The sequence below is a fragment of the Trinickia violacea genome, from assembly GCF_005280735.1.
Lineage (GTDB): Bacteria > Pseudomonadota > Gammaproteobacteria > Burkholderiales > Burkholderiaceae > Trinickia_A > Trinickia_A violacea.
Genome location: NZ_CP040077.1, coordinates 3,885,490 through 3,943,160 on the forward strand (window position 1 = coordinate 3,885,490; position 57,671 = coordinate 3,943,160).

The 57,671-nt window shown below is 61.7% G+C and carries 38 protein-coding genes and 2 pseudogenes (2 of these 40 only partly in view); 16 read left to right on the forward strand and 24 right to left on the reverse strand.

What is annotated here, in order from left to right:
* The 6 genes from FAZ95_RS17795 to FAZ95_RS17825 all read right to left on the reverse strand — a co-directional run.
* Positions 1 to 1,667, reverse strand: partial view of a ShlB/FhaC/HecB family hemolysin secretion/activation protein gene (locus tag FAZ95_RS17795; RefSeq protein WP_137333652.1) — the 5' portion only. 88 nt of this gene lie to the left of the window's left edge; only the first 1,667 of its 1,755 coding nucleotides appear in the window; the start codon lies at positions 1,665 to 1,667; the stop codon falls past the left edge of the window.
* Positions 1,668 to 2,431: 764 nt separating this feature from the next.
* Positions 2,432 to 2,713, reverse strand: coding sequence for a hypothetical protein (locus FAZ95_RS17805; RefSeq protein ID WP_137333653.1), 282 nt, complete (start codon positions 2,711 to 2,713; stop codon positions 2,432 to 2,434).
* Positions 2,714 to 2,812: 99 nt separating this feature from the next.
* Positions 2,813 to 3,058, reverse strand: a complete 246-nt coding sequence (locus FAZ95_RS17810) for a hypothetical protein (RefSeq protein WP_137333654.1) — start codon at positions 3,056 to 3,058, stop codon at positions 2,813 to 2,815.
* A gap of 127 nt (positions 3,059 to 3,185) precedes the next feature.
* Positions 3,186 to 3,782 carry a hypothetical protein gene (locus tag FAZ95_RS17815; RefSeq protein ID WP_137333655.1) on the reverse strand — a complete coding sequence of 199 codons (597 nt, stop codon included), beginning with the start codon at positions 3,780 to 3,782 and terminating at the stop codon, positions 3,186 to 3,188.
* A gap of 226 nt (positions 3,783 to 4,008) precedes the next feature.
* Positions 4,009 to 12,327 (reverse strand): hemagglutinin repeat-containing protein, encoded by an 8,319-nt coding sequence (locus tag FAZ95_RS17820; RefSeq protein ID WP_137333656.1) that lies wholly within the window; start codon positions 12,325 to 12,327, stop codon positions 4,009 to 4,011.
* Positions 12,328 to 12,460: 133 nt separating this feature from the next.
* Positions 12,461 to 13,549, reverse strand: coding sequence for a glycosyltransferase family 4 protein (locus FAZ95_RS17825; RefSeq protein WP_137333657.1), 1,089 nt, complete (start codon positions 13,547 to 13,549; stop codon positions 12,461 to 12,463).
* A 384-nt stretch (positions 13,550 to 13,933) separates the two neighbouring features.
* Here FAZ95_RS17825 and FAZ95_RS17830 point away from each other — a divergent pair, with 384 nt between their 5' ends.
* Positions 13,934 to 14,722: a sulfite exporter TauE/SafE family protein gene (locus tag FAZ95_RS17830; RefSeq protein ID WP_137333658.1), complete on the forward strand. Its 789-nt coding sequence runs from the start codon at positions 13,934 to 13,936 to the stop codon at positions 14,720 to 14,722.
* Between the two features lie 226 nt (positions 14,723 to 14,948).
* Here the strand turns inward: FAZ95_RS17830 and FAZ95_RS17835 are convergent, their stop codons facing one another.
* The 6 genes from FAZ95_RS17835 to FAZ95_RS17860 form a co-directional block, all read right to left on the reverse strand.
* The gene (locus FAZ95_RS17835) at positions 14,949 to 16,706 is read right to left on the reverse strand and encodes a S10 family peptidase (RefSeq protein WP_137333659.1); all 1,758 of its coding nucleotides are present in this window, start codon (positions 16,704 to 16,706) and stop codon (positions 14,949 to 14,951) included.
* A 571-nt stretch (positions 16,707 to 17,277) separates the two neighbouring features.
* Positions 17,278 to 17,523 (reverse strand): hypothetical protein, encoded by a 246-nt coding sequence (locus FAZ95_RS17840; RefSeq protein WP_137333660.1) that lies wholly within the window; start codon positions 17,521 to 17,523, stop codon positions 17,278 to 17,280.
* Positions 17,524 to 17,587: 64 nt separating this feature from the next.
* Positions 17,588 to 18,304 carry a 4'-phosphopantetheinyl transferase superfamily protein gene (locus FAZ95_RS17845; RefSeq protein WP_137333661.1) on the reverse strand — a complete coding sequence of 239 codons (717 nt, stop codon included), beginning with the start codon at positions 18,302 to 18,304 and terminating at the stop codon, positions 17,588 to 17,590.
* Positions 18,304 to 19,698, reverse strand: a complete 1,395-nt coding sequence (locus tag FAZ95_RS17850; protein ID WP_137333662.1) for a 2-oxo acid dehydrogenase subunit E2 — start codon at positions 19,696 to 19,698, stop codon at positions 18,304 to 18,306. Before FAZ95_RS17850 ends, FAZ95_RS17845 begins: the two co-directional genes overlap by 1 nt.
* Positions 19,695 to 21,656: a dehydrogenase E1 component subunit alpha/beta gene (locus FAZ95_RS17855; RefSeq protein WP_137333663.1), complete on the reverse strand. Its 1,962-nt coding sequence runs from the start codon at positions 21,654 to 21,656 to the stop codon at positions 19,695 to 19,697. Before FAZ95_RS17855 ends, FAZ95_RS17850 begins: the two co-directional genes overlap by 4 nt.
* Before the next feature lie 303 nt (positions 21,657 to 21,959).
* Complete coding sequence (locus FAZ95_RS17860; RefSeq protein WP_137333664.1) at positions 21,960 to 22,643, reverse strand: methyltransferase domain-containing protein; 684 nt, start codon at positions 22,641 to 22,643, stop codon at positions 21,960 to 21,962.
* 223 nt (positions 22,644 to 22,866) lie between these two features.
* Between FAZ95_RS17860 and FAZ95_RS17865 the strand changes: the two genes are divergently transcribed.
* Complete coding sequence (locus FAZ95_RS17865) at positions 22,867 to 24,057, forward strand: glycosyltransferase family 4 protein (RefSeq protein WP_137333665.1); 1,191 nt, start codon at positions 22,867 to 22,869, stop codon at positions 24,055 to 24,057.
* Positions 24,058 to 24,081: 24 nt separating this feature from the next.
* Here FAZ95_RS17865 and FAZ95_RS17870 read toward each other — a convergent pair whose 3' ends face one another.
* Both FAZ95_RS17870 and FAZ95_RS17875 read right to left on the reverse strand, forming a co-directional pair.
* Positions 24,082 to 25,155 carry a glycosyltransferase family 4 protein gene (locus tag FAZ95_RS17870; protein WP_137333666.1) on the reverse strand — a complete coding sequence of 358 codons (1,074 nt, stop codon included), beginning with the start codon at positions 25,153 to 25,155 and terminating at the stop codon, positions 24,082 to 24,084.
* The gene (locus FAZ95_RS17875) at positions 25,155 to 26,402 is read right to left on the reverse strand and encodes an oligosaccharide flippase family protein (RefSeq protein ID WP_137333667.1); all 1,248 of its coding nucleotides are present in this window, start codon (positions 26,400 to 26,402) and stop codon (positions 25,155 to 25,157) included. The genes FAZ95_RS17870 and FAZ95_RS17875 overlap by 1 nt, the downstream gene beginning before the upstream one ends.
* 416 nt (positions 26,403 to 26,818) lie before the next feature.
* Between FAZ95_RS17875 and FAZ95_RS17880 the strand changes: the two genes are divergently transcribed.
* A complete protein-coding gene (locus FAZ95_RS17880; protein WP_137333668.1) occupies positions 26,819 to 28,045 on the forward strand; it encodes a glycosyltransferase in 1,227 nt (408 codons plus the stop codon).
* A 15-nt stretch (positions 28,046 to 28,060) separates the two neighbouring features.
* On the opposite strand, the gene FAZ95_RS17885 is transcribed toward FAZ95_RS17880, so the two are convergent.
* Positions 28,061 to 29,275, reverse strand: coding sequence for an acyltransferase family protein (locus FAZ95_RS17885; protein WP_137333669.1), 1,215 nt, complete (start codon positions 29,273 to 29,275; stop codon positions 28,061 to 28,063).
* Between the two features lie 341 nt (positions 29,276 to 29,616).
* Between FAZ95_RS17885 and FAZ95_RS17890 the strand changes: the two genes are divergently transcribed.
* The 3 genes from FAZ95_RS17890 to FAZ95_RS17900 all read left to right on the forward strand — a co-directional run bounded on the left by FAZ95_RS17890 (position 29,617) and on the right by FAZ95_RS17900 (position 33,230).
* Positions 29,617 to 31,050, forward strand: a complete 1,434-nt coding sequence (locus FAZ95_RS17890) for an O-antigen ligase family protein (RefSeq protein ID WP_175425637.1) — start codon at positions 29,617 to 29,619, stop codon at positions 31,048 to 31,050.
* A 55-nt stretch (positions 31,051 to 31,105) separates the two neighbouring features.
* On the forward strand, positions 31,106 to 32,317 hold the full coding sequence (locus FAZ95_RS17895; protein WP_137333670.1) for a glycosyltransferase: 1,212 nt from the start codon (positions 31,106 to 31,108) through the stop codon (positions 32,315 to 32,317).
* A gap of 523 nt (positions 32,318 to 32,840) precedes the next feature.
* A complete protein-coding gene (locus FAZ95_RS17900; protein ID WP_137333671.1) occupies positions 32,841 to 33,230 on the forward strand; it encodes a DUF1330 domain-containing protein in 390 nt (129 codons plus the stop codon).
* 697 nt (positions 33,231 to 33,927) lie between these two features.
* Here the strand turns inward: FAZ95_RS17900 and FAZ95_RS17905 are convergent.
* Complete coding sequence (locus FAZ95_RS17905) at positions 33,928 to 39,435, reverse strand: trifunctional serine/threonine-protein kinase/ATP-binding protein/sensor histidine kinase (protein ID WP_137333672.1); 5,508 nt, start codon at positions 39,433 to 39,435, stop codon at positions 33,928 to 33,930.
* Between the two features lie 277 nt (positions 39,436 to 39,712).
* On the opposite strand from FAZ95_RS17905, the pseudogene FAZ95_RS17910 reads away from it, so the two are divergent.
* The 3 genes and pseudogenes from FAZ95_RS17910 to FAZ95_RS17920 form a co-directional block, all read left to right on the forward strand.
* Positions 39,713 to 39,961: pseudogene (locus tag FAZ95_RS17910) on the forward strand (transposase); the annotation flags it as partial.
* Between the two features lie 155 nt (positions 39,962 to 40,116).
* On the forward strand, positions 40,117 to 40,395 hold the full coding sequence (locus tag FAZ95_RS17915) for a hypothetical protein (RefSeq protein WP_137333673.1): 279 nt from the start codon (positions 40,117 to 40,119) through the stop codon (positions 40,393 to 40,395).
* 600 nt (positions 40,396 to 40,995) lie between these two features.
* The gene (locus FAZ95_RS17920) at positions 40,996 to 42,219 is read left to right on the forward strand and encodes a S53 family peptidase (protein ID WP_137333674.1); all 1,224 of its coding nucleotides are present in this window, start codon (positions 40,996 to 40,998) and stop codon (positions 42,217 to 42,219) included.
* Positions 42,220 to 42,564: 345 nt separating this feature from the next.
* On the opposite strand, the pseudogene FAZ95_RS40705 reads toward FAZ95_RS17920, so the two are convergent.
* Positions 42,565 to 42,714 (reverse strand): annotated as a pseudogene (locus FAZ95_RS40705) (DUF3455 domain-containing protein); the annotation flags it as partial.
* Here FAZ95_RS40705 and FAZ95_RS17930 point away from each other — a divergent pair.
* Positions 42,667 to 42,942, forward strand: a complete 276-nt coding sequence (locus FAZ95_RS17930) for a hypothetical protein (RefSeq protein WP_137333675.1) — start codon at positions 42,667 to 42,669, stop codon at positions 42,940 to 42,942. The pseudogene FAZ95_RS40705 and the gene FAZ95_RS17930 overlap by 48 nt on opposite strands.
* A gap of 250 nt (positions 42,943 to 43,192) precedes the next feature.
* Positions 43,193 to 44,176 carry a D-alanyl-D-alanine carboxypeptidase family protein gene (locus FAZ95_RS17935; protein ID WP_137333676.1) on the forward strand — a complete coding sequence of 328 codons (984 nt, stop codon included), beginning with the start codon at positions 43,193 to 43,195 and terminating at the stop codon, positions 44,174 to 44,176.
* Between the two features lie 71 nt (positions 44,177 to 44,247).
* Here the strand turns inward: FAZ95_RS17935 and FAZ95_RS17940 are convergent, their stop codons facing one another.
* The 3 genes from FAZ95_RS17940 to FAZ95_RS17950 form a co-directional block, all read right to left on the reverse strand.
* Positions 44,248 to 44,571: a four-helix bundle copper-binding protein gene (locus FAZ95_RS17940; RefSeq protein ID WP_137333677.1), complete on the reverse strand. Its 324-nt coding sequence runs from the start codon at positions 44,569 to 44,571 to the stop codon at positions 44,248 to 44,250.
* Between the two features lie 211 nt (positions 44,572 to 44,782).
* Positions 44,783 to 46,120, reverse strand: a complete 1,338-nt coding sequence (locus tag FAZ95_RS17945) for a hypothetical protein (protein ID WP_137333678.1) — start codon at positions 46,118 to 46,120, stop codon at positions 44,783 to 44,785.
* 791 nt (positions 46,121 to 46,911) lie between these two features.
* Positions 46,912 to 48,087, reverse strand: coding sequence for a TIGR03118 family protein (locus FAZ95_RS17950; RefSeq protein ID WP_137334617.1), 1,176 nt, complete (start codon positions 48,085 to 48,087; stop codon positions 46,912 to 46,914).
* Between the two features lie 538 nt (positions 48,088 to 48,625).
* Between FAZ95_RS17950 and FAZ95_RS17955 the strand changes: the two genes are divergently transcribed.
* The 4 genes from FAZ95_RS17955 (at position 48,626) to FAZ95_RS40095 (ending at position 52,015) form a co-directional block, all read left to right on the forward strand.
* Positions 48,626 to 48,952: a sulfur reduction protein DsrE gene (locus tag FAZ95_RS17955; protein ID WP_137333679.1), complete on the forward strand. Its 327-nt coding sequence runs from the start codon at positions 48,626 to 48,628 to the stop codon at positions 48,950 to 48,952.
* A 15-nt stretch (positions 48,953 to 48,967) separates the two neighbouring features.
* Positions 48,968 to 49,381: a DsrE/DsrF/TusD sulfur relay family protein gene (locus FAZ95_RS17960; RefSeq protein WP_137333680.1), complete on the forward strand. Its 414-nt coding sequence runs from the start codon at positions 48,968 to 48,970 to the stop codon at positions 49,379 to 49,381.
* 10 nt (positions 49,382 to 49,391) lie between these two features.
* The gene (locus FAZ95_RS17965; protein WP_137333681.1) at positions 49,392 to 49,772 is read left to right on the forward strand and encodes a hypothetical protein; all 381 of its coding nucleotides are present in this window, start codon (positions 49,392 to 49,394) and stop codon (positions 49,770 to 49,772) included.
* A 437-nt stretch (positions 49,773 to 50,209) separates the two neighbouring features.
* Positions 50,210 to 52,015, forward strand: coding sequence for a tetratricopeptide repeat protein (locus tag FAZ95_RS40095; RefSeq protein ID WP_254699742.1), 1,806 nt, complete (start codon positions 50,210 to 50,212; stop codon positions 52,013 to 52,015).
* Between the two features lie 715 nt (positions 52,016 to 52,730).
* Here the strand turns inward: FAZ95_RS40095 and FAZ95_RS17980 are convergent.
* The gene (locus FAZ95_RS17980) at positions 52,731 to 54,476 is read right to left on the reverse strand and encodes an FAD-dependent oxidoreductase (protein ID WP_137333682.1); all 1,746 of its coding nucleotides are present in this window, start codon (positions 54,474 to 54,476) and stop codon (positions 52,731 to 52,733) included.
* 332 nt (positions 54,477 to 54,808) lie between these two features.
* Entirely contained in the window at positions 54,809 to 55,435 is a 627-nt protein-coding gene (locus tag FAZ95_RS17985) for an LbetaH domain-containing protein (RefSeq protein WP_254699743.1), read from the reverse strand.
* 220 nt (positions 55,436 to 55,655) lie between these two features.
* Between FAZ95_RS17985 and FAZ95_RS17990 the strand changes: the two genes are divergently transcribed.
* Positions 55,656 to 56,186: a hypothetical protein gene (locus FAZ95_RS17990; RefSeq protein ID WP_137333683.1), complete on the forward strand. Its 531-nt coding sequence runs from the start codon at positions 55,656 to 55,658 to the stop codon at positions 56,184 to 56,186.
* 37 nt (positions 56,187 to 56,223) lie between these two features.
* Here the strand turns inward: FAZ95_RS17990 and FAZ95_RS17995 are convergent, their stop codons facing one another.
* Positions 56,224 to 57,483 carry a glycosyltransferase WbuB gene (locus FAZ95_RS17995; protein ID WP_137333684.1) on the reverse strand — a complete coding sequence of 420 codons (1,260 nt, stop codon included), beginning with the start codon at positions 57,481 to 57,483 and terminating at the stop codon, positions 56,224 to 56,226.
* 52 nt (positions 57,484 to 57,535) lie between these two features.
* Positions 57,536 to 57,671 carry the 3' portion of a glycosyltransferase family 4 protein gene (locus FAZ95_RS18000; protein WP_137333685.1) on the reverse strand. Its footprint extends 1,007 nt past the window's final position, so the window shows 136 of its 1,143 coding nt (coding positions 1,008-1,143); the start codon falls outside the window, past its right edge — the gene reads right to left on this strand; the stop codon is at positions 57,536 to 57,538.

Consider the following 57,671-nt stretch of genomic DNA (forward strand, 5'->3'; position numbering starts at 1 on the left):
TCGTAAGCGTAGGCGCCGAAACGCGTCGCCACGCTGCCCTTCACGCCGACCACCGCCCCCGCCAATTGCGTGCCGACGAGAGCAACCAACTGCGGCCCCCAGACGCGGCCATAGTCCAGCCCCGCATAGATCGCGTGCCCCGTCCGCGCGATCGGCATCTGCAATTCGTTGCGCCAATAAAGACCGCGTGCCGCGGCGAGCATCGTCTCGCCGTCGAAGCCGCGCACCGTGTAGCGGCTGCCGATCGTGAGGTCGTCGATGTAGTAGAGCGTGTTGCCCGTGTATTGGCCGTGGAGCGTCGACACGTATCTGAATGGCTGCTGCCCGATCGCGAACGGCGCGGAGAGATTCGCGTCGAGCACCGCCATCTTGTAGCGGTAGGTCGGGCCGCCGCCCGGCGCGAGCACGTCTTCCTGCGCGCCGAATGCGCCGATGCCTTGACGGTAGGCGAGCGAACCGTCGAACTGGGAGCCGCCGAAGTAGTGACGGTCGGTCAGGCCGATTTCGACGAACGTATTGTTGCGGCGCTGCTGCGGGATTTCCGTGTCTTCGATGAAGCTCTTGCCGAAGCGGCGCGAGAGTCGGAACTGCACGCCGAATACGTCGTTCTGACTGCGCGCGAGCACGCGGTGCAGCTTCGCGTCGACTGTCTGCGAATTGCCGCTGGCGACGAAGATTTGATTCACGCCAGCGATCTGCTGGTAGTAGGTGTTCGTGTTGGCGGAGAGCGTCGCGGTCCAGGAGCCCCACGGGATCGAGTAGAAGCCGTTCCAACCGTGCGAGCCAAGCCGCTTATCGCCGAGTTCGAGATCCTGGTTCACCCCAATGTTGAAGATGTCGTTCACGCCCAGCGGGTTGTCGATGCCGACCGACAAGTTGCCTTGCAGCTTGCCGGTTGCGCGCGTGCCCGAGTTGTCGAGCGACGCGACGACGGTCCAGGGCTTAACGCGTTTGACGTCGAGCACGACGTCGCTTTCGCCGGGGACATCGGCAGGGACGATCTGCATCGAAACGTCCTGGCTCGTCACGCGTTTCATTTGCTCCAAGCCTTGTTCCAGGTCCCGCAAATTCAGCAGCTCGCCGTCGCGCGTGGGAAACGCCGTTTTCCAAGTGCCGCGAAGCGTCTCGTTGGTGAAATGCATGCGACGGATCACACCGGGAATCAAGGCGAACTTCAACGTGCCGCTCGACAAATCCTGTTCGGGCAGCAGCACGCGCGTCGTGATGTAGCCACGACTCAGAATCTGCTGGGACAGGCTCCTGACGAGCACATCGATGCCTTGCTTGCCGACGCAGGCGCCTGCGTAATGCTCGAGCCATTCGCGAGCGAAGGCGAACCGGTCTTGCGGCAAAGCGGATGCGCCTTGCGACTTGACCACAGCGGGCAACGTGTCCGGAACGTCGAGCGAGAAACGGTCGATTCGAAAGCACTGCGCTTCGGCAGGCAATGCCGGATATGTTTCGGCGCTCGGCACTTCCGAGCGTACCGAAGGCGCTTCTACCGTTGCGTCACGCTGCTGCGCGTCGAGCTTCTGCTGAAGCTGCTGTTGTTGCTCCGCGTTGGCGCGGGCGGCAGCTTCGGCCGGAGTCGGCGCGTGCTGCTGTGCGTTGAGCGCGAACGATGCCAGGGCGAGCGGCAGCGCCGCGAGCCTCGATGTGATTTTCATACTTGCAGGACTTGGGAGGTTTCGGTTGCGCAACCGGGGAGCAAGGTGGATATCAGGGCCGCGGCTGTGAGTGCTGTGGCGGTTGTCAGTTTTTTGCGTGATTTCATAGGATTCCTACCTTTTTGAGATAAATGTTCCCCGATGATTCGAACGTGTGTCGGCTGATCAGGAATTAACGATACAAAGCTTCGTTCTTAACGCATCTCAATGAATGGGGCTTCCGCGAGCACTCCACAAAAGCGCGACAACTACAGCAGCGACTAGGACGATTCCGAGGAAGACGAACCAGCCCTCGCGCTTCGTCGGCCCAGCTCCAATCAGTTACTTGGCGCAAGCAAATTCCATCCCGAACTTGCCCATTTGGCGACGCACCGATGATGCGCATTTGATCCTCGATCTGGGCCTGCGTGTATTTACCGTCGCTCTTTTCAGCCAACTGCTTCGCCAATGTCCTCTCTCCCGGATGAAGCTGCCGGTTGTAGCGATCTGCACTTCCTGCCAAAAACCTCACGCGTCGCCCTCCTTCTTTTCGTAGGTCTTGCGAATCTTTTTCCAGTTGGCGCCGAAGAGTTTGACGCCAGCCCTACGCACCAAACTACACGCCCCGCCTAGTGCGCCTACGAGCGTACCAAGTGATATGCATATCCACTGCATGGGATTACTCACATCGCTGTTAAATAAATAAGCCCCCCATATCAGCCCAATGCCAAGCACTATGCATATGTCGCAAACCGGTTTAGACAGATTCCCATTCTCCAAAATTTTCATTTCTTGGTTTCCGCCTTAATTTTTTCTGCAACTTCATTGATCACAGAGCCTTGCATCGGGAACCTATACGCTAGTACGTTAGCCGGTATACCAATCATGAAGTTGTCCTTGTACATCCCAATGGGATCTGGTTTGAGCACCTGCGCTACAGCTTCAGCCGCAAAACTAACCATCACCGCCCCGCCTGCTGTCGTCAACGCACTAGGCTGATGTGGCCCGGGAACGAATAGTGCTGCACCCATCGTTGCACTGATACGGCCTGCATTGGTCGACACCACGCTCGTCACCCTTGTCCGCGACATGTTTCGCCAGCGTTCGTCCCTCCGAATGCAACTGCCGGTTGTCCAGCACTGCTGAGTTCGTCGCTTCTACATCGATTAATCCTCTTCGTCGCCCTTCACCTTGTAGCTCTCGCGCGCCTTCTTATAGCTATTGTCGAACGGCTTGATGCTCAGTTGATGCGCCTTGCTTGCATCTCCGCCAATAGCCGCAATGGCCAGACCTATAGACATCAAGAGAATCGATCTCACCCAAATGAAACTGACCGCACCAATCGAAATTCCCAGAACTACGAAGATAGTTCGAACTGGAAGCGATAGATTTCCATCTTCAACTAGTTTCACGAGTACCTCACTATTTCTGCGAAGGAGCTTTAATCTGATTTGCCCAGTCTGAATTCTTTATCACTTCCCCTATCTCGGTGAAAACTGGGCCAGCTATCGGATATCTATCGGCCGCATAGAACGATCCCTAATCGACAAAGCTATCAAATCCAAATTTCCACGGTTGGGGATTTAGCATTTGCTGCACACCGCTCGCACCAAGACTAACAACAGCCGAGCTAAACGATAATGTCACAGCCCTAGGTGTGTGCGGTCCCAGGATCGCAGCCGCTGCACCTGCGGCGACACTGACACGCCCCGCATTGGTCGAAATCATCCCCGCCGCATCAGCCATCGTATTCCTCACAGAATTCCAATCAATCTGATTCGGTGCATGCTCATACGTAAAGACGCTCGGCACATTACCCGGCGCCGCGGAATTTGCATTCGCCCGGATATACGCCTGCAATGTCGGGTCGGGACTGGCTAACGATTGAATCATCAAAGGCCTTCCGTTCTCAGTCAGCCCCGTCGAAATCCACATGGCGCCCGGGTCGGTCGGCGCCTGCCCATTCAGAACAGCCGGGATGCCAGGGGAATAGCCACCATCGACGTACACGCCAATGAGGCGCATCTGGTCTTCAATCTGTTGCTGCGTATACAGCCCGCCGCTCTTGTTGGCCAACTGCTTGGCCAGCGTCTTCTCTTCAGGATGCAACTGCCGGCTGTAAAGGTTCGACTTCATGATCGTCTTCGCCTAATACAGGAAATTGCAATCACTACCAATGCTGATAGCGACCCTCTTACTAGAACGCTTTTCCCGTTTACGGCCGTGAGCAAAAGTTTTGCGTTGATCTGACTGGGGCAGCCAGCTATAAAAAGACAATTTATTCCAAGCCCAATTACCCACATCAAGTAAAATCCACCAACGCAAATTAGCCATACCGCAATGCCAGCAACCATCCAGCGCATCATTTTTTTCCTCCGCTAATACCAGGAAGATTTCCAGCCGCGGAATTCGTTACTTCTTGGCCCATACCTCCAGCAGTTGTCCCGACAACTACACCTGCGCCATTTGGCCTAAACATATTCCAGCCACTACCGGACCACGCGCCACTGCCAGCCCAGCCGCCAGAGTTATTAATTGTCGGTCTGATTGCGGAGTTGAATGTGGATTCGCCGAGCTTGCCTATTCCGTAGCCAAGCGAGCTAAACAACCCAGCGGTAATACCTGCACCAATCGCACTGTCATTCTTGCCTTGCAAGATATTGTTCAGCAAAACCGTCGTTGCTCCACCAGCGGCATTCACGCCAACGTTCCATAGCAGCCCGCCATAGGTGCCTCCCGCGCCGGTCGCAAACGCGCTGGCCACATCAAGCGGATTGACCGTGCCGTTCTGCGCATACTGCGCACCGACGTTGATGCCGGCACTGATCACACCTGTACCCATCGGTGACGCCCACGCTCCCGAACCGAGCGCCCCGCCCGAACTAAAGATCGGCACGCCCGGAATCGCCGCCGCCGGCCCCGCGAGCGCCAAACCAGCTGCCGCGCCCGCTGCCGCCCACGTTCCCTTCGTATAGGCATCACGATAGGCCGCTTCCCGATTCACTGAATTCGCGATATCGCCAGCCGCCGGCTTATTCAGCCCCACGCCGTTGGAGTAATACCCGGCATAAATATTCGGGTTCGCTTTTTGATCGGGCGTGGCATAGAACATGTAGCCGGGGCCGCTATTACCATCGGCCGGCAACATCCCATGTGCCTGATTCAAAAATTCGCTCGCGCGCTGATTCCAAGTCCCCGGCGAACCATTCTGCACCTGCAAATTCGCCTGCGTCGTCAGTTCGTTATGCGCCTGTTCGAGCGTCAGACCATATCTCTTCGCGTACGCCGCTTCTTTTTCGTTAATCCACTTCTTCTCTTCAGGATGCAACTGCCTGTTGTAAAGATCCGCATTGGCCGCTGTCACAGCCCCCGCACTACCGCCAATCAAGAAGCCGCCCGCACCCGCAATCGCATTCGACGCGATGTTGCCCAACGTCGGCGAACCCGTTGCATCGCCTACGTTGTCCGCCAAGCCGTTTAGCTTACCTGCAGACGCAGCGGCCAATCCCGCACCCGCCGCGCCTTGCGCAGCCGTGCCAATACCGCCACCACCCAGGCCCCCGATCAGCGCCCCACCTCCCACGTGCAGCGCAATGCGGTTTGCCCCACCTTCACTCCACGTATCCGCCTGCGCTTGCCACTGCGCAGCCAACTCAGGGTTGCCCGTATCGGCGGCCATTTTCGCGTTGGCTTGCGCCTCCTTCTGCTTCTGGTCCGCATACGCACCAATCCCCTGCGCCACCACCTGACCCGCCGCCTGCACCGCGCTCATCATGTCCGCCTGATCCGCAAGTAGTTCCTTCACATCCGGCAGCTTCGACATCGTTCCGTTCAAGTTCGACGTCTCGCGGTTCAGGCTGGCAAGGTCTTGCGTCTGATTGGCTTGATCCGTGATGTTGATCGTCCCCGCACCGATGCCGCTTTGCGTTACCGCGCTCTCACTGCCGCTGTCGTGCTGGCTCAGCATCGGCGTCACACCGCCAGCGCCGCTCACCGCCCCCGCGCTAAAGCCGCTGCTCGACGCGCTGTAATCCGAATGGTTTTGCAGATCCGAGAACGTGAGCGTCCCCGTGCTCAGGCTGTTCTTTTCCGCATCGGCCGCACTCGTGATGTAAGCGCCGGTCAGATCCGTATTGCCCTTCACGTTGATGTTGAATCCGCCGTCGCCCGCTTGGATACCCGCCTGCTCATTGACTCCCACGTACGAGCCGCTCGCGTCCCCATGCGACGCGCTAAAGCTCGCGCTGCCCCCGCCCTGGCTGATGCTAAAGCCCCCGCCCATGCTGCTCTGATGCGCCGCGCTCGTGGTCACATCCTGCACGCTCGCGACATTCAAGTTGCCGCCGATCTCGGCCAGCACCGTGTTGCCGCTCACGTTCGCGCCGATTAGGTTCGTATCGCCCCCGGAGACCAGCGTCACGCTGTTCGCGCCGATCACGTGAGTGTTGTTCTGGATCTGCGCATCGCTGTTGCCGTCGCCGTGCGCTTTCGACATCGCCGCTGACACACCGAACCCATTCGTGCCGAACGACACCCCCACGCTCGCGCTGCTCGCTTCGTTCGTGCTGCGCGTCGAATCCGTATCGGTCGTATTGATGAGGTTGATCTGGTTCTTCGCCGCCAGAATCACATCGCTTGCGCTCACGTTCGAGCCCGCGATCGTGATGTTGCCGCTGCCGGGCGCACCGCGCCCGGAGGAAGTCCCTGTGGGATTGCCCGTCGCCACGAACGCGGTCGTGCCACCGGCCATCACCGACGAGCCCGTGTGCGTCATCTGGTCTTCGGAGAACGTATCTTTGCTGTGCGACGAGCCCACGCTCACCTGGACCGCGAGACTCGGGTTCGGGCCAGCCAATGCGCCGCCCGTCACGCCCGCCACCGTCATCGCGGCATTGCCCGCCGCGGCAACGCCGTGCAAGGCTGCCGCGCGACCGTCCCGGCTGTTGCTCGCCGCGCGTGATTGATTCACCACGTTGGAGGCCGACTCCGCCACGCTGCCCGCCAAGCCAACCGTCACGCCGCTCTTGGAGACTTCGTGCGTGCGGTCGTAATGATTCGAGTTTTGTGCAGCGTCGATGATGACATTCGCGCCCGTGCCGCTGATGTTCTGCGCAGCAATCAGATTGCTGCCCGTCACGTGCAAATCGTTGCCGGCCGCGATGGTCAGATTACCCGCGAGCGAGCCGATGTTGCTGCTGGTGTTGATGACGGACGTGCTGTGCTGCTGATCCTTGGTCGATTGCGAGCCCACCGAGACCGCGAACCCGCCACCGGACATCAGCCCCGTCTCTTTCTTCTGGTAGTACTCTGACGACCGCATGGTGTCCTGCGAGGTCGTAATCGTCACATCGCGTGCAGCAGCGAGGGCGACATCGTTCGTGCCCACGATCGTGCTGCCCGCAACGTTGATATCCCGCCCACTCACCACGTTCACGCCATCGGCCGACACCATGCTGCCGATGCTGTACGTCGCCGTCTGGTCGATCCCGCTCGCCACCTTCGAGCCGCTCGCTACACCGCTGTGGCTATGCGTTTCATCGGTCTTGAGCGCATGCGTCTCGCTCGCGGCGCCGATGGTCACATCCCCCGCCGCCAGCAAGTTCGCATTACCCTTATCGAGGCTGATCGCACTGCCTTGAAGCGTGATGTCCTTGCCCGACACGATGTTCACCGTATCGCCGCCCGTCAGCGTCGTGCCCGTGAGCGTCTGATCCAACGAGTAATACGTCTCCGCATAACTGCGCCCGCTGCCGCTCCCCGCACTCGAGCTGTCCACCATCGAGGTTGCGCTCGCCGAGAGCAGCGACACATTGCCTTGCGCCGCGATCGTCCCGCCGCCGCCCAGATCGATCTGCGCGCCGCGCGCGGTCAAATCACCACCCACCGCAATCGCCGAAGCCCCTCCGACCGTCACACTGCTGCCCACGGCGCTGCGGATATCCGTATTCGAGATGCCGCTAATCCCTTGATCGCGCGCCACGACTTTGTGTTCGCCCACCTCCTGCGTCCCAAGCGTCCAATCCCCGCCGATCTGCATCCCGAGGTTGCCGCCAACCGACAGCGCCCCCGCGTTCTGCCGGAAGTCTCCGCCCGTGATGATTGCGGCGTCGCCCGCCACATCGAGCTGCGCGATCGGCCCGAGCGTCGTGTTCACACGCGTCGCGCCATCGGCATTGACCTGCTTCGTCGTCTTCGTCGCCGTATCGAGAATCAGGTCGCCGCCCGAGTTCAAGAAGAGGCTCCCCGCCTTCACGTTCGCCGAGGTCAGATCGACATCGCCCGTCGTCGTCAGCGCCATCAGCCCGCCGCTTTGCAGCGTGCCGTAGCGGTTGTCGATGCTCGCGCCGTCGATCGACAGGCTGTTCGTCGCCTTGACCGTGCCGCTGTTGACGAACGATTGCGTGTTCTTCAGATCGATGTCGCGCGCCGCGATCAGCGGGCCGTTGCGCATATCCTGCTGATCGGCCTTCGCCAGATAGACGACCGGCACGAGCACCGTTTGGCCGTCGACGATGCGCGTCTCCATCAGGACCACGCTGCTCGTCAACTGCGCGACCTGCTCGGCGGACAGGCTCGCCCCGAGCGGCAGGTTCAGCGCTTGCGCGAGCGCCGCACCCGAAGCGAGCAGCGCGCCATACATCGACTCGATGTTCGTGTACGGTCCGAGCACGGCCTTGCCCGTCAGCGACGTGATCTGGTTGCGCACGAGCTGTTGCTCGTAGAAGCCGTCGCCCAAGCGCTTTGCGATCTGATCGGGGTTCAGTCCCAGTTGCCGCAGGTAATAGTCGCTCGACATGAAACTGCGCTGATTGGTAAACGCCGGGTTCGTTTCGATCAGGTACGTTGCGCCCGGCACCGTCGTCGGCTTGAACAGGCCGCCCTGCGGAATCGTCAGGTTGCTCAGTACGCTGACTGCGGTCGCGCTCGCGATCAGCGGGTCTACGCCGCCGCCCACCTTGCTCACGTCCACGCCCGGCGGCAGCCCCAGCGATGGCATCGACGCGTTGCTGCCCGGGTTGTTGATGCTCACGCCCGTGCCGCTCAACGTGCCGTTCGCGACGAGGGTCGAGGCGTAGTCGGGCAAGCCGTTTTTCTTCACGTCGGCCGGCGCGTTGCAGCCCGGATCGTTACAGAACGAATAGCTCCAGAACTTCGTGCCGTCGTAGTTGCGATACCAATATTTGCCGGTGTAGGTCACCCGGATTTGCGGCGCCTCCTGACCCGTGGCATGCCAGCCATTCGAATCGTAAGCCGCCGCCGTCGCCATGTCGCCCGCCGCGGCCACCTGGCTCCAGTAGTTCTGGAGCATGCCCACCGACGAGACATCCAGATTGCCCATGGAGACGATCTGCGCGGCCGGGCTGATCTTCGTGATCAGGTTCGCCATCGCCGTGCCCGTATATGTCGTGTACTGGTACGTGCTTTGGTATTCCCCGCCGTGCGGCGGCTCCACATACACGCCGCCGATGCTCAGCGGATCTTTCACACCCACTTGGCCCGTGCGGCCCGACAAGCTGATGCCCAACCTTTCGAGCAGCGCCGCATCGACATTCGACGTCCACTCCGTCTTCATCTCGCGCCGCGTGTTCGTCACGAGATCGGCGTGCAGCGCCATGTCGCCGCCGGACTGGATCAGCCCCGACTGATTCAAGATGCGCGAGGCGTTCGTGTAGTTGCCGTTCGCGTCCTTGCCGCCGGCCAGCACCACGCGGCCCATGCCGTAGATGGCGGTTAGCGCGGAGGTGTCGGTCGCCGTCGTGTCGTCGCGGTTTTGAATATCGTTGGCGAGCAGTTCGAGCGTGCCGTCGCTGTCCGAGGCGCCGATCAGTGCCGTTGGGCCGACGTTCGCGAGCGTCGAGGCCGCCGCGAGCGACACGCTGCCGCCCACCAGCACGCCCGTGTTGGTCAGTGTGTTCGAGTTCGTGCGCAGCCAGCCGCCCGCGGCCATCGCGCCGCTGTTGACGATGCCGCGTGCATCGACGCTCAGGTCGTTCACGCTCATCAGGCCGCCCGCGTTGCGGAACGTGCCGGGCAGCGTGAACGCGAGGTTGTGGCCTGCGTTGAATTCGTAGTCCGGCGTGTTGGTGAAGTCGCCTTGCAGCGCCAGCGTCAGGTCGTTGGCCGCGCTGTAGGTGCCGCCACCAAACAACGTGCTCGACGTGATGGCGAGGTTGCGCGTTGCGCCGATTGAGCCGTCTGCGTTGGAAAGGGCGCCGGTCGTCGTGATGGCGATATCGCCGTTGCCAGCATTTCGAATCGCGGCACCACTGGTGGCGATCGTGCCGATCTTCCCGCCGCTGTTGTTCAAGTCGTCGGCACGTATGCTCAGGCTTGCGCCGCTCAGTTGTCCGCCTTTCGTATTCACGAGCGAAGCCGCCGTGAGCGCCACGTTGCCGTTGCTGCCGAGCACGCCTTGCGCGTTGGTCAGCGTGCCGGCAACCGTCGCCGACAGTCCGCGCTGTGCGGCGATCGTCCCGCTCGTATTGTCGAGTGCGGCCGCCGTGAGCATCACCTCGCCGCGGCTTTCGATGCGGCCGCTCGTATTGGTCAGCGTCCCGGCGCTCGGCGCGAGCGTGAATGTCCCCGTGCCCGCGTGGATGATCTTGCCGCCCGCGTTGTTCAACACGGCAGGCGCGAGTGTGAGGCTCTCGCCGTTCGTCTCGATCGCGCCGCCACCGCTATTGTCGAGCGTGCCGCTCACGTCGAGCACGGTCGCCTGTCCGCCGTATTGCCGCACCGTGCCGTGCGCATTCTTCAGGTCGCTTGCCTTGATGGCGAGCCGATCGGCGGCGATCAAGCCGTCGCGGTTATCGAGCGATGCCGTGCGGACTTGCAGCATGCGTTGCGCGGTGAGGACACCGTGATTGGCAAGCGAGCCCGCTTGCACCGTCACGTTGCCGTTGCCGCCGATTACGCCGCCTTGAGCCCCACGCGCGGTCGTGCCGGTTGCGTTCGTCACTTGCCCGGTGGCCGTGACCGACAGATCGCCATCCTCACCAGTACCCAACGACACGATCCGGCCAGCCGTATTGTCTAGCGACGCGCCCGACGCGGTCAGCGCGCCGCCGCTTTGCAGCGTGCCCTGGTGGTTGAAGATGTCGCCCGCGTTCAGTGCCAGTGCGCCGTCGGTGACGAAGGTGCCGCCCTGGTTCGCAAGCGCGTGCGACGCGCGCACCGTCAGCGGCCCTGCCGCGGAGATCAGCCCGCTCTGGTTCGACACGCTGCCCGCTTCGATTGCGATACCGGCTGCGCTCGACATCGTGCCGCGGTCGTTGCGCACCGCGCCCGCAGCGTGCGCGTCGATGGCGCCTCGGGCGCTCGTCGCCGCGCCGCTCAGGTCGAGCTCGCCGGCTTGCGCGCGCAGCGAAACGCCGCCATTCGCGGCCGTTTGCGCACCGGACAGATCGATCCCGGCGCCCGTGAACGACAGCGTGCCGCCCGCTACGTTTTTGCCCGTCGCGCTCAGCTGGCCGATTGACGTGACGTTCAGGTCACCGCTCGGCCCCACCGAGCTGTCCGCGTTCACCCCTGCGCCGAGCGTGCCGCTCGATGCGACGCTGGCAGCCGTGACGTCGAGATTGCGCTGCGCTGCCAGCGTGCCGCCGTTTTGCAGCGCACCGCCTGTCGCGACGCTGACGTTCTGCGCTCCGTACGTCGTGCCGCTGTTCTGGATACCGTCTTGCGCGGCGAGGTTCAGATTCCCGCTCGCATTCGTCTTGCCGGCGAGCACGAGCTGTCCGTTCGATTGCAGCGTCAGATCGCCCGCGTGCGCAGCCAGCACGCCGGCGTTGCTCACGCCCACGCCGCGCTCGGTGCCCACGAGCGTGATGCGATCGGCGTACATCCCGCCGAGCTGGCTCACGTCGATCGATACGCCCGCTGCTGCGCCGTCGCCTTGAATCGCTGTGGTCGAGAGCGTGTCGTGGTTGACTTGGTTCGCGCCCGTCACGACGTTCAGGTTCTTTGCGTAGATCGCCGCATTGGCCTGCACGGCTCGCGAGATCAAGTCGACCTGATCGACGTTCGCCGCGTTCAAGCCCGCGCCTTGCACGGTAATGAGGCCGCGGTTCACGTTGTATCCGGCAAGCGAGCCATCGGCGCCGTAGTACGGCTGCCCCGTGGTGAGCGTAGCGCGGCTCGTGTTGATGAAGCCGCCGCCGTCCACCACGATGCCGGCCGGATTGGCGAGCACGACTTGGGCGCGGTTTCCCGCGATCTCTACATACCCCCGGAGTTGGCTCGCTGCTGTGCTGTTGACCTGATTGACGATGATGCGGGCCGATTGCCCCGCGGCGAAATTCGGATTGCCGTTGATGTAGCCCGCCTGCTGGGTCTGGACCATCGTCGGCGAGTTGTTCAGGATCGCGCCGTTTCTTTGGACGTCGAACTGGTTGTACGTGTTGACCGAGACACCGGCGCCGGACGGTGCGGCGATATTGACTTGAGGCAACCCGTTCGGCGTTTGGATCACCTGGGTGGGCGTGCCGGGCGTCGGCGCGATTTGCGCGAATGCGGCAGCCGGAAGCGCGCCGAGCAACGACACGGCTGCAAGCGCACGCGAGCACCGCCGCGCGCACGTTTGACCACTCGCCGATTTCCTCGCCGCGGTTGCCGTCTCCGCAACCGCGACCACCATCCTTCGGAGCCCGGAATACACCAGGCGGTAGGTGTTCTTGTTCATCGTCCTCGCGCCAGACACTTTTAGCGCACAGACGATAACCGAAATTATTACATTTGCCTGTCAACGTGTTCGCATCGAACAACAAAAACGCAAAATCAGATTTATCCGATTGAAATCAAAAAGCACAAAACGGCTACCGCAACCCCACCCTCAACCCCAACACCTGCCGCGCAATCGCCAAATACCTGTCGGCCGTATCCTGCAGCGTAAGCCCCGCAAGCGGGCGCACCGCGCGCGGCTGCTGCAGCGCCTCGGCCAGCGCGCGCCCATAGACCTCGGCATCGGTCGTATCGACGAGCCTCACGCTCGGAAAGCTGCCCGCAAAGCTGAACGCCGGGATCGCATTGGCGACGACCGGAATCTCCGACGCCAGCGCCTCCAGAAAACCGATGCTGTGCGCCTCGAAGCTCGACGGCATCGCAAACGCACTCGACGCGCACAGGATCTCGGCGACGTTCGAACGCGGCCCGGCCACCTCGACGCGCGAGCCGATCCCCAGTTCGTTGACGAGCGAAACGACTTCCGCGTGATAGGCGACGTCCTCGATCACGCCGCATAGCAGCAGTCGCGCGTCGGGCTCGAACTCGAGCACGCGCTTGAACGCGCGCACGGTGTCGAGGTGATTCTTCTCGCGGATATAGCGGCCAATCTGCACGATGCGCTTGCTGTCGTTTGCGGGACTGCGCGCCGGCATGCGGCCCATGACCGTCGCAAACGGCGACGTGTCGACCCCATTGGGCACGACGACCAGCGACGGATGCTCGCCGATCTCCTTCAGGTAGTCGTCGACGTTTTTCTGCGACACGCCGATCACCACCTTCGCGCGCGACGACAGCACCCGCTCGGCGCGCTGCAGTACGTTGTCCTTGAAGTCGTTCACGCCCGAGTGCATGACCCAGACGATCGGCACGGAAAGCGGCAGCGCGCGCACATAGAGCGCGGGAATGGTGGAGTGCGCGAAGATGATGTCCGGCTTGAACTGGCGAATCGCGCGATAGAGAAACAGGAGCCGGCCAATGCGCGCGTGCGTCCGGGTGGGAAATAAACAGGTCACGCCTTGCGCCGCGAGCTCACGGCTGAGAGGCTCGAAGTCGCTGTGTTGCGGAAGCAGCGACGCCAGACAGACACTATGACCGCTTCGCTGATGGCCAATCGCGATCCCCTTGGCCAGCATTTCCGCGCCGGACAGCCGCGGCGCAAGAACGAGTTGCAGAATTCGCATTATGAGTCCCCGGGCCTTCCCACTCCTCTACGTCAAGCATGTGCAATGCCAATGCGAACCCGTCCGCTCGCACGGCGCGCTAGTTAGGCAAACAAGCCAGCCTGCCTCCAGCGTCAGCAGGCCCTCTAAGGTAACGCCACCAGCATAAAAGACGCCCGCCATCTGATAGTACAAATCAGCCGGAGCGTGATGGCGTTTCGCGCCAGTCGGCGCCGGTTAGCAGAATCGACACTATGTGGGTCGCCACCTTGTAAGAACGTGCACGGAAACGATGTTATTCCTGGGGACGCCCAACGCTGCGCTGCGGCACGGCCGCGCTTTTGCGACAATGTCGCTCTTTATTCCCGTTTCGGCCTACTCAACGCGGACTTCGCCAGCCGCTTTTTGCGCATGCCTCATATCGATCTGATGTATTCGGCCTCCGGCCTCGGCGTCGGCTTTCTGGTCGGCCTGACCGGCGTCGGCGGCGGTTCGCTGATGACGCCGCTGCTCGTGCTGGTGTTCGGCGTGCATCCGGCCACCGCGGTCGGCACCGACCTGCTGTATGCGGCTGCAACCAAGGCCACCGGCACGCTCGTGCACGGCCTCAAGGGCTCGGTGGACTGGCAGGTGACAGGACGCCTCGCCGCGGGCAGCGTGCCCGCGGCGGCCGTCACGCTGTGGCTGCTGCACCGCTACGGCATGAGCTCGCACGCCGCGACGACGCTGATTCAGACCGTGCTGGGTGTGGCGCTCCTCATCACCTCGATCGCGCTCGTGTTCCGGCCGAAGCTGGCGGCGTTCGCGGCGCGCCATGCGAGCGGGCCCGCGCCGCTGCGCACCGCGCTCCTCACGGCGCTCACGGGCGCCGTGCTCGGCGTGCTCGTGTCGCTGACGTCGGTCGGCGCGGGGGCGATCGGCGTCACCGTGCTGCTGCTGCTCTACCCCACCCTGTCGACGTCGCGCATCGTCGGCTCCGATATCGCGCACGCCGTGCCGCTCACGCTGATCGCGGGCATGGGGCATTGGCTGCTGGGGTCGGTCGACTGGTCGATGCTGCTGTCGCTGCTGGTCGGCTCGCTGCCGGGGATCGCGATCGGCAGCCAGCTGTCGGCGCGCGCGCCCGATGCGCTGCTGCGCAATCTGCTCGCGGCAACGTTGACGTTGATTGGGGTGAAGCTGGTGATCGGCTGACATGCCGGCGGGTGTGGCGAGGAGTGGAAGCCGCTTCATTGTTGGAGTTCCCGTCGCGGTTGTCTTGTTGTTCGAAAAACGGGTTGAACGATACGGGATGCGGCGCCCCCTGGAAAACGAAGCAATTCCTCGATGCTTATGAAGCCGCACAAGCGTTGACAGGCGCATCGCCGGGTGGCGATGCGCCTGCTATAGCGGCTAGGAAGAAGGGGAAGCTAGCGCCGCATCAACGCCTCGGCGGCCGCTGCAGCATCAACACGCGCTTCATCGCGACCCGGTCGGCCATCACGCCGTCATAGAACGTCCCGAGGTCCGCCTTGAGCGCATCGCGCGACGGATCGTCGAGATAGATCATATGGCCCGACGGGTAGCGCTTCGTCGTGATGTTCGACTGCAGCGACGGGTCCACCGGCATGCTCGCGAGCGTCAGCGCGGTCTGGAAGAACGGCGTCACCGCATCGAAGTAGCCGTTCGCCGACAGCACCTTCAAGTCCGGGTTCAGCGTCATCGTCGCGGCCAGGTCGCCCGCCGTATAGAGCGTGTTCCCGCCGCCCTTCGCGGCGCCGGTCGGATCGATGTGGCTGAAGTCCCAGTTGTTGAAGACCTGGTCGTTCAAGTCGACGAACGCAGAGGTCGACGTGTACTTCAAGTCGTTGTTCAGGTAGTTGTTCCATTCGACCGTGTAGACACCCGCCACGTTGGTGATCGACGGATCGTTGCTGCCCGAGTCCGGCAGGATGAACGGACCGATGCCGGTGTTGATCGACGTCGCGCGGCCGTCATACTGGCCGATCGCGGTGCCGGGCACGAGGAGCGAGAAGAACGACTGGTTCGCGTTCGGGTCGAGCGCCGCCGGATTGCCCTGGCTCTGGATCAGCAGGATCGGATCGATGCCAAGGTATTGCTGCATCTGCTGCGCGACCGGCAGCGTCATGTTCAGGCGCACGTTGACCATCCCGCCGTCCTGCGGATTCGGCGCTTGCGCGAGCGGCATCAGCGTGCTCGTCGCGTAGTTCATCGCGGTCTGCATGTACGCGTCGAGGCTCGCGGGCGTCGGCGTGACGCTCGTGCGCTTGTGGTAGTACGCATCGGCCGCGAGCGTCGGGAACAGGCCCACCGCGCTTTGCGCGTTCGAGTAGTCGAGGATCGACGACTGCAGCGTGATCCCGTTCAGCTCGATGCCGTCTTCATGCAACACCCACGACACCACTGCGCTGCGCGCCGTGCCGTACGATTCGCCGAACAGGAACTTCGGCGCATTCCAGCGATTGTTCATCGTCAGATAGCGCTGGATGAAGCGGTCGATCTCGCGCGCGTCGGGGTCCACGCCCCAGAAGTCCTTGTTCTTCGACGGAGCGATCGCCGCCGAATAGCCGGTGCCCACCGGGTTGATGAAGACGAGGTCCGAGCGGTCGAGCAGGCTGTCCGGATTGTCGAGCAGCTGATACGGCGCGGGCGGCGTGAAGTTCGGGAACGACGACTGAATCCGCTTCGGACCGAACGAACCGAGCAGCAGATACACCGCGGACGAGCCCGGCCCGCCGTTATAGAAGAACGTGACGGGGCGCGGCTTGGTGGGATCGGGGTTGTCTTGCGTGTAGGCGACGTAGAACACCTTCGCGTTCGGCTGCGACGTGCTTGCATCGATCGTCACGAGGTGGCCCGCTGTGGCCGTGTAGGCGATGGTCTTGCCGTTGACCGTGACCTGATGATGCGTGACGGCGGCGCTTTCCGTCGCGTCGCTCACCGAATCGTTCGGACCGGAGCCGTAGATATCGTTATCGACGAGCGGCTTGTCGGGCGGCGGCGCAGCGGTAGAGGGGCTGGCTGTCGACGCCGTGTTGGCCGTCGCGCCGCCCGCCCCCGAGGACGAACCGCCGCCGCAACCCACGAGCAGCACCGCGGAAACCGCCGCGGCTGCAAGCGGTGCCCGTAGTCTTCCGTAAAACAGCGAATCGCTTCTCGAGAACCTCGATTTCTTCATGATTATTATCGCCTTTTTATGAACAGAATGATGAATACCACCGCCTGAAACGGGTAGTTCCGAGCGATTTCCACACCAGGGCCGCGCCATCGTGTTTTGATTAGCGTTACCCGAGCATTCCGGTCTCCTCGCAATGAATTGCGATTGGGTTTTGTATCGAATTAATTTTTCTGGAAATAGAAAATGCACGGAACAGTCTGATTCCGAAAATTTCTCCGAATTGTCGACGGCTGAAAAACAGAACGGCTTGTCGAGCAGACTACGTAAGGGCGAGCGCGGGCCTGCGCCGAAACGCAATTGCCGCGCATACAGCACTGCCCGCCACTGCGGCTATTCAATAGCCGGCGGCCAGCAGCAATACTGATTACGCATTTTCACAAAAGAAATTGACGGGTTTGCAGCAGGCAATCATCAAATTCCCTCAAACCGCAGAAGGTAATTTGAAAGATTGCCATTGAATTATGCGGAATCGCTAAACCCGATTTATTGTCTCCGATTAACAATATCGGCAGATATTAGGATTAGCGAATTCACCCGTAAAGTAACAAATTGTTACTCGAAAGGGGCGGGCTTATTTGAAAAGTCGACAGACAAGGTCGGCTTCGAATTGATGAATCCATTGGCCAGGACGATCCGCCCGGTAGGACTGTGTCCAGCATCCGCGCCGGATCGTCACGAGCCGTTCGCTGTGGCCGTCGATGATGTCTTCCGTGCTGGAGACGTCGAAGTGCATCGGTGCAAAGCCGCGTCTCGCACAAGCGAGTTCGAATGCGGCGCGCTCGTCGAGCGGCAGGTCCGTGTAGGTTTGCAGGTCCATGTTCTTCTCCCCCGAAGATCGCAGGAGGCAAGCCTCCCGAAGATCTGCGGTAATTCAAGCTTTTCTAGTCCCCAGCGCGCTTGGCGCGGGATCGTCTATCGTCGCTCCACGTGGTAATGCAGGTGGCGGCGGCAAACTGCGACGTGTGCGTGATGCTGATTGTGAATTGGAAGTGACGAACGAAAGCGCAGCTTTCATCCAGCCTCATGGTGGGACGTCCCGTTGGCTCGTGCTCCACGATGATTTCACTCATGCGAAGGTTCAACAGATCGCTATGCGATTTCTTGGCTGCCTCCTTCGCGCAGAAGATGCCGCAAAGGGTCGCGCGAGCATTCGATCTCAGCATCGCGGTTGCGATCTCGCTCGGCAGGAAATGGCTCGCATAGAAGTCGTGGCTTCGGTAGTCTCCCGCCACCGGAAGGGATTCGATTTCCTGCATGTCCATGCCGAGACCCATATTGCCAGGCACTGTCTCTCGCAGCAGCAATGATTCACTCTGGTTCCGAATGCTTGGAATCGGGTCAGCCTGAATAGGTCTAGCCGCTAAGCCTCCCTCCTTCGGCTGATCTTTTGCGACGAGCGTAATCAACTCCTCCACGGTTGTTTGCTGGCTTAGGATGGGCAACGAAACTTTTCCCGTGGACTCGAGACGGCTTCTTAGCGCCGAGATGCCAAACGACGACGAGATCCCCAGCGTTCCTAGCGAGGCATGCTGCTGAATCGTGTCAGGTTTCTTTCGTGACATGAATGAAAGAACCGATAACACCTCATCTCGGTCCATCAAAATCCTCCTTGGCAGTTATGACACACGCCACCCAGGGATCCATCGTCTCGATAGTAGGCGAGCATGTACCCATTTCTCCCGGAGTCGCTCATGTAAGCAGCAAGTTCAATGCCGCACCCGTCGCAGCAGATCGCGCGAGGAGAAGTCGATGGGCTTCCAACCTCAAGTGGTGCGGCAAAACGGTTCGGTGCTTTGGGGCGCGCCGGCGCATAGCTCAAGAGACGCTCGCGGAGTTCCTTGAGGAAAGTGGCCACTTCACGGCCATTCGACACGCGATGATCGAATGTCATATTCAGAGACATGGGGTGCCCTGACTGTGAGCTGTCGCCCCCGATGCCGACGATGGCCGACTGGCTGCCATTGATCAGCGGATGAAAATACAAAATGTCAAAACTCGACAGATCCGTAACGGTAAGCGTGGAGCCCACCAACTCATCCGAGCTCAGCCGGTTCTCCATGTAGCGCAGTCCGATTTCGATGGTTTGCTCAAAGAAATCGATCGGCATGAGCTTGTCCGAGTCTCGAATCGTCACGACCTTGAGGCCCCGCCCCAGATCGATGGCCAATCCCAAGTCGATTCGATCGTAATAGATCACGCGATCCGCGTCGAAATACGCGGTGAACTGCGGCCACTGCTGCAACAGTCTCGATACTTCGAAGAGAATGAGCGGTTGAATATTTCCGTCAAACCTGCCCTCGTCTCGCAGTCTCGTGCGAATGTCGTGCGAATCAAACATCACCGACAACATGCTATTGATGTTGCCGCATTCGCCCTTGGTCAAAACCTCTATTTCAGCCCGCTTGGCTAAAGAAACCGATTCGACACGCGCAGCTATCGGAATGGCTATCGCGGTTGCCGTCTCCGACTCCTTCTTTTCTACGTGATGCCTGGCAGCCGACGTCCTCGCCGCAACGCCGGCGGCTTTTTGTTTAGGATCGAGCATCCCTACTGTGATCAATCCGCCGTCGGGAAAATCGTCAGGCGACATTCCCCTGTCCCGAATGAGTTGCAGGGCTGCCTTCGAGAAACGCGTCCCCTTGAATGAGCCTCGCACAGCAGGAATCGTGGTGGAACGACTGTCAGTAGCCTGCGGTGGTTCGATCGAGACCGTATCAGGCGACGGCATGGTTGAGGCGGGGGCCGCAAACTCCTCCTTGGAATCGGCGCATAGGTATAGCGGATCACCGACCTTGATCACCGCTCCTTTCTTCGCGCACGGGTTAACGAATCCAGCCGTCTCAGCAGCAATAGTGACGACGGTTTTGGATGTCTCCACGTCGACGACATCTTGCCCTACCTCGACATAGTCGTTTTCGACAGCGTGCCACTCAACGACTTCCACTACGTCGTCGTTTGTATTGATTCGAGGCGTCGGAACCGTCGTTATCATGATGCCCTCATCCGCAGCACGGCTTGAACTACGCTATTGGCGTCTGGAAGATATTCCTGCTCGAGTGGGCCGCTCGATGGGATGCAATACGGCGGCGGGGCCAATCTGCCGACGGAAACATCAGCCAATTGCCCATTTTCCGCAAGCTGCGATATCACTTCCGCGCCGAAACCAGAGAATTGTTGGCCTTCCTCAACAATCAGCAAGCAGGGTGCCTCTGCCACACGCTCGGCGATCGAGGAGACCGAAAACGGATAGACCTGCATCACCGAAATCACTTGCGCGATCAAGTCGTGCTCTTCAAACAACAACTCGCACGCCTTGACGAGAAGTTCGCTTGTGCCGCCATAGCCAAGCAGCGTGACGTCTATTTCGTTTGCATCGGGGCGCAGCCAGGCTGTGGGAAACGATTCGTCGGAGTGATATAGCCGATACCCTTCAGGCGGAGATGCCATGAGGTAACTGCCATAAAGCAGCTTGTTTTCAATCACCAGAGTTGGGCCGCATTGCTGTGCGCCTAGCGGACGATACAACTGCTCCGGGGCGGTCAAGTGATTCATGGCCAGCACGCGAAGCCCGGGAACGCCAAAGAAGTGCCGATCCAAGCTTTGACTATGTGTCGGGCCATAGCCACGCCCGGCCCCCATTGGAGTCCGGACGATCACATTGCAACTCACCTGCTGGTTGTACATTTGCTGGAATTTCGCGGCATGATTGACGATCTGATCAAAAGCAAGACCGATAAAATCGCCGAACATGATCTCGACGATCGGCCGAAATTCCGTCAACCCCAAGCCAACGCCGATCCCGACAATCGCCGCTTCCGATATCGGCGTGTTCCTGACTCGTTCCGGAAACTTCTCGGACAAGCCTTTGGTGACCTTGAATGCGCCGCCATAGGGAGACAAAACGTCTTCACCGAAAATCAATACCTTGTCGCTTTCGGACATCATGCCGTCAAGCACTTTGTTCAGCTCGGAAACGACGCGTGACCGCTCCGGCATACTTGCCTCGGTCCAGGAAGGAAGAGGAGGAGCACCCGCTTCAAAGGACATCGATGCGCGAGGATCGCGCTCAGCCTTCGCAATGGCGTCTCGCACGGTTTGACGAAGGCCGTCGACCCAAGCCGCTTCCGCCTCCGACATGTTCGCCAGGAATTGATTTAACGGATCGCGTTGTTCAAAAGGCTCCACGATGGAACGCGGCCTGGTGTCGTCCCCCTTGGAGTGCGCCTTCAGCCTGAACGTCTCGACATGGAGGAGCCTGGGGCGCGAGTCGGCGCGAATATTCTTGATGACGTTTCCGGCGACAGTGTGAAGCTCCTTCGGCTCCCACGTGTTGGCCTTGATCGTTTCAATGCCAAACGATGCGGCCCTTCCTTCAATTGTTCCGGCTAGCGTCTCTTCCTGCGAAGTGGACTGTGAATACTTGTTGTCTTCGAGAACAATGAGCAACGGCAGCTCCCACTTGGAAGCGATATTGAACGTTTCGTAAACCACCCCTTCGCCCAAGGTGCCGTCACCGATAAACACCACCGAAATGTTTTGGTGCTGCCTTAATTTATGCCCCAGTGCCAATCCTGCAGCCACCGGGACAATTCCACCCTGGATTCCATTGGAATAGAACCCGTCTTTGTACAGGTGCTGACTCCCCCCGAGACCGCCGGACACGCCTGTCTCCCGCCCCATCAGTTCGCCAATCAAACCCTCTATGTCGCCATGACGGGACAGAAAATGTCCGTGACAACGGTGATTCGAAAAAATGGTGTCGTCAGCGAGTAAGAATTCCGATATGACGCTTCCCACGAGTTCTTGCCCAATGCAAGTGTGGACGGTGCCGTGAAGCTTTCCTTCGCTGAACAAGGACAATAAAGACTCCTCGACGAAACGAGATATCAGAGCCTTTTCGAGGATTTTCGTTGTGGAGATTAGCAAGCTGCCTTCTGATTCCCTGAGCATCCCGTGTTCCTCCAACGTGTTACTGCCGTTCCGTTTCCCAGCGCGAGCGCACCTAGCTCGCGGCCGCCGGTTTCCGCCTACTCCGCTGTAGCAATTGATGGTCCTTCGCGAGCCGCTCGGATCGTGGTTCTTTAGGGCTGATCTCTGGGCTTGTTCTTTGGCAACGGCATGGCCATCGTCGAGCGCGGCGGAGGCGTCGTGGTGGAAAACAAAAGACGGCCCGCCTTCAGAAATTTTGTATCCGTCCAACAGCCAAGAATGTGCGATATCGCGCTTTCCATCGCCGCTCGCCTACACCGGTCCTCATGCACGCTTTCGACAGATCATGAAATATTGCGAACTGAGCCACCATGGCATCGATGCGATGGGACTGCACCGCACCTTCGAAACGATGAAGTGCTTGTCGAGCGTCTTGTGCAGCTCGCGAAAGTCGAACCCTTTGTGGCTGCCGCGCAAGTTCTCTGCCCGAGTCACGCGCACGCCGACTGCCGACAGCAGAATCTCTTCGATCTTGTATTCGGTCGAGGTTTTGCGATGGCGCCACATCCAGTTCGCCACCTTGGGTATCACTGCAAGGCCGTACATGATCGGCACCGAAATGATGAATGCGGCATCCGGCTTCATGATGCGCGCTGCGTCGTCGAGCAACTGCGCCAGCTCCTGCGGGTAAAGGTGTTCGCAGACTTCGAAAGCCGTGAGAAGGTCGACTGACGCCGCGCCGATCTGATTCAGCGAGCCGGCGTAGGCAATCTCGGGATACGCTGGTATGACGAATGGATCGTATCCAATCAGGCAGAGATCCTGGCGCGACTGCCCGAGCGTATGCAGGAACAGCCCCGGCCCCGCTCCGAAGTCGACGACGGTCGCGTGCTCCGGACAGGCATGCATGCTGAGCTGCAGCGCGACCGCCATTCTGGTCCGGTGCGCGTATCGCGCCAGCAGGTTGGAAGAATTGACGGTTTGTTCTTCGTAGGAGATATCTCGCATCTTCTGCCCCCGAATCCACCAAGCGAATTTTTACCGCGTGACCAGACCTTGGACTGCGGTGCCAGCCAAGCTTGGCAGTTGCGCTGCCGTTTTGCTATCGCGTCAGTCAGTGTATGCCCGCCAAATTCCGGCTCTTTATCGCCACCCTATGGGCCCCAAAGGAAAAACGCCTTATAACGGTAGGACTCTGCCGCCATGGTTCAACGTTTATTCCATCCGCCGTATGCGCGTTCTCTTCGTTATCGGCAACCTCGGCGACTACCATGTGCCGCGCTATCAGGCGTTGGACCGGGTTGCTTCGCAACGCGGAATCGACCTGTCGCTCGTCGAGATCTTTGGTACATCGAAGGCGTACGCCTATCCGCAACCCTATCGCGGGCAGTTCTTCAGCACGAAACCCCAGCACTGCGTCACGCTGCTCGAAGACGCCGCCGAAGGCGACGCGCATTGGCTGCGCGTCGGCGCGAAGCTCGCCCCGATCGTGCGGCGCACGGTGCCCGATTGCGTCGTGACGCTCGGCTACAACACCAGCTACTCCCTGTACTTGTGCCTGCTGAAACTGCTCACGCGGCGCTACAAGCTCGTCTACATGTCCGACTCGAAGGCCGACGACGGCAAGCGCTACATGCTGAAGGAGCGCGCCAAGCGTTTCCTCGTCTCGCAGTTCGACGGCGCGCTCGTAGCCGGCGAAAAACATCGCGCTTATGCCGAGTCGCTCGGCGTGCCGCTCGAGCGCTCGCGCATCGGTTTCGACGTCATCGATGTCGGCTATATCCGCGACGCCGCGCAACAGGCCCGCCAAGAGGCGCCGCGCGTGCGCGGCAGGTACGGACTGCCGTCGCGCTATGTGTTGTGCGTCGCGCGGTTCGTGCCGCGCAAGAACGTCGACATCGTCGTCGACGCGTATGCGGCGTCGGGCCTCGCGGCGAGCGGCGTGGCGCTCGTGCTGGTCGGCCAGGGACCGCGCGGGGACGCGCTCGCCGCCCAGATCGCGCGTCTTGGACTCGCCTCGCACGTGACCATCCTCCCCGCCGTGCCCAATCGCGACATGCCGGGCATCTATGCGCTCGCCGATTTCGTCATGCTCGCGAGCGCCTTCGATCAATGGGGTCTGTGCATCAACGAGGCGCTCGCCGCAGGCTGCCCCGTGATCGTCACGCGCACCTGCGGCGTCGCAAACGAAATGGTGCGCGACAACGTCAACGGCTTCATCATCGAGCCCGGCAGCGCCGCGCGGCTGGCCGAGCGCATGCAGCAGCTCGGCGGCTCGCCCGCGTTGCGCGAACGCTTGGCCGCCCATGCGTTCGCGGGGGTGCGCGAGTGGACACCCGACCTGTTCGCGGAAAATCTGTTCGATCTCGCCGAGTCGCTCACCGCGCCGGAGCCGGCCGTGAGCCATCAGGCAAGCCGCTGACCGCTCGCCTCGCCCGTTCCGTTCTCAAGACGCCGAGCCGGCATGCGTGACCTGGCGCGCCACCGCCAGATAGCGCTCGGCCGAATCCTGCAGCGTGAGGCCCGTCAGCGTGCGTTCGGCGCGGCGCTGGCCGAGCGCCGTCACGAGCGCGCCCGCGTAAGCCGTCGTGTTGTTGGTGTCGAGCAACTGCACGTTCGGAAAGTCCTTTGCGAACGCGAACGGCGCAATCGCGCTGCCGACCACCGGAATCCCTGAGGCCAGCGCTTCGAGAAACGCGATGCTGTGCCCTTCCGAGCGCGACGGCATCGCGAAGACGCTCGCGTCGAAGAGCACCTTCGACACATCGGCCCGCGGCCCATCGACGATGACGCGATCCGTGAGCCCGAGCTTGTTGACGAGGTCGATCACGGCCGCGTGATACGCCGGATCTTCGATCACGCCGAACAGCAGAAGCTTCGCGCCGCTCACTTCGCGCACGACCTCGCCGAACGCATGCACCGTCTGCAACTGATTCTTGACCGACGTATAGCGCCCGATCTGGACGATCCGGGGCGCGCGTATCACGTCGTTATCGTTGGCCTGGCTGGCGAAGCGCGCCATGTCGACGCCGTTTGGAATCACCGTCATCAGCGGGTGCGGGCCGACCGCGGCGATATAGTCCTCGACGTTCGCCTGCGATACGCCGATCACCGCTCGCGCCCGAGGCGACAGAATGCGCTCGACGCTGCGAAACAAGTGGCGCTCGAAATCGTTGGTGGCCGAATGCATCACATAGACGATCGGCGCGCCGATCGGCAACGCTCGCGCATAGAACGCGGGGATCGTCGCGTGCGCAAAAATCACATCGGGCTTTTCGTGGCGAATCACGTGGTACAGATGCCAGAGCCTGCCGACCAAGCCGTGCGCTTTGCGCGGAAAGCGGCACGGCACGCCATTCTCCTGCAGGTCGCGGCGCAGCGATTGGAAGTCCTCGTGCTCGGGCGTGAGCGACGTGACGCACACCGGGTTGCCCTGCCGCCGATGATGGATGGCAAGGTCCTTCGCAAGCACCTCGGCGCCCGACAAGCGCGGCGCCAGGACAAGGTGAAGAATCCGCATCACGACACCCTGATGGTCCGATAAAGCATCCACAGCGCAGCCGTGCCGAGGCCGGCCGTCATTCCCCACGCGATCCCCGTCACGCCCCAGTAGTGCGTAGCGGGCGGCACGACGGCGAACAGCACGATCATCTGCATCACCGACGCCTGCGTCGCCGCACGCGCATCGCCGACCGCGCGCAGGTACGAGACGAGCACGGCGATCAGCGCGCCGATCGCCATGTTGATGACGAAGATCTTGAAGAGCGGCACGGCCGACATCCACGCAGCCCCCAGCACGAGCGAGAACAGCGGTGCGGCGACCATGCGCAGCACGACCACGATCACCGCGAGGCCTGCGGTCGCTGCGATCAGGTAGAGCTTGAACACGCGCGCGGCCGTGTGGGGATCGTGGCGATGCTGGGCCGAGAACGTCGGGAACAGGTACTGCGACATCGCAATTGCGGCATCGGCAAGCAGCATTTGCGCGAGCCGCGACGACATCTGATACGCACCCAGTTGCGCCGGACCGAGCAGCTTGCCGACGACGATCTTGTCGAACTGATTGAGCACGAGGTTGACGACGCTGCTGGCCCAGATCCAGCGGCTAAAGCCGATGTAGTGGCCGATTCCCGCCCACGACAGCTTGAGCGGCGGACGCGGCTGCATGGTGGCCCACGTCAGCGTGCTCTTGAGCGCCTCGCCGAACACCATGCCGATCAGCACCGAATACGCGCCGGCTCCCGCCAGCGCGAGCACGAGCCCGATCGTGCAGTCGGCGAACGCCGCGGAGATCTCCACGCCGGCGATGTGCTGAAAGCGGCGCTCGCGCTGCACGACGAAGTAAGTCGGCGACGCAATCCCGCGGATCAACGGCAGCGCGGCGGCGAGCTGCAGCAGCAGAAGCGAGCCGCCCAGATGGAACTGGCTTTGCATCAGCGGCGCCAATGCGACGAGCAGCAGACCGACGAACGCGCCGCGCGCGGCAAGCGTCGTCCAGACGGCGCCGAGCTCGGCGCGCGAAGGCGTCTCGCGGCCCTGGATGACGGCTTGTGCGAGCCCGGTATCGGACAGCGATTCGGCAATGGCCACCGCGAGCAGCGCGACGCTCACGCTGCCGATCGCCGCCGGCCCGAGAATCCGGCCGATCGCGAGAAACTTGACGGCCACGAGGCCGCGCACGATCACCTGCTGCAGCAGCACCCAGGTGGCGGCGCTCGTGCCGAAGCTCGCCTGCATGGAAAACGCCGGAAGCCTTACAGATCTCACTCGGTCCCCCGTCGTGTGTTCGCATCGAGTGCGTTGCATGGAATCAGATTAGGTGCGCTGCATGGGGCGTGCCTAAGCGCTGAAGCGCAAAGGCCAGCCGACAGCTTTGCATGGGGCCTGCCTAAGCGCTGAAGCGCTAAGGCAGGCCGACAGCGTTATTAAGCGTACGAACCCATTTACCGGACGCTGGTCCTGCGCCACCGGACGCGATAAATTCGTCCGTATGGCTTACCGCCCGGCAATGATTGCAAAAGTAACCCGTCCGCCGCATCTTTGAGCGCCATCTAGTAGGCAATATCCGCATAGCCGTTTGCGAGCGCACTGTCTTTTTTCGCCAGGAAAACGGCGAATCTGGCCGTTCGATCAGCAAGTACGATGCTAAGGTTGACCCACGCACTCACACTGGCCGACACGCGATGGCACATGCCAAGAAACCCGCGACGTCACGCGAATTCGTGCTGATCGTCGAACCGAACTTCACCGGACACCGGTGGCGCTACGCCGAATGGGCGGCGGATGCGTACACCGAAGCCGGTCATCCCTGCCTCATCGTCACCGAATCGAGCAACGAGGACCATCGCCTCGCACGCAAGATTCTTGCCGCGAACCGCCCCGACCTCGAAATTGCGTTCGTCGATCCGCCCGATCGCAGCCGCGGCCTCGGGCGCGCGCTCGACCGCGTCAGCTACGTACGCTATCACCGATATTTCGAGCACGCGTACCGGATCTTGAGCCGCGTTCATCCGCTCGCGCTCGTCGTCGTGCCTTACGTCGATTACTTTTTTTACGCGCTGCCGTTCCTCGGATCGCCGTTCGGCAAGACGCCGTGGGTCGGCATCACGATGCGGGCGTCGTTCCATCACCGCAAGGTCGGCGTCAAGGCGCCCGACCGGCCGCTCGTCAATGCGGTCAAGGCGCGGCTCTTCAGGCGCGCGGTGAAATCGGCGGGCATGCGCACGCTGCTGTCGATCGATCCGACCCTGCTCGAATGGTGCGCGCGTTCGAAGCCCAAGCGTGGCGCCGCGATCGAATATCTGGCCGATCCGTTCCCCGACGCGACCGCCGAAGACCCGCAGGTGGCCCGCGCGCGGCTCGGGCTCGTGCCGGGGCGCTATCTGCTCGTGTACGGCGCCATCACGGAGCGCAAGGGCATCCGCGAACTGGTCGAGGCGCTGATGCAGATGGACGATCCGCCGACCTTGATCGTCGCCGGCGAGCAGGATCTGGAGGTCCGCGAGTTTCTTCACGAGAATGCGCCGCGCATGTCGCCGACGCCGCTGATGCTCGACTCGTTCATCAGCAACGAAACGGAGTTCGATCTGTTCTCCGCCTGTGACGCGGTGTGGCTCGGCTACAAAGGCCACTACGGCATGAGCGGCGTGCTCGTGCAGGCGTATCGTTTCGGCAAGCCGGTGATCGCGACGGCCGATGGCCTGATCGGCTGGTTCTGCCAGACCGGCGAATTGGGCCCGGTGGTGCAGAACCTCGCACCCGACACGATCGCGTCTGCGATCGAGGACGTGTTGTTCTCACGGCATCATGGGCGTATCCCGGGCCATTCCGCGCGCGAGCATCTGCTCGAACGCAATACGCTGTCGCAGTTCAAGCTGACGCTTCAGCAGGCAGTCGGCTGGGCGCCGTGACACCCTCGGCAATTTTCACGAAGGCTGCTCGCCGACGCCGCTCACGGCGGCCACCTCCTCCGCCTTCCCGCTCTTCTGAGGCGCGCTTTCCGCTTCGGGCGGCACCTTCGCCGCCGCGACGCTCAGCACTTGCTGCCGCGCCGGGAACAACCGGTTGCGCAGGAGCAGGAACGGGAACTCGACGACGCGCGTCGTCACATAGCCGACGGTAATCGCAATCGCGGCTTGCCCCGAAAGCACGATCGCCCACGCGATGAGGGGCGGCACGCCGAGCGCGGCGGTCTTGTGGATCAGGATGTCGCCAGGCGCAAGCGCGATCGAATGCCAGAGGTAGATCCCGTACGAATACACGCCGATCCATGCCACCGCGCGGAACACGCGCGACTGGCGGACTTTGGACGAGTACTCGAGGACGAACACGATCAGCGCGACATAGCCGATCGCTTGAATCGTGTAGCCGATGCTTTCGTCGATCGCGAAGTGCTTGGTCGCCAGGACGAGCCATGCGGCGAGCATCACCAGCAGCGCGATCAGCACGCCTTTCTTCTGTGCGAAGCGCCTGTAGGTCTCGGGCTTCATCCAGTAGAACACGGCGAGGATCACGCCCGCGAGCAGGCTGTCGATGCGGTATTGCGTATAGGCGAACGCCGCGTCGAGATCGCCTTGCGCCACCACCACGCAGCGCGCGATCAGCACCGCCACGCAGATCGCGCCGAGCACGCCGAGAATCGTGTTGGCGCGCACGCGCCAGTGTGCGAACAGCAGCAGCAACGCCGGCAGGAACAGATAGAAGTGCTCTTCGACCGCCAGGCTCCACGTCTGCGTGATCGACGTGCCGAAGTAGTTCTGCATGTGCGTCAGGTTTTGCCACAGGAAGGTGCCGGTCGGGTGACGCCCCGCGAGCACATGAAACAGGATCAGCACGTAGTACGCCGGCCAGATCTTGAAGATCCGCCGCACGATGAAGCGGCGCGCATCGACGCGGCCCGTCTGGGCGTATTGGCGCAGCAGCAGCCCGCCGACCAGAAAACCGCTCAGCGTGAAGAACAGATTCACACCCTCGCGGCCGAAGCTCTTGAGCGGATATTCGATGAGCGGGATAAACCAGTAACCGGTATGGACCGAATGGAAGTGAAAGCCCATCACGGCAATGATGGCAATGCCGCGTACGAAGTCCAGCTCGATCGTGCGATCGCGCACGATCGCTTTGGCGCCCCCGAATAATTGCATCCGACCTCCCCCTTTTGGGATTGCACGTTCTGCTCGATCCCTTTGTTCAAACATTGCTTGCATTCGCATCTTCGTTCGGCCTGCCAGCCTTCGTCCGCCAACATCACGGCAGGTGCCGACATTCAGCAATGCGCGTGCCCGCATGTGTGGGAAATCCATCAGTCGCAGGACGCCGATTGGTAGTCGTTTCACGCCGCGGCAACCGGGAACGCGAGTTGCTGGCGGTATAGTCGGTTGAAACTTCGCGTTTCAAAAAACACAGGGAGAGACCGGCTTCTATGGGAGACACCACGTACCGGCACGCGTTTGCCGGAAAGCCCCCCGTTGAACGAGAACCTGCCATGCGCAATAGTTACGCGAACCTCTGGATATGGCTGTTTCTATGTCCGCTCGCGATGGACTACAAGGCGGTCGACGACAATTCGAGCCACCTCGCGCAAGTCCTCTTGACGTTGCCGACGCTCGCCGCGGGCCTGGCGCTCTGGATGATCGCGCCGCGCTTCGCAGGCAGATCGAAGCTGCGCGCGTTCGTCACCTTCTCGCTGATCTTGTGCGTGCCCGCGAGCGTGATCACGCAACTGATCCAGGGCAACGATGTCGGCAACTATCTGCGCGTGATTCTGCCGTTCGGGCTTTTCATGCTCGGCTATCTCGCCTGCTGCCGCCCTTGGCAGGACTCGCGCATCGAGCAGATCGAAAAGGCGATGTTCTGGGGGAACGTCATCTGCCTCGTCTTCACGTTCGTCTACGGGATGGCTACGGGCGGCGCGCTCGAAGAGGTGCGCTTCCGGATCGTGTCGCCGACGTTCCTCGCGCTGCAAGCCGTGCTGCTGCATGAGTTCGTGATCGCCAAGCGCTTCACGCCGTTTACGCTCGCGCTTTTCATGGGGACCGTCCTGGTCGAGTTGCTGAGCGTCACGCGCAGTCTCTTGCTCGGCACCGCGCTCTTGTTCGCGCTCGCCACCTGGATGAGCGCGCCTTCCCCGCGCTATCTCGTGCGCGCGGCGGTGCGCGCGCTCGCCACCGGCATCGTGATCGCCGGGATGACGCTCGCGGGCATGCAGATGTTTCCCGGCGTCGGCCAGCACTGGACGCAGCGGATTCTCTTCGCGTCGGAAGACACGAAGACCGGCAAGGACCCGACCACGATCACCCGCCTCGCCGAAATGCGGGACCAGTACGACCAGACGATGCAATCGCCGACGACCATCCTCACCGGCGTCGGCTACGGGCACATCTATCACTACTCGCCGCAGTATCTGCCGGACCTTGCCGGCCAGTTCAGCAAGAAAGACTTCTACGCCGTCCATGACTGGGCGGCCGGCCACAACTTCTGGGTCTATCAGTTCTTCGCGGGCGGCATCCTGTTCGGCATTGCGATGCCGATCGCCGTGCTGGTCGCGCTTTACAAATGCACCGCGGCCTACCGGCGCTGGCGCGCCACCGCGCCGGCCGCCCCCTACCTGCCCGTGCTCGGGCGCGCGATCCTCGTGACCGCGGCGCTGCCGGCGACGTCGATCGGCGGCAATCCGCTCGGCCCGCGTTTTTCCGGCCTCGTGTTCGGGGTCTCGCTCGGACTGATGGTCGCGATGTATGTCCAATTGAAGCGCCTCGCGCTCACGCATCCGCACCGCGTATCGGGCTCGGAGCGGCAGCGCCAAGCCCAGCGCCGGCGCGAACCGCATTTCGCGCCGACGCGCGACACCACCGCCGGCACGCAAGGGCGGCTCGAACGCATCGAGCGTATCGGCGAGCGCACCGAGCCGACGATATGAACGCCGCGTGCGGCACGCGTCACTCAGACGGACAACCGATACACAAGGGATGCCGATGAAAATCCTGCACTTGCTTCCGACGCTCGATCCGAAAGCCGGCGGCCCGACGGAAGGGGTGCGGCAAAGCGGCCTCGAGCTCATCGCGATGGGACATCAGGTCGAAGTGGCGTCGCTCGACGCGCCCGATGCGCCCTACGTCGCTGACTTCCCGTTGCCCGTTACCGCGCTGGGCCCCGGAAACAGCACCTACGGCTACACGCCGCGTCTCGTGCCGTGGCTGCGGGAAAACGCACCACGCTTCGACGCCGCGGTCGTCAACGGCCTCTGGCAATACCAGAGCTACGGCGCGTGGAAGGCGCTGCACGACCTCGACGTGCCCTACTACGTGTTTCCGCACGGCATGCTCGACCCGTGGTTCAAGCGCACCTATCCGCTCAAGCATCTGAAGAAATGGCTGTATTGGCCATGGGCCGAATATCGCGTGCTGCGCGATGCGCGCGCCGTGCTCTTCACGGCCGAAGAAGAACGCATTCAGGCGCGGCAATCGTTCTGGCTCTATCGCGCCAGCGAGCGTGTCGTGTCGTTCGGCACGGCATCGCCGCCCGCCGACGCCGAGCGCCTGCGCGAACGTTTCTGGGCCGCCTTTCCGGCGCTCAAGCATCGCCGCGTGCTGCTGTTCCTCGGGCGCATTCACCCGAAGAAAGGCTGCGATCTCCTGATCCGCGCGTTCGCAAAGACCGCCTCGCTCGACGCCGGCGCGCATCTCGTCATCGCCGGCCCCGATAGCGTCGGCTGGAGCGCCGAGCTCAAGACGCTCGCCGGCGAACTCGGCATCGCCTCGCGCATTACGTGGCCGGGCATGCTGCAGGGCGAGTTGAAATGGGGAGCGTTCCACGCGAGCGACGCGTTCCTCTTGCCGTCGCATCAGGAGAACTTCGGCATCGCGGTCGCCGAAGCGCTCGGATGCCGGGTGCCCGTGCTGATCTCCGACAAGGTCAACATCTGGCGCGAGGTCGCCGAGGGCGGCGCCGGGCTCGTCGCGGCGGATACGGTCCAAGGCACTGAGGAGACGCTGCGCTGCTGGTTATCGCTCGATGCTGCTGCGCGCGAGACGATGCGCGTGCAAGCCGCGGCGACGTTCAAGGCGCGGTTTACCGTTGCGGCGATGGCGCGTGATTTGATCGAGGTGCTGCAAGGTGATGTGCTCAGCGCACAGGCTGGAGATCATGCGCCGTCGCTCGGCGCTGTGTCGGCTTCCAAGTCGTGAGGAGCAGCGCTGGTTTGTGGTTTTTGTCGCGACAACTTTGAATTCGCGGCGGTCCGTATAGTCCGTCCCTCCCCGGGACCGGGGTTACTTTTGTCCTTGCCAAAAGTAACCAAAAGCGCGTCCTGGGCGGACGGCCTCGCCCGGAGGCACTCAACCCTGTTAGTGCCGGTGTTCCGAGCGCAAGCGTGGGAAACCGTTATTGCTCGCCGTGCGTCCCGTCAGTACGCGGCACGGAAGTTCGTCCGTTCGAATCAAATCGGGGCTGGAGGTCAGCAAAGGTCTGAAAAGGCTCGTCTTGCGACGCATGCCCCACAAAACCTAAATCCGCTCTCTTGGGCCTGGCCTTCCGTTCAGTTAGGGTTTGAGGCTCATGCCTTCCCCATCGCTCGATACCGCACATAAATAAAGAACAACAGAGATCAACTTGACTACGGTGTTGAAGACTGGGAAGCAGCGCAGAAGGCAGCTTAACGGGGTCGTTTTTTCAGATATGGCGGGTTGACTACCAAACAGGGAGGGCTTCATGAAAACGAATAACAAAGTCGCTATCGCGCTCGTCGCCGGTGCTGCTATTGGAGGAGCGGCGATCCAAGGACTTCATGCTCAGGCTAAGCCAATCGCCTACGTTGTTGCAGAAGTCGACGTAACAAACTCAGAGGGTTACACGAAGGAGTTTCTTCCACTCGCGACGAAAGCACTTAGCGACGGCGGGTCCGGTTTCAAGGTCGTTGCTGGAGGGAAAAACGTCACGATTGAAGGCACACCGCCCAAGGCGCGCTATGTGATCGCCAGCTACGAAAACATGGACAAAGCCATCGCTGCCTATAATTCTCCGGCCTTCAAAGAGGCGAGAAAGATTGGCGACAAATATGCTTCCTCGTTCCGCATCATCGCCGTAGAAGCCCCGCAATAGTTCGCGTCAGTCGCAATGTAGAGGCCGTCAACTTAGGCGGCCTCTTTCATTTCATTCAATCTGTACCACTACCGGTCAGGCAGATAGTTTAGTCAGACATACCCATCCAACCTAACACCCAGTCCGAACGCGGCGTGAGTGCTTGATGCTCTCTCAGCACAGAAAGGTTGCGTGAGTTAACAACTGGACTCAGGCGCCGCATATTGGAGTGTTCCGAGTTGTCAACCCGGCGAAGAACCAGTTGATGCTCGTGTACTGGCGCTCGGCAAGGGGGTGTTACGAGTGTCCGATGCTGAGACGAGCGTGTAACCACTTCAGGTCGAGAGAGTGTGTGAAAACCCACGTCACACGTGCCGATCGAAAAACTCGACCCTTCAGATCGTGCTGTATTGGCTTGGCGGCGACTCGGGAAGGGTGAAGCGACACCCTAAGACCGAGTGGTTTCGCGTTTTCACACACCCTCGGTCGGATACGGCCGGCCGCGTCGGGCGGCAGTCGGCCAGAAGCAGACGCTAGCCTGCACTCGCACATGTACATTCGAACGTCGGCTCTGTTCCTGGCAACGGACGTGAGCGCGGCAATCGATACTGATGTCGTTCGCTGCGGCGATAAATCGCGCCAGGACTCACTTCAATTCTGTGTCGCGCGTTCACGCTGGATAGCGTAACGCCCAGAGGTCCTCGCTCCTGCGCGGCAATCACGACGAAACGACTGGATGGGCTGGCACAGCGAATTGAACGACAGCGCCGCGGGGCACGTTCGCACTTGCCCACAACCGGCCGCCGCGCGCTTCGATGATCGAACGGCAAATCGACAGCCCCATCCCCAAACCGGTAGGCTTCGTGGTGTAGAAGGGCGCGAAAACGTCCTCCGCGCCGTGCGGAGCAAAACCCGGCCCTGAATCGTGCACAGTCACGAGCACACAGTCAGAGTCGGCTTTGTCCGTACTGACGAACAACTGTCGCGAGCTATCGCTGACGCCGCTCATTGCCTCGAGCGCGTTGATGATCAGGTTAAGGAGCACCTGTTGCAGTTCGACACGGTCTCCTTCGATGAATGGCAAGCCGTCCGCGAGTTGCGGCTGTACCGAGGCGCCGCTCTTCGTGGCTTCGCCACGCGTGAGCTCGATCACCTCGCGGATCGCCTCGTTGATGTCCACCGGCTCCTTCCGCGGCGGCGCCTTCCTGACCAGATCGCGGATCCGGCCGAGCACGTCCCCCGCCCGAGCTGCGTCCTTGACAATAAGCCCGAGCACCTGCCCTACCTCGTCGACGTTGGGAGGCTGGGCGCGCAGCCACCGCAGCGCGGCATGGGCGTTGGCCACCGTTGCGGCGATTGGCTGGTTGACTTCGTGGGCGATCGAGGCCGTAAGCTGGCCCATGGTTGCGACACGGTTCGCGTGTGCGAGTTCGGCCTGCACCTCGCGATAGCGCCGCTCGCTTTCGCGCGCTTCGGCCTCCGCGCGCTTACGCTCGCTCAGATCGAGCACGAAAGCGACACCTTCCTTCCGGCTTGCTTCGAAAGCGGTCGCACCGAGCATGACGGGCACGCGGCTGCCGTCCTTCCTGATGTACTCCTTCTCGAAAGGCTGCGCGCGCCCCGTCGCCCCGATCTCTGCCAGGGCCCGTTCGTCGCGCTCGAGCCATTCTGGCGGCGTCAGATCCCTCCAGCCCACGCGACCCGAGAGAAGATCCTCCCGCTCGTATCCCACCATGCGAAGAAATTCGTCATTGGCCTCTAGAATGTCGCCCCCAGCATTCCAGACGACGATCCCGATGATGTTGGCGTCGACCAGGCGCCGGATCTTCCCTTCGCGCTCCGCAAGATCGCGGTACAAGCGGGCATTCTCCAGCGAAATCGCGGCCTGCGAGGCCAACAGCTTCAGCACGGCGATCCGGGCCGGACTGAACACGCGGGCAGTCAGACTGTTTTCGAGGTAGAGCGCGCCGGTGAGCTTCGCCTGATTCATCAACGGGAAGCAGAGAATTGAACGGGCGCGATGCTGACGGATATAGGGATCTGCGGCGAACGGGGACTCAGCCGCGGCATCGTCAAGAAAGACGCTCTCCCGGGTGCGCAGGACATGATAGAGGATCGACTCTGGCAGCATCGCCGTGCTAACGGGAACATCGCGCAACTGCAACCTGGGCGCGTCGCCGGTGGTCAGCGCTTCCGCCGCGATCCGTTCTTCGCCGTCAGCCGACAGAATCAACACGCCTCGTTCGGCGCCCGCCTGTTCGATGGCCGTACGCATGACCATCTCGATCAGCTTGTCCAGCACGATCTCGCCCGAGGCGGCCTGCGACACCTTGATCACCGTCGCGAGATCGAGGTGTTCGACTGGCGTTGAAATCGTGGTCGTCGGCCCAGTCGCAGGCTCTTCCGCCCTCAGGTAGGGATACCTCTCCTCGAGTTGCCGCACCTTCCCATCGGCTCCCCAACGCAGATAGCCGTAGCGGGCGTCCTGCAGATACACACGCGCAATCTTCCCGAAACCGCGCGCCGCGTAAAAGCGGGACGCCAGTTCGTTGGCGAGTGCCTCACCGTGAACAAAGCCGCTTTCCCGCGCCGAGTGGATGGCCTGCTCGTAAAGCTGTTCGGCATCCACCACGCGGCCTTCGATCCGGGCAATCTCGGCACCGACCAGCGCGGCGCGGTCCGCAAAATTCTCTGGGCAGTTTTTCGCCCAGATCTGGAGTTGCTGGTAATGTGCAGCAACATCGTCCAGGTGCCGGCGCCGCTCGTCGGCCGGGGCGCACTCGTACCAGGCGGCCCGGGCCAGCGCGCCGTAAAAGTGATATTCGGCTTCCTCAATGAACGAGGATGTAGTCCAGAGCAGCCGTTGCGCCTTCGATGCGGCATCCATGGCCGCCGCGTGGTCGCCGGCAAGATAGCGCCCCTGCAATTTCCGGATCCAGTACCAGCACTCAGCTATTGCCAGGCCTGGGTTGCTGGACAGATGGGTTTCGGTGCGAAATTCATTGAACTGCTCGTCGTCAAGGCAGCCGAACGTCGGCATCAGGCCACGGAGCATCCGGATCAGCGCGAGTTGTGTGGTGATGATGTCGATGACAAGGCCGAACCGCGCCTTCCCGGCGTACGCAAGGCCGTGTTCGGCTTCGACTTGCACCTCAGGAAGCGACTCGCCCGCGAAAAGGAAGCCCGAGTTCAGATTGTTGCACGCGTACGCTCCAGACGTGAGGTCTCCGATCCGGTTCGCCGCTTCAAAAGCACTGCGCAGCAGATCACGGCGAAACCGCACGTGTTTCATCCAGGGCATGACGAAAACCGCGAAGCACTGATACGTGATCGCCTCGAACCGTCTTAGCCCACACCGTTCGACGAGTTCATAGCCGAGCTGGGCGAACCGGAATCCGGCCTGGTAGTCACCGAAACGCGGCCCGGCGATCCTGCCAAGCATGACATAGGTCAAACATGAAGCATCACAGTTGCCACGCTCGAGGCTGAGACTGACCGCCTTGCAGGTCATCAGGGTAACCAGGTTCGCATCTGTAAACAAGGCGGGCGCGAAAAGCTTGCCCAGCACCTCGACGGTCGCGAGGGAGGCCGCGTCGTCCATCACCGGTAAATCGATGAGTTCCTCGATGGTCCGGTCCCCAAGCTGTGTCCCGATGCGCTCGTATTCCCGTCGCACCTCCTCGTCGTCCGGATGAGGTGACCATTCGATGCCGACATGCCGGAGGTACGCAAGGCACACAGCGACCGCACGGTCGCTCTGATCGAGAGTCGTGCAGACATCGGGGTGCAGGCACGCGACGCTGGCGCGTTCGACCGTTGTCGTGACCCGATTCGATAGCGCCGCCAGGCGCTCGTCTGCCACCGATAACTGCCCGGTCAAAAATTCGCATTCGGCCCGGTTCAGTTCCAGCGCAAAGATCAGCTCATGCCGGCGCTCCCAGCAATCGTCGCCCAATAGTTCCGCACCGGCGACGAGATAGGTGAGCGCTGATGAGTATGCCGTCGACGCCTTGGCGCGCTGGCCAGCGAGCAGGTTGAATTCGGCCAGCCGCTCCCGTTCGCCCTCTTCGGTGATCAGCGCGGCGCCGCGATTGAGCTGACCGACGATCTCGAAGATCGCCTCCTCCCGCTTTTTCGGGGGCGTGCGCGCGGCGAGCAGTCGCCCGATCCGCAGATGGGCCGAGGTCCGCGAGGCTTCGGGGATCAGCGAATAGGCGGCTTCATGAACACGGTCGTGACCAAACCTGTAAGAGCTCTCCCTCCGCTCGACCAGTTCCTGATGCATCGCCTCCCACAACGCCGCGTGGACCTGTGCCTCCGGAATGCCGAGAACGGTTGACAGTGTCGTGATCCCGGCGACGTTCCCGAGACAGGCGAGCTGCTCCAACGCGTGCCGCGTCCCAGCCGGCAGCCGGCTTAGCTTGCCAACCATCAGGTCCACGACGTTGTCGGTGTAACCCTTGGCATGGATGCGACCGGGATCCCAGCACCACTGCCCCGCGTCATGATCAAAGGTGAGCAGATCTTCTTCGGCAAGCGCGTGCAGAAACTGGATGACAAAGAACGGATTGCCACCCGTCTTGTCATGGACCAGTTGCGCCAGGGGCGCGATGCGCGCCGGCTCGCAGTGAAGCGCCTCCGCGATCAACTGCCTGACATGCACACAGGCGAGCGGCGCCAGCGTGATCTCATTGATCTTGACGCCCGCGTTCCTGATGGCCTGGAGCTTGCGGGTCAGCGGATGCGTGGCATCGACCTCGTTGTCCCGGTAGGCGCCGATCAGCATCAGGTGCCGCAGGTCCGAGCCCGTCAACAGATCCCCGAGCAGGTCGAGCGTCGCGGCGTCGAGCCACTGCAGGTCGTCGAGAAAGAGCGCAAGCGGATGTTCCGCCCGGGCAAATACACTGATGAAACGTCGGAACACGAGCATGAAACGGCGTTGCGCCAGTTTTGGCTCGAGTGCCGGGACGGGTGGCGGCTCTCCGACGATCAGCTTCAGTTCGGGGATGAGGTCCGTCATGAGCCGGGCATTGGGCTCCAGCGCCTCCAGCAAGGCGTCGCGCCAGCTCGCCAGCTCCGTGTCGGGCTTGCCGAGCAGCGGGCGCACCAGGCTCTGAAACGCCTGGACCAGCGTCGAATAGGGGATGTCGCGCTTGTACTGGTCGAACTTGCCGGACGCGAAGAGCCCCCGCGGCGGCACCAGCACTTTGTGCAGTTCATTGACGACCGAGGATTTGCCGATGCCGGAATAGCCGGAGACCAGCACCAGCTCAGGTGGGCCGCTCCCAACGATCCGATCGAACGTGGCGACCAGGGTGTCGACCTCGCGCTCCCGCCCATACAGCTTCTCGGGTATCAGCAACCGGTCAGGCGTGTCGTGTTCGCCCAGTGGGAAGGCATCGACCCGGTGCCGACGTTGCCAGTCGGCGAGGCAATGCTGCAGATCATGCTCAGCACCGGCGGCGGTCTGGTAGCGCTCTTCCGCCGTCTTGGCGAGCAGCTTCATGACGATGTGGGAGACTGCGGCAGGGACGGTCTCCACCAGCTCGCACGGCGGCACCGGCTTTCTGGCGATATGGCAGTGCACCCATTCCATGGGGTCAGCAGCCGTAAACGGCAACGCGCCCGTCAGCATCTGGTAGAGCGTGACACCGAACGCATAGAGGTCGCTGCGCGAATCGATCGAGCGGTTCATCCGGCCAGTCTGCTCGGGTGCCATATAAGCGAGCGTGCCGGCGATCGTCTCGGGCGGTTCGGGCGCCTGTCGCTCACGCGGCAACCGAGAGGCGAGGCCGAAGCCGGTGAGCCGGACCTGTCCGTCGGCGCAATGTACGAGGATATGCGCGGGCTTGAGATCCTTATGGACGAGGCCGCGCTGGTGAAGCTTGCCTAGCGCCGCGGCGATGCCGGCAGCGAGCGACAAAAAATCTCCCATCTCCATCGGCGCGCCGAGCAAACGCGCGAGCGGCTCACCGCCCGGGTCCTCGAGCACCAGCAGGGTCCGGCCGCCTTCGCGCACTAGTTCCAGCGGCCGCACTGCCCACGCGCCATCGAGTTCGTCCTTCAGGCCAAACGCGTGAACGAGGCGATCAAGGCTGGCGGGTAATGGATGTTCGGCGGAGGGCCGCACCAGCAGGACGTTGTGGCTGCCGCCTTTACCCGGGCGCCGCCCTCGACACAGGACGCGCTCGCCATCGTCCCACAGGATCTGGAGGCTGTTACCCATTGGCACCGGAACCCTATGCAGGTCTTTATCGGGCGAAGGCTACCATCATGCCGCCGCCCGTCATCGGTTGAGACGCTACATTCGTTCACAGGAAAGCTAGGATCAAATCAGCATACACCTCGGCGACCGTAGTGCCATCGATAGTAGTCGGAGGAACTTGTCGGGGCCGGCGTTCACGCTACGTCGACTGCCTCCGGCATCGGGCCAGGCACCACTGAGGCCGTTTCGGCGAGGAAGATACCCGCGCGAAGTCTGATGAAAGGATGGGTCAACGGGCATCGGAACTTTTTACATCGACAGGCACGTCCCTCGCGAGCATCTGTTGAGAGGCGTCGCTTGCTTCCTCGACCTTCGTGATCGACGTCAGCATCCCGCGCCGTTCTACAGCCCGATGGGATGGCCATCGATTGATCCAGGGCTCATGATCCGCGTGTTGATCGTGGGCTATTGCTTCGGTGTCCGGTCCGGGCGCAGGTCATGCGAAGAGGTACATCTTAACGTTGCGTATCGATGGTTATGCCGCCTGCCTGGGTCTGGACGACGCGGCCTTAATTGCGTGGCATGTCTGGGACAGTGGACGAAGCAGTCGTCAACGCTCGTTGATAAGGATGCCTATTATCTACCCCGTGACCTGGCCATCTCCGCCAGCCTGACAACGCTCGCCATCGCATACACGACGGCATGCGACAGACTGAACGCCAGGCCACCCGAGACGAAACCGATTGCGTCAATGCGCCGCCGAAGCTGACCATCGCGCCGGCCATCTTCGTGACGCAATCCGCGCCGCGCAGACAAATCACACTCCCCGACGCCGGCACCACGCCCGTCGGCAATAGCGGGGGCACGTCCGGCGCGTGGGAGACCAGCGTCGCGAACGACGACCAGAGGATAATCGCGCCGGCCGCGCACAGCCACGAAAACATATTCATGCCGCTATCCTGCATGGGGAACCGGTTCTGATCTGGGTCGAGCGGCCGGATGAGTTCGCATACCGGCCAGTCGATTTTCTGCGATCGATAGACCGCTTCGGGTCGGTTACGGAAGTTCAGCCGGCGGACGGAGCGGCAGCCGCCACCTCGCTGATGAACTTCCGAGATCGGCCAAAAGCCGTCTCCAGTGGCTCGGGGGCGAATGGCCGTTCTCACTTCTGTTTCAGCCATTACCGAGGCTCATGAGTCTCGTGAGCCATCGTGGGCAAGCCTCTGAAAGGCAACGCGAGACTACGTGCCTACTTCTGTCAATACATGCACCGTGCCTCTCTCGCTCGCTTGGACAACGCGGGACGAGTCACGGGCGCGAAGTGCGCGCTATCAGACACTCTCGAGCGCACCGTTATCCGTAAGATCGCCACTGCACGGATTCGATCGTAGGAGGATCAACCCCACAAGGGACTACGCGAGGACGGTGACAACTTTGCGACTTCTAGGAATGCGGCGGCTGATGACAAGCCCGTTCTCACCACCGCTGCCCCTCAGGTGGTCGGCCTAAAGTTTGAGCGACAAACAGCCGTTATAACAGATGGTGCTGGGTTGTCGGCGTGATTAGCGAGGAGACCAAAGGATGAAGAGCCGTTTGTTGTCGTTGATGTTGGTAACGGCTGTGTGCATACCGGCCTTCGTGTCCACTTTCGCGCTCGCCCAGGGCGACGAACAATCTTCATCGTACGTCGAAGGCACTCGTGTGCCGAAGGGCTTTGCGCGCCCGCCTTTTCACGTCAACAAGGCACATCATGCCTCCGCCACATCCGTCGTTGGACTGACGCCCACGTCCATACGGCACGCGTACGGCTTCGACACTATCGCGAACCAGGGCGACGGCATGGTGATCGCGATCGTCGACGCGTACGACGACCCGAAGATCGAGTCGGATCTGGGTGTATTCAACTCGACCCTCTCGCTGCCCGCCTGTACCACCGCGAACGGCTGCTTCAAGAAGATCTACGCGAGCAGCGGCAGGCTTAAAGCCGATTCGGGCTGGTCGCTTGAAATATCGCTCGACGTCGAATGGGCGCATGCGATCGCGCCGAACGCGAAGATCATCCTGGTTGAGGCCGCATCGAACAGTTTCAGCGACTTGATGAAGGCCGTCGACGTTGCCGTCAAAAATGGTGCGTCCGTTGTCTCGATGAGCTTCGGCGGCGTTGAGTTCAGTTCGGAAGGGAGCTTCGACGGCCATTTCAGCGCGAGCTCAGGCGTCACCTTCGTCGCATCGTCGGGCGACAGCGGCAATGGTGCGGAATACCCGGCGGCGTCGCCGTACGTCGTGTCAGTTGGCGGCACAACACTATCCTCCGACGCGTATGGCAACTACGTCGGTGAAACCGCCTGGACTGGCAGTGGTGGCGGGGTGAGCGCCTATGAGCCGGAGCCGTCCGGGCAGGCAGCATGGCCCATTCCATACGCGGGCCACCGTGGCATTCCCGACGTGAGCTACGACGGCAATCCGAATTCGGGATTCGCGGTTTACGACTCGGTCACATATCAAGGTCAATCAGGCTGGTTCCAGGTCGGTGGCACCAGTGCCGGCGCACCGCAATGGGCAGCACTGTTCGCCATCGCCAATTCGATGCGTGCAGCGGCGGGCAAATCGCACCTCGACGGTACGTACAGCCGGCTCTATACGGCGGGACAATCGGCGTATGGCAGCGACTACCACGACGTGACGGCGGGCAACAACGGCACCTGCGGTGCAATCTGCAACGCTAGTGGCGGATACGACTATGTGACGGGCCTCGGCTCTCCACAAGCACTGAATTTAGTTCAGGGACTCGCTAACCAACCGTGATCCGTCTGCGCCGCGTCTATCAATCTGGTTCCCGCCACATTGAGGTGTCCCCCGAAACCTGGACGCGAACCTCTCGGGGGCTACGTGATGCTCCTGTGCGGCCGTTGTGAGAAGACGTGAGAGCAGCTTTGCCAGACTAGCGCGGCGAACGGTCACCGACGATGGGCCCAACTCGGACTGAAAGCGGACAGTGGTGAATCGTGCCTGAATGGCTCAGTTGGGTCGACTGCAGGCCGTCGTCGCAAAATCGACTTGTCGGGCAGCGGTCCGGTGCGCACGTCCAGGCCGTGGAACTGTTTCGCGCTTCGCGCGAAGAACTCTGGCAGGCGCGAGAGATTCTGCCGATCACTTAAAAAACACATATCGCGCGAAATACGGAAAGCGCGTCATCGCGTGCTCGGCTCGGCAGGAAGCAGTTAGTGGCATACCGCCAACGGTGTCGAGCCGTTGGACGAAGCGTACGCCGGAGAGCGTGCCATTGAGAACGTTCGCCGCGTTGCGACCGGTGTGGAGGACTCACCCGTTGAGTCGGGCCCTTCGACGGTGATCCGAACGATCCTGAACACATTGCCCGAACCGAGCGCAGACACGCCTTGGCAAGAGATCCTGAACTTCGGACAGGATTCAGCAGCACGGGCCGAAATTGCGCTGCTCGAAGCCGAGCAACGCGCTCCCGGACGGGAGGTGGCATATATCGCACATGCCAGGGAGCGGTTTTACTGAACCGGTAGGTGGCCCAAGCGCGTTCGAGGCCGTTGCTCGGATCGGCCCCGAGAGCGCGGACATCCGTCCGCTATTTCAGTAGGCTTGGCCGGACCAGCGTCAGGCCTCATCGTTGGCCTTCCAGGGACAAAAAATTCCTTCCTCTTTCACACATTCATCCCTGCAATGAGCGACTACAGTTTAGTGGTTGGGGACAATCCTGCACGTTGGACCCGCCATCACTTGATTGCTGTCCTCAGGTGTGAACGCCATGAAGAACTTCCTCAGCGCGCTACTGCTCGCCTCTGCGCCGTTCGTCGCGTGGGCCGAAACGCCATTCCTCTATTCACGTAGCGCAATCGTTTACGACGTCGGGCGCGGCGAAGTCCTGCTGGAAAAGAACGCCGACGACGTCCAGCCGATCGCGTCGCTCACCAAGCTGATGACGGCGATGGTCGTGCTGGACAGCGCCCAGTCGCTGGGAGACACCGTGACCGTCGACGATAACGACATCGATCGGCTCAAGCACTCGGGGTCCCGCATCCCGATCGGTGCGTCACTCCAACGGGGAGAGATGCTGCGCCTTGCGCTCATGTCGTCCGAGAACCGCGCGGCGTCCGCGCTATCGCGTGCGTTCCCGGGCGGCCAGCCAGCGTTCATCCAGAAGATGAACGAAAAGGCGCACGCGCTGCATATGGCCAATACGCACTTCGACGATCCAACCGGGCTCTCGCCGGACAATCTCTCGACGGCACGCGACGTCGTGATGATGGCGGAAGCCGCGGCGCACTATCCGTTGATCAGCGAATACACGACGCTTCCCCGCTATGAAGAGGAGATCGGCACGCGGACGAGGTTCTATCACAACACCGACCCGATAGTCCGCACAGCCGATTGGGACGTTCTGGTCGCAAAGACCGGCTATATCCGCGAGGCGGGACGCTGCATCGTGGTCGATGCGAACATGCCGAATGGCCAGGTGATGATTGCGCTGCTCGGCGCGCAAACATCATGGGGGCGCTCCACCGATCTCGTCACGATACGCCGATGGCTGAACGGCGACGAAACGCCGGTCGTCGAGCCGCCCTATTACGCAAGCGCTCGGCTGCATCATCACCATTTGATGCTCGCGCGTTCGCATCGCGTCAAGATGCGGTTCGCATCGTACCGGACAGGTTCGGCGTCCGGCGCGCACCGGCAGACCGTCAATCACCATGCCGGCAAGCGGGAACACCACACGCATGTTGCCGCCTGAGCGCATGATGTCGCCTCTGGGTGTGCCCGTCGAATGCGAGGCGGAGGTGGAGACCGACTGACCGTACTGAGCTAAATTGCACGGCACGCTTCCGCGCACATCCGGCACGCATCGCTGCATGTACCACAGTGCTCCGGTGCATGCCGTGCGCATTCGTCGGCGCACTCATCACAGATCCGTGCGCAAAGCGCGCAAAACTCGGGGGCCAAATGGCTTTGCCGAGCCAACGCCGCGGATGTGAAGCGGCATAGCGAAGCGCAGTCGGCGTTGAGGCGAATACACTTGGCCATGTTCGCGACACCCGGTTCGCTGAGGCAGGCGGATGCGCAGCGGTCGCAGGCGGCGGCACAAGCATCACAGGCTTCAATACATGGCTGATAGGTTTCGGTGTTCATTTACCAGGCTCCAGACTCGAAAAATAATGGGCTTTCACGCGCGTCTTGCCCTGCAGGTACTCGACACGGTTTCTTTTGTCTCGCCGAGTTTCCCCAGGTTGAATCAGCTGGAGCGCCCGTCGACTCGTTGCCCTATCGCCACATAGCAAAAACTCCTGGAGGTCAATGTGCCAGCTAGCGTTTGCGCGGGCAGTTTGCCGGGCGGCAGGCATTAATCGTCGTCCTCCTCATACTGACGATGTTTCCAGCCCTTGTGCCAGCCATTGTCGTGCCATTGCCGGCGGTCCCTGTACTCGCCCTCATATCCGTGGCCATAGGCATCGGGCGCTTGCGCGTACATGACGGGAGGCTCCTGATACACGACTGGGGGTCCCTCGTATACGACGACGGGAGCCGCTTCAAAGACGACGGTTGGCGGCGCTTCATACACGGGAACGGGTCGCGCAGGACGGAGGCGATCCTGCGTGGCGAAATCGCCCGCACGACCAGGCCGCCCCGTAGCAAACTGCGGTGCAGCGAAACCCCGGGACGGCACAACGCCGTGATCGAACGGAGCGGAAGGTGCGTGCCGGGCGATCTCAGCACGGGAAACCGCAGTTCCGCGAGAAGAAGCCGACGATGATGGCGCAACACGACCGGGCGAAGACATCTGTTGCTTTGGTGGCGTCGATCGGGTGATCCCGAACGCCTGCCGCACGCTAGCCATAAAGTGCGACGCCCAATTCCTGCGATTCTGGGGCGCGCCGTTGCCCGCTTTGCGAGGCTGCTTTGTAGCTGGCCGCGGGGTAGCAGAACCCCGGGAAGGTGCTGCGCGGCGTTCGAACGAAGTGGACGGCGTAGGCGGGGCGAGTGCGGTACGGGCGAGTGCGGTTGCGCGAGCAGAAGGTGCGGTTGAGGGCGTGACCGGCCCGGACGAAGACACTTGTTGCTTCGGCGATGCCGGTCCGGTTATCTCGAGCACTTGCTGTGTGCTCGCCTTCGATTCGACGGAGGTGCTCTGGTCATGATGGTTGGGCCAGACATCATACGTGACGGCACCCACGACCCCGAAGGCCAATGCGCTGGCCCACGCAACCCAAAGCTCGGGGCGTCCAAACCGCGTAGGCGATGCGGCCGGTACTGGATCAACTGCAAGATTGGCGCCCACGGCCAGGCTCCCTGCACCCCGATGCAGCAACCCCGGCTGTCCGGACACGGCGCCAGCCCTCGACTGCTTTCGCGTGATCTTTCGATAGACTTTGCTCACACTTGTGTGCAGCCCAGGGAACCTCCTGAAGAGAATGATGACCGAAACGATCACGCACATCAGCGTGTTGGCCAGATTCATCCAGAACATCCCATTTGGAATTCCCCGGCTCATTTCGAGGAGCATGAGTGCGAACGTGCCATTGCTGATAGCCCAGCTTCCCCAGCTGAGCAGACTGTGACTGCGCACGTCTGCATCCCTCGCGAGGAGTTTGCCAATGGTCGGAAGGTACGTCAGGATGCGCGCCCCATTCCAGAACAGGAACATCGCGCTAAGTACCTGGATGTAGAGTTCGTGAGACATCTCGACTTCCTTGCCAGGCATGGCGGGCGGGCCACGTGCACCTTCGCAGGCACCCACGGTATTTCGTGCGAAGCTCCTGTTCAATGAGGAGCTGCGTACGCTTGTCAGGCGAACCCGACCGGCCAAGCTGCTGCGAAAGCCGCATGCGCCTGGGCACGCCGGAGTCAAAAGTCCTTATGCCAGACCTCTGCAAACGGGCGGTACCGGACGGCGTCGCTTGAGCTTTGCGAACCGCAAGCAGACTCGCGGCGGGCACTACGATCATCCGCATCGTCTCGCGCCAACATTGAGGCCTGACTGAAAAGCATGCCAACACCGCGTCCGACCGCCCGTCCGATGGTCCGATTTGTCGGCCGCGTGGGTAGCAACGTTTTCATAGCTCACTGGCTCATGATAGAAAACTTATCGCAATATCGCTGCCCCCAGTCGTCTATCGCCTACGGCCGCGCTGAACAAGCCGGTAGCTCTATTCAAGAATATTTAAGTACGAAGCGTGGGTGCATTACGCAGGCGCATTCAAAGGGGACGGCCTTGTTTTTCCCCTCACGTCGAGCAATGCAGACGATGCATTGAGTCATCAGGAGGCTTCCGTTGTGCTGAACGTGCAACTCCCGGACGAGGCCGCGGTCTCCGGTAGGTACAACGATCAATGTGGGGGAGGTCTACGCTCATCTTGTGCGCGATGTTCGTGAGGGGCACCTTCAGCCCAATCGCGCTGCACGCTTGCCACTGCCTGGCGGTGACGAGGTCACCGCCAGGAAGCTGCACACGGAACCGCGCGCGACTGTCGGCTATTGCCTGTGCTCTTTTGCATTCGAGACGCTCGTCGGAGCTATGGTACCGAATAGTCCATTGGTCTCTTGGTTAGGACCTGCCGAGAAGTACAGCGTATCCGAGCTCGAGTTGCGGCCGCCACCTCGTGTCAGGGTCCACAAGCCGTCGATAGCCAGTGGATTGCCGTACGGATCCTCCAGCTGATCAACGAACGTGCCGTCATCGTTGAAGACATTGATTCGACCATTGCCGAAGTTGCCAATCAGGATCTTGCCGCTGAAGCGGCCGAACGCAAACGATGCCCGCGTCATTCCCCAAGGCGAGTTGAGCGCCCCTCGGCTGGCGAAGCGGCGCAGCAGGTGGCCGTCTGTATCGAATACATCGACGAATCCATGACCGTTGCCAGCAACGTCGTCGTGCTTCTGAGCGTTCTGCAGCGCATAGGTGACGAAAAGGTCACCATCGATGTTCGCGATACCAAACGGCGCGTAGCCAGCTGGGATGTGCGGATCGGTGAAGCCGCCGTCCGTCGTTGCGGGCGTGAACAAGCCGCTCGCACCGCCGCTCGGCCCGAATACATCGATCCGACCCGCGCGAAAGTTCGTTGCAAACAGGAATACTCCGTTCGCGTTCACACCGAAGACGAGACCCTTATATACGGCCCCGTTGGCGGCGGAGGGATTGGACGAGTTATCGACCGCGATCACGGCGTTGGTCGCCGGATTCAAGCCACCGGCCCAATCGGAAATCGTGCCGTCCTCGGTCGCGAAGATGAATACGGCCGGGATCGTGGTACCTGGCACGAGAAACGCCGGTGAGGGATTCCACACCATTCCGGTCGGCGCCGCAGGCGTGGGATTCGTGTTGGGAAAGACGGGATGACACGCGGTGGCCGGTATGACATTGCCTGGCAGCGGGATGGAAACCTGCAGCGGCACTTTTGTCCCCTCGCCGTCATACAGCGTGGCGCAGCCGGTGGCATTGTCGTTGATCCAGAATGGACTTGCTGCCGGACTGAAGGCAATACCCCAAGCGTTCTGTAGCACCGTGTCTTGCTTCGGGGCAGCGCCTGCCACGTTGGACACAAGTGGTGTGACGACGTAAGCATCATCGTCAGCGGCATGCCCGATTGCGAAACCGGCGGCGAGGACGATCACGGCCGCCGCTTTGAGAGCCCAAGAGACCTGAGACATGACTTCCCTCCTTAGTCTGACCGGCGAGAACTTGCTCCGCGAGTTGGCGCCAGAGGCTAAACGACCGCTGTCCTTCAAATATTCCCGCTGTACTTTAAAAAAGCTTCGAATTGCCACCCGTTCGAATGACGCGATAGGGTCGACGGCGAGCCGTTCGATTCGATTCATAGATCAGAACGTGCTTTAAGCAAGCTACTTTGACTGAGTCACGATAAATTCACGGCACTGTCATAGAACTCGAGCGGCGAATTTCCCGACGCCGCCGGGCCGTTCAATTCGCTCCCTGCCGTAACACTCCGGAGAAGCTGCCTGCTCGTGCCGTGCTTCAACAACGGCGTGACCACACGCATAAGCCTTCCCGAGCTTTGACACGTAGAGTCACTTGGACTATCTGTCCGTTCTGCTATACCCAGTTCATGAGCTGTGCGCGGCCCACGCGCCGCACGGCGAGTCGAGTGCACGTTGCAACGGGCGCGACACAGGGGCGACAAATCGGTGGGAACCGCTTCTTCGGGCTGAAGGCTGGCAGGAGGCTGACATGGCAAATTACCTGTTCGTAGAATCGCGCGATCCATATGGTGCCGGGGATACCCAGCACGTCGAGGAACTGCTCAGGGGCGTACGCCAGAGGGGCAACACGGTCACGCTGTTCCTGGTTCAGAACGGCGTGCTTTCCACTCGCCCGGGGGCAAAATTCAGCGAGCGATATGCGGATCTGACGCGCAGCGGCATCACCGTCCTTGCCGATGAATTCTCCCTGCGCGAACGGGCGATCGAACGGCTGTCGGAAGGTGTCCAGAAGGCGGACATCGGACAACTCGTGGATCTTCTCTTTGTGCCTGGGACCAAGGCCATTTGGCATTGAATCAAGGAGAACGTGATGGCTACCGGTATGAAATTGACCCTGGCACTGATGGATCCCCCGTATGAGAAGGCAGCGAGCACGACGGCGCTGCGCATTGTGGATGCGGCACTGCGACGGGGGCATGACGTGACGGTGTTCGCCTACGAAGGTGCAGTCAATCTGACCATGAAGGCGCAAGCCCCACATGCCAATCCAGTCAAGGGCACATCCGTGGAGGAGGAGGATCACCCGACCACCAGGGACTGGGTGGCAGCCTTGTTTCAACTCGCTGCCCAGCAGGGTGTCAAGCTCGATTGGATCAACTGCGGCCTGTGTGTGGACGAACGCGGCGCAGGCGACTGGATTGAGGGTCCCCGCCGCGGCAGCCCGAAAGATTTTCTCGACTCCGCGATCCAGAGCAACGCCGTGCTGGTAATCCCGACGAAATAGGAGCCGCGCCATGAAAATCCTGAGCATTGTTGAGACAGCGTACCGGGCTACGCTGGAAGAACAGGATGACACCATCCTGTGGCTGAACCATGTGCTGAAAAACGCCGGCGCGGACATCAGCCTGCTGCTGTGCGGAAGCGCCGTGAACTATGCAGCGCGCGGGCAGGATGCCACCGGCCTCGCCTTCGGCGCGCGCCGGCAGGTCCATCCGCCGGCGCTCGATAAGGATCTGGAAAAAATGATCGGCGTCGGCGTTGCCGTGTATGCGGTCACCGAGGACATGCGCGACTGTGGACTGGCACAGGAAGATGTCATCGGCGGCCTGACGCTGCTCGCGCGTGCCGAGATCCCCGCCCTGTTCGACCGCGTCGATCAGGTCTGGCACTGGTAACGGCTCAAGGCTGCACCGCATTCTGCTGACCGGAGGGAATGCTTGCGTTTCGTTCGCAACCGTTGCGGCATGCCGTCAGCGAGGTGCCCCCTCCGGAGGGGGCGAATCCACTGGAGGGGCTGGGCGGTCTGCGCGGTGGTGCATAGATTTTCGTCTAAGAAAAGCAGATAGTTATTAATGTAGCTATGTTGGCGTGGTACGAATTGCAATCTTCTTGATCCTCCCGCGCGCACGAATCGTTCGAGTCACGTGAAGGTAATTGGCGGACCGCAGCGCAGCGCTACCTCTCGCCACAGAAACAATGGGCGCTGTTTGTGTAGGCTAGAGAATGCCGAGCGAAGATTGCGACGGCGTGTACGCCTTAGCCCACCTCCCAACTTCCTGTGCCGCGTCAGGGACCGTAACGCCTGGTCGACACGACTCTATGCGGGGACGCCATGGAAGATGAAAAAGACGGACGAACCCCACAGCGAGCACCGAGGTACATGTGGGCGATGTTGCGAGCGCGGGTTAGCGAATGGTTCATTGCGGGCGTCCTCTTGGCAATCACCGGCTTCGCGCCGCAGGAATTCATCGCTCGACTCATCCGCTATATTGCAACGCCAGAGAGGGTGGAGCATTTGTCGCGCTTGGCGCTCGATGCCCGGCCGGTGATTGTCTTTGTCGGGATCGCAATCATTGTGGCTGATGCGCTGTATCGGAACCGGCACCGACCGGTAACCGCTGTCCCAGGAAGGCCGCCGCTCACTGAGGATGGAGCGGGGCGTTTGCAACCTAACGGCGGGGCGCTGGTGGAAAGCGAGCCGAGTGAGCCGGAAGCATTAGTGGTCCAAAATAATCCATCGCTTTCGGAGGGGCGAGTGATACTGGTCGTGCTTCCGTTCGAAAGTCTCGGTGGCGGCGACAAATATGATTACTTCAGTGAGGGCTTGACTGAGGATATGATCACCCAACTTGCCCGGCTTAGCCCGGAGCGCCTGGGTGTAATCGCCCGGACTTCGGCGATGCGCTACAAATCCACGACCAAGAACATTCATCAGATCGGCCAAGACCTCGGGGTTTCCCACGTCCTCGAGGGAAGCGTCCGGCGTGCCGGAGATCGGTTACGGGTTGCGGCGCAGCTCATCCGGGTAAGTGACGAAACGCACCTTTGGGCCGAGACCTACGAGGGGAACCGACATGACATCCTGGCACTCCAGATCGAGGTGGCCAAGGCAATTGCCCGCGAAATCGAGATCAAGCTCACGCCGCGCGAGCAAGGGCGTTTAGACCGTACTCCTGCCATTGATGCGCGGGCGCACGAAGCGTATCTCAAGGGGCGTCACTTCTGGTCCACGCGCACCGAAGAAGGAATGCGAAAGAGCATTGAGTATTTTCAGCTCGCTATTGGACACCAGCCGAACTTTGCGGCCGCTTATGATGGAGTGGCCGATGCTTACACGATGCTAGCGTGTCGCGGCGTGAGCCCTGCGCGCGAAACGTTTCATAAAGCGAAAATGGCAGCCAGGAAAGCGCTGCAGATTGAACCTGATTTGGGCGAGGCTTATGCGTCACTGGCCCATGTGCGTTTGCACGATTGGGATTGGGTCGATCTGGAACAGGATTTCCTGCGCGCCATTGAACTGAATCCAGGACACGCGATCGCCTATTATTGGTACGCGGAATATCTCATGATGGCAGGCAGAGCCGAAGAAGCCATTGCCAGGGTCAGGCAGTCCCAACAGATGGATCCGTTGAATTCAGTGCTGAATTCATCTGTTGCCATCATCTTGTACCTTGCTCGGCGATACGACCAGGCGCGGGAAGAACTCCGTAAAGCCCTGGAAATCGATCCAAACCACTTTCTGCTTCACTTCAGGCTGGGATTGGTTTACCAGCAACAGAAGTTGTTCGATGACGCAATCGAGGAGATGCAGAAGGCTGTAACGCTTTCCGGAAGGAGCACAGAGGCGCTGACGGGGCTGGCCCAGACCTACGCTGCCGCCGACATGAGAGCGGCCATGCAGCAGATCGTGGATGCGCTGGAGACGGAATCTGAAAAGCATTACGTCCACCCCTACAACATGGCGAAAGTGTTTGGTTCGTTCGGGGACAAAGAGCAGACCTTCGGCTGGCTGGAAAAAGCCTACGATGAGCACAGTCCTGACTTCATTGAGCTCAGGACAGAACCTACCTTCGACAGCGCTCGCTTCGATCCCAGATTCTCTGAACTGCTATCCCGCGTCGGGTTCAACCAGATCTGAAGGACGACGCTCTGTGATGGGCGCCAGGGCAAGTGGTTGCGCATTACTCCGGCTGCAGTCGCTGAACTCGATCGCCCGTCGCCGTGAACAGGATGCTGCTCGAGTTGCGCGGACCAGGCCCCCGGGGGCTCGCGCGCGCCCAGGGATTGAATGGCTCATATTTGCTCTACAGCCGCCGATCGAAAATACAGTTTGACCGGCTCCTTCGAGTCGAAATGGGTCCGTCGAGCAACACACGTCGTCGGGCCAAAATCTGCCTCTGGGGCGCTTTGAGCGGTTGAGTTGGGTGAAAGTCACCGGACCACTGTATGGGTAATCAGTCATCCGAACAACCTATCCGTTAGACAGAGGGAGGCGGTATGGCCGTGTGGCAAGAAGGCGAAGAAAGGATTGGAGCGCGGCCAAATCGATAGCGTCGATTTGACGCGAACGGACGAAATTCCGTGCCGCGTGTAAACGGGACTTACCGCGAGCGATAACGGTTTCCCACGGTTGCCTTCGGGACACCGGTACTAACAGGGTTGAGTGCCTCCGGGCTAGGCCGTCCGCCCAGGACGCGCTTTTGGTTACTTTTGGCAAGGACAAAAGTGACCCCGGTCCCGGGGAGGGACGGACTATACGAACCGCCGCGAATTCAAAGTTGCACCACAAACCCAAGCAAAACGACACAACCCCAGCACCCGCCACGAATTCAAAGTTGCACGAGACAAAAACCTCAATCCTTAGCAGCACGCCCACCAGCCCCCACATGCGCAAGCGAAGAAGCCGCAAACGGCAACGCCTCCATCGTCTTCGATTCCATCCCGCGCCGCTCGCCGCCGAGCGTATCGGTCGATGCGATCACCGCCTCCGGGTTACCCAGCGCCTCCGCGAGATGCGCGGCGAGACGCAAGGCGAGCGCCGTGATGGTGATCGTCGGAAAGTTCGCGCCGACCGTCGGAAACACGGAACTGCCCGCGATATGCAGGTTGCTCATGCCGTGCACCTTGCAATTGCGGTCGACGACGCCCTCCTTCGGCGAATCGTGCATCCGCGTGGTCCCCATGTGATGCCACGTGCCTTCGAGCGCGTCAGGCCAGGCGCGGCCTTGCAGCGGCGCATCGAGCGTCACCTCGGCGACGCCGCCCGCGCGCAGCGCTTCGGCAACGAGCGCGAACGTGCGATCGAACGTGCGCTTCACCAATTCATCGAGCCGCCACTCGACTTTCACGCGCGGCATGCCGAGACGGTCGCGCAGCGCCGACAGCGTCACGCGGCTGTCGCGGTTCGGCGCCGCTTCGACGATCGCTTGCATCTTCACATCGGTGATGAGCGGGCGCGGCTGCAACAGGCGCGTCACGCCGAAGCCGACCGTATCGATCGGGTGCGCGGCCATCGTCGCGAGATCGTCGCGCAGCCTCCAGCCCGGCTGATCCTTGCGCAGGAGCGCCTGCTTGCAGCGGATCAGCGCTTCGGCGCCGGCGCTGCCTTCGCCGTAGAAGAGCGAGTAGAACCACATGCGCGAGTTGAGCAGCCCCTCGCGCTCGAGCACCTCGTGCGTCAGCGCGAACTGCGACGAGATGAACGTGCCGTTGGCGGACACGGCCGCGTTTTGATAGTGATACTTGATGTCGTAGAGCTTGTTGCGCGCCCACGCTTTGGTAAAGCGCACGCTGCCCGACGTGAGCCGCGGATGATCCATGAAGAAACGGCCGACGACGTCGTTGCCGTTGCCGAGCCCCGCCGCCTGCACCTCGTTCGACGCAAGCAGAAGCCGTGCATTCTCGATGCCGCCTGTCGCGAGCACGAAGTGCTTCGCCGCCACCGTCATATGGCGGCCCGACAGCGTCGCGACCCGGATGCGCTTCACCGTCTTCGCTTCGCTGTCGGTATCGATGTGCACCGCGTTCGCGTTCAGGAACACGCGCACGTGAGTCGAACGATCCAGGTCCTGCCGATAGAGCTTGCCGAAACGCGCCGGAGGGCTGAACTGAGAGACGGTATCGCGCACCTCGCCGGTGACGAGCGGCACGCGCCGCACGTCGGCGCGGCCGATTGCGCCTTCCCAATAGGCCGGATCGAAATTATTGGGGCCGAGCTTCAGGAAGCCGTGGGTACTCGCATAGTACGGCGCGAGTTCGTCGAGACCGAATGGCCAGCCGCTATGCGCGACCCAGTCGCGCTTGTCGAAGTCCCATGGGTCGAGGGGCCGGCACCAGCCTCCCCAGCAATTGCTGCTGCCGCCCAGGAAACGGCTGCGGCTGCCGTCGGCGAACGAGTACGGCAAGCCGATGTTCTCGCCGCGGTAGAGGTCGCGGGTTTCGTCGTCCGCCTTGTAGCCGCCGCTTTCGAGCAAGCACGTGTCGATGCCGAGGCGATGCATTTCCAGCGCGAGCGTAATGCCCGCCACGCCTGCTCCGATGATGCAGATCGTGGCTTCGACTTCTACGCCTTCCTCGACACCTCGTGTATCAATGAACATATCCCCATGCTCCCATCTTCTTGCGGCGTTGTTTCCGTGCTCGCTGCAAACGCCTGTATGCAATCTTCGAACGCCGCTGTCATCGTCACCCGCCAACATCCCTGCGCCGACAGCCAAGCAAGGAGGGTTCCCGTGCGACAGCGCACATCCGGTGTAAACGAGGCAAGGGCGCGGCAATTCAAGCGAGACGCGGGGCACAGATCCGGTGCGGCTGCGCAAGGCGTTTCACCCACCGCGGGATGAGTTTCTTGAGGATTTCTTAGTGGACGCGATTCGCGCGAGACTGTTGCGGCGTGTCGACGGATCGGCCCCGTTGCGACACGCCAATCCGTTCAATAATCGAACCGCTTGCGAATGAACCGGCACGGATTTCCCCCATAGACCCCCTCCGGCGCCAACGACCGATGCACGACGGACTGCGGCGTGACCACGGCCGAGCGCCCGATCGTCACGCCCATCTGCACGACGCACTTCGAGGTGATCCAGACCCCGTCTTCGATCACGATCGGCTCGACGAGCAGATCCATCGTCTTCGTCATGTCGTGCGAGCCCGTCGTGAGAAACGTGCCTTGTGAAATGCAGACGTTGGAGCCGATCCGGATCGTCGTCTGGTTGTAGATCCAGACGTCGACGCCGAACCAGCTGTGATCGCCGACTTCGAGATTCCACGGCGCCTTCACCCGCAGCGAATGCGGGAAACGGCAGCCGACGCCGATCTTCGCGCCGAATAGCCGCAGCAGCGCGATGCGCAGCGCGGAACTCGGCACGAGCTTGTTGTTGATGATGCAGGCTTCTACGACATACCAGACGGCCTCGGTCAGAAAACCGCGCTTCGCAACATAGTTGCCCTTGCCCGCCTGGCTCAGATCGATGACCTTCCCGGCCTGGCCGCGAGCACCGGCGTGCTTCGAGCTCTCCTGCTCCACACCGGCCTCGCCGTGTTCGATGGTTTGCTCCATGTCTACAAAACCCCCAGGAACGTTTCTGGCTCGCTCAAGAAGACAGGCTGCTGTCTTCGCAATGGCAGAGCTGAATGTATGTGGACTACGCGTCGATTATGGTTCGGCATCTCTCACAACGACCGCGGGATCTCCGTCAATGGCCGCATGAGCAAGACTTTTGGCGGCTATGGGCGGCTCGATTGCGGGAGCATGCCTAAGTGCATTGAGAGGCAACACAATGACGACTGATTTCCGCCGCACGCGTGTCGCGCTGCTACTCACCTTAACGCCGCTCCTGCTGGCGGTCTGCAAGCCTGCACTCGCGCAACAGAACGCAGCACCGAACGCCAATACGCGCAACGGCAACGCCGCCGCGACACGTCCGGACGACGATGCCGTGCTCGGCCCGACCGAACAGGGCCACGGCGCCGCGATGGACGCCGATGCCGCGCGCATGCGCGGCGCGGCGCGCGAAGACGATTTGCTCGGCGCGCCTGCGCCTTACGGCGACCCCTACACCTCCCAATTCGAAAACGGCTCCAACGGCGCGCAGCAAACCGACTTGATGAACGCCGAGAGCGTGCCGATGAACGGCCTCGCCAACAAGGGCAAGCAAGGCGCGGCCGACCCGCTGCCCGGCAAGGCCGCCCCGAAGGACGCTCAGGCCGTAACGCGCACGCCGGCCAACGCCGCCAAGTCGGTCTATCGCGGCTCGGCCGATCCCCTCAATCCCGACAAGCAACAGCCGATCTACCGCACGCCGTGGTGAGCGCGGGCTATCGCACTCTCCACTACGGCAACCTCCACTACGCCCCGGGACGCACGGCGTGACCTTTCGCGCCAGCGTTGCGCAACAACTGCCCGAGCCGCACATCGAACCGCCCGAGCACAGCCGCGGGCGCGAGCGACTCTTCGGCAAAGCGGCGCGCCGCCTCGCCGAGCATGGCGCGCCGCAGCGGATCGTCCGCCAGGCCCGTAATCGCCCCCACAAGAGCCTCGACGTTCTCCGGCTCCACGACTACACCACGCTCCGCCACGACGGCGTAGAGCTCGGTTTCCGGCCGCGCCATCGCGATGATCGCCCCGCCGCTCGCCAGCATGCCGGTCAGCTTCGACGGCATCACGAGGTCGGCGGCGTCGCCGCGTTGCGGCAAAACGTGGATATCGGCGAGATTGAGCAGTTCGTTCAGACGCTCGGCCGGCTGCAACGGCATGAAGCGGCAATTCGGCAGACCTTCGCAGCGCCGCATCAGATCGGCCTTCGTCGCGCCGTTGCCGCAGAACACGAATCGGATATCGGCCCGCTCGACAAGACGCGCCGCGGCCTGCGCCAGCAGTTCGATGCCCTGCTTCGAGCCCATGTTGCCGGAGTACAGCACGACCTTGTCGCCGGCGGGAATGTCGAGCTCGCGCCGGTAGTCGCTCGCGCGGCCCAGCGGATAGATCACGCTGGTGTCCACCCAGTTCGGAAGCGAGAACACCTTGGCGGCGTCGACGCCGAGGCGCCGCGCGCGCTCGACCATCTTGTCCGAGATCGACGACACCACATCGAAACGGTGCAGCAGCGCGCGCTCGAGCGCATGCGCGATGCGTGCTGCGCTCGCCCGTTTGAGCAAGCCGAGATTGAAGGCCGCATCCACTTCGAAGTCCTGCACGTGCAGCCAGCTCTTCGCGCCCGTCAGGCGTGCGAGGAGCGCGGCGGCCGGCGCGCACATCAGCGTCGGCGCGATCGCCATCACCACGTCGGGACGCCAGAATGCCTGGCGCAGCACGAGCGGCAGCGAGGCGAGCGCGAACGTTGCCAGATGCAGCATGCGCGCGACGCCGCCCGGCTTGTGCGGAACCCAGAGCGGCGCGCGCCAGAGCTGCACGCCGCGCACGACTTCGCAGCGATAGCGCCACGCCGAATAGCCTTGCGCGACTTGCCACTCCGGGTAATACGGCGGCGCGCAGACCACGCGCACGTCGTGGCCGAACCGCACCAGCGTCTCGGCCATCTCGGCCGTGTACTTGCCGATGCCCGTCAATTCAGGCGCGTAGTTGAGCCCGTAAATCAAGATCTTCATTGTCGTATCCGGCCTGGGGCCTGTTCACGCTGACAACAGGCCTGCGCTCGCTTCAATCCACCAGCATCACGGCGCACCCGCGCGCGATGCTGGCCGCCGCTGAAGGCGGGTCGAAGCGCTGGATGATCGACATGCAGCGCTTGGCTGTGCCGACGGTATCCGCGAAGGCTTCCGTGGCCTTCAAGAGC

Excerpts from the sequence above, each read along its gene's own strand:
- FAZ95_RS17815 (WP_137333655.1), bottom strand. The coding sequence starts at position 3,782 with ATGAAGTCGAACCTTTACAGCCGGCAGTTGCATCCTGAAGAGAAGACG.
- FAZ95_RS17820 (WP_137333656.1), bottom strand. The coding sequence starts at position 12,327 with ATGAACAAGAACACCTACCGCCTGGTGTATTCCGGGCTCCGAAGGATG.
- FAZ95_RS17825 (WP_137333657.1), bottom strand. The coding sequence starts at position 13,549 with ATGCGAATTCTGCAACTCGTTCTTGCGCCGCGGCTGTCCGGCGCGGAA.
- FAZ95_RS17835 (WP_137333659.1), bottom strand. The coding sequence starts at position 16,706 with ATGAAGAAATCGAGGTTCTCGAGAAGCGATTCGCTGTTTTACGGAAGA.
- FAZ95_RS17840 (WP_137333660.1), bottom strand. The coding sequence starts at position 17,523 with ATGGACCTGCAAACCTACACGGACCTGCCGCTCGACGAGCGCGCCGCA.
- FAZ95_RS17845 (WP_137333661.1), bottom strand. The coding sequence starts at position 18,304 with ATGGACCGAGATGAGGTGTTATCGGTTCTTTCATTCATGTCACGAAAG.
- FAZ95_RS17850 (WP_137333662.1), bottom strand. The coding sequence starts at position 19,698 with ATGATAACGACGGTTCCGACGCCTCGAATCAATACAAACGACGACGTA.
- FAZ95_RS17855 (WP_137333663.1), bottom strand. The coding sequence starts at position 21,656 with ATGCTCAGGGAATCAGAAGGCAGCTTGCTAATCTCCACAACGAAAATC.
- FAZ95_RS17860 (WP_137333664.1), bottom strand. The coding sequence starts at position 22,643 with ATGCGAGATATCTCCTACGAAGAACAAACCGTCAATTCTTCCAACCTG.
- FAZ95_RS17865 (WP_137333665.1), top strand. The coding sequence starts at position 22,867 with ATGCGCGTTCTCTTCGTTATCGGCAACCTCGGCGACTACCATGTGCCG.
- FAZ95_RS17870 (WP_137333666.1), bottom strand. The coding sequence starts at position 25,155 with ATGCGGATTCTTCACCTTGTCCTGGCGCCGCGCTTGTCGGGCGCCGAG.
- FAZ95_RS17880 (WP_137333668.1), top strand. The coding sequence starts at position 26,819 with ATGGCACATGCCAAGAAACCCGCGACGTCACGCGAATTCGTGCTGATC.
- FAZ95_RS17885 (WP_137333669.1), bottom strand. The coding sequence starts at position 29,275 with ATGCAATTATTCGGGGGCGCCAAAGCGATCGTGCGCGATCGCACGATC.
- FAZ95_RS17890 (WP_175425637.1), top strand. The coding sequence starts at position 29,617 with ATGCGCAATAGTTACGCGAACCTCTGGATATGGCTGTTTCTATGTCCG.
- FAZ95_RS17895 (WP_137333670.1), top strand. The coding sequence starts at position 31,106 with ATGAAAATCCTGCACTTGCTTCCGACGCTCGATCCGAAAGCCGGCGGC.
- FAZ95_RS17900 (WP_137333671.1), top strand. The coding sequence starts at position 32,841 with ATGAAAACGAATAACAAAGTCGCTATCGCGCTCGTCGCCGGTGCTGCT.
- FAZ95_RS17905 (WP_137333672.1), bottom strand. The coding sequence starts at position 39,435 with ATGGGTAACAGCCTCCAGATCCTGTGGGACGATGGCGAGCGCGTCCTG.
- FAZ95_RS17915 (WP_137333673.1), top strand. The coding sequence starts at position 40,117 with ATGCGACAGACTGAACGCCAGGCCACCCGAGACGAAACCGATTGCGTC.
- FAZ95_RS17920 (WP_137333674.1), top strand. The coding sequence starts at position 40,996 with ATGAAGAGCCGTTTGTTGTCGTTGATGTTGGTAACGGCTGTGTGCATA.
- FAZ95_RS17935 (WP_137333676.1), top strand. The coding sequence starts at position 43,193 with ATGAAGAACTTCCTCAGCGCGCTACTGCTCGCCTCTGCGCCGTTCGTC.
- FAZ95_RS17940 (WP_137333677.1), bottom strand. The coding sequence starts at position 44,571 with ATGAACACCGAAACCTATCAGCCATGTATTGAAGCCTGTGATGCTTGT.
- FAZ95_RS17945 (WP_137333678.1), bottom strand. The coding sequence starts at position 46,120 with ATGTCTCACGAACTCTACATCCAGGTACTTAGCGCGATGTTCCTGTTC.
- FAZ95_RS17950 (WP_137334617.1), bottom strand. The coding sequence starts at position 48,087 with ATGTCTCAGGTCTCTTGGGCTCTCAAAGCGGCGGCCGTGATCGTCCTC.
- FAZ95_RS17955 (WP_137333679.1), top strand. The coding sequence starts at position 48,626 with ATGGCAAATTACCTGTTCGTAGAATCGCGCGATCCATATGGTGCCGGG.
- FAZ95_RS17960 (WP_137333680.1), top strand. The coding sequence starts at position 48,968 with ATGGCTACCGGTATGAAATTGACCCTGGCACTGATGGATCCCCCGTAT.
- FAZ95_RS17965 (WP_137333681.1), top strand. The coding sequence starts at position 49,392 with ATGAAAATCCTGAGCATTGTTGAGACAGCGTACCGGGCTACGCTGGAA.
- FAZ95_RS40095 (WP_254699742.1), top strand. The coding sequence starts at position 50,210 with ATGGAAGATGAAAAAGACGGACGAACCCCACAGCGAGCACCGAGGTAC.
- FAZ95_RS17980 (WP_137333682.1), bottom strand. The coding sequence starts at position 54,476 with ATGTTCATTGATACACGAGGTGTCGAGGAAGGCGTAGAAGTCGAAGCC.
- FAZ95_RS17985 (WP_254699743.1), bottom strand. The coding sequence starts at position 55,435 with ATGGAGCAAACCATCGAACACGGCGAGGCCGGTGTGGAGCAGGAGAGC.
- FAZ95_RS17990 (WP_137333683.1), top strand. The coding sequence starts at position 55,656 with ATGACGACTGATTTCCGCCGCACGCGTGTCGCGCTGCTACTCACCTTA.
- FAZ95_RS17995 (WP_137333684.1), bottom strand. The coding sequence starts at position 57,483 with ATGAAGATCTTGATTTACGGGCTCAACTACGCGCCTGAATTGACGGGC.